This window comes from Streptomyces sp. NPDC006430 (assembly GCF_040612395.1).
Taxonomy (GTDB): domain Bacteria; phylum Actinomycetota; class Actinomycetes; order Streptomycetales; family Streptomycetaceae; genus Streptomyces.
Window position 1 is genome coordinate 1 of sequence record NZ_JBEXQA010000009.1, and the last position, 56,823, is coordinate 56,823.

Annotated in this window: 49 protein-coding genes, 2 tRNA genes and 1 pseudogene (1 of these 52 only partly in view); 22 read left to right on the forward strand and 30 right to left on the reverse strand. The window is 69.0% G+C overall.

Features of this window, described 5'->3' with window-relative positions:
- Positions 1-90: 90 nt before the first annotated feature.
- Positions 91-516 carry a LysM peptidoglycan-binding domain-containing protein gene (locus tag ABZZ20_RS15580; RefSeq protein WP_356869937.1) on the reverse strand — a complete coding sequence of 142 codons (426 nt, stop codon included), beginning with the start codon at positions 514-516 and terminating at the stop codon, positions 91-93.
- Between the two features lie 210 nt (positions 517-726).
- Positions 727-799, reverse strand: a tRNA-Ala gene (locus ABZZ20_RS15585).
- A gap of 161 nt (positions 800-960) precedes the next feature.
- Here ABZZ20_RS15585 and ABZZ20_RS15590 point away from each other — a divergent pair.
- On the forward strand, positions 961-1,509 hold the full coding sequence (locus ABZZ20_RS15590) for a DNA-binding protein (RefSeq protein ID WP_356869938.1): 549 nt from the start codon (positions 961-963) through the stop codon (positions 1,507-1,509).
- A gap of 59 nt (positions 1,510-1,568) precedes the next feature.
- Positions 1,569-2,840, forward strand: coding sequence for a protein kinase (locus ABZZ20_RS15595; protein WP_356869939.1), 1,272 nt, complete (start codon positions 1,569-1,571; stop codon positions 2,838-2,840).
- Positions 2,841-2,883: 43 nt separating this feature from the next.
- Here ABZZ20_RS15595 and ABZZ20_RS15600 read toward each other — a convergent pair whose 3' ends face one another.
- The 11 genes from ABZZ20_RS15600 to dnaA all read right to left on the reverse strand — a co-directional run bounded on the left by ABZZ20_RS15600 (position 2,884) and on the right by dnaA (position 17,260).
- Complete coding sequence (locus tag ABZZ20_RS15600) at positions 2,884-4,188, reverse strand: hypothetical protein (RefSeq protein ID WP_356869940.1); 1,305 nt, start codon at positions 4,186-4,188, stop codon at positions 2,884-2,886.
- A gap of 121 nt (positions 4,189-4,309) precedes the next feature.
- Positions 4,310-4,444 carry a DLW-39 family protein gene (locus ABZZ20_RS15605; protein WP_208809277.1) on the reverse strand — a complete coding sequence of 45 codons (135 nt, stop codon included), beginning with the start codon at positions 4,442-4,444 and terminating at the stop codon, positions 4,310-4,312.
- Between the two features lie 145 nt (positions 4,445-4,589).
- Positions 4,590-4,663, reverse strand: a tRNA-Ile gene (locus tag ABZZ20_RS15610).
- A 94-nt stretch (positions 4,664-4,757) separates the two neighbouring features.
- Positions 4,758-5,405, reverse strand: a complete 648-nt coding sequence (locus ABZZ20_RS15615; protein ID WP_356869941.1) for a DUF3566 domain-containing protein — start codon at positions 5,403-5,405, stop codon at positions 4,758-4,760.
- A gap of 3 nt (positions 5,406-5,408) precedes the next feature.
- Positions 5,409-8,015: a DNA gyrase subunit A gene (gene gyrA, locus ABZZ20_RS15620; protein WP_356869942.1), complete on the reverse strand. Its 2,607-nt coding sequence runs from the start codon at positions 8,013-8,015 to the stop codon at positions 5,409-5,411.
- A 40-nt stretch (positions 8,016-8,055) separates the two neighbouring features.
- Positions 8,056-10,077, reverse strand: a complete 2,022-nt coding sequence (gyrB, locus tag ABZZ20_RS15625) for a DNA topoisomerase (ATP-hydrolyzing) subunit B (protein ID WP_356870137.1) — start codon at positions 10,075-10,077, stop codon at positions 8,056-8,058.
- A 413-nt stretch (positions 10,078-10,490) separates the two neighbouring features.
- Positions 10,491-11,018 carry a DUF721 domain-containing protein gene (locus ABZZ20_RS15630; protein ID WP_356869943.1) on the reverse strand — a complete coding sequence of 176 codons (528 nt, stop codon included), beginning with the start codon at positions 11,016-11,018 and terminating at the stop codon, positions 10,491-10,493.
- Positions 11,015-12,151: a DNA replication/repair protein RecF gene (recF, locus tag ABZZ20_RS15635; protein ID WP_356869944.1), complete on the reverse strand. Its 1,137-nt coding sequence runs from the start codon at positions 12,149-12,151 to the stop codon at positions 11,015-11,017. Before recF ends, ABZZ20_RS15630 begins: the two co-directional genes overlap by 4 nt.
- 64 nt (positions 12,152-12,215) lie before the next feature.
- Positions 12,216-13,091 carry a phosphogluconate dehydrogenase (NAD(+)-dependent, decarboxylating) gene (gnd, locus tag ABZZ20_RS15640; RefSeq protein ID WP_356869945.1) on the reverse strand — a complete coding sequence of 292 codons (876 nt, stop codon included), beginning with the start codon at positions 13,089-13,091 and terminating at the stop codon, positions 12,216-12,218.
- A gap of 279 nt (positions 13,092-13,370) precedes the next feature.
- Positions 13,371-14,501 carry a DNA polymerase III subunit beta gene (dnaN, locus tag ABZZ20_RS15645; RefSeq protein WP_356869946.1) on the reverse strand — a complete coding sequence of 377 codons (1,131 nt, stop codon included), beginning with the start codon at positions 14,499-14,501 and terminating at the stop codon, positions 13,371-13,373.
- A 995-nt stretch (positions 14,502-15,496) separates the two neighbouring features.
- On the reverse strand, positions 15,497-17,260 hold the full coding sequence (dnaA, locus tag ABZZ20_RS15650; RefSeq protein WP_356869947.1) for a chromosomal replication initiator protein DnaA: 1,764 nt from the start codon (positions 17,258-17,260) through the stop codon (positions 15,497-15,499).
- A gap of 355 nt (positions 17,261-17,615) precedes the next feature.
- Here dnaA and rpmH point away from each other — a divergent pair, with 355 nt between their 5' ends.
- The 9 genes and pseudogenes from rpmH (at position 17,616) to ABZZ20_RS15695 (ending at position 24,105) form a co-directional block, all read left to right on the forward strand.
- Positions 17,616-17,753, forward strand: a complete 138-nt coding sequence (gene rpmH, locus ABZZ20_RS15655; RefSeq protein ID WP_018547628.1) for a 50S ribosomal protein L34 — start codon at positions 17,616-17,618, stop codon at positions 17,751-17,753.
- A gap of 21 nt (positions 17,754-17,774) precedes the next feature.
- Positions 17,775-18,149, forward strand: a complete 375-nt coding sequence (gene rnpA / locus ABZZ20_RS15660; RefSeq protein ID WP_356869948.1) for a ribonuclease P protein component — start codon at positions 17,775-17,777, stop codon at positions 18,147-18,149.
- A pseudogene (yidD, locus tag ABZZ20_RS15665) lies at positions 18,146-18,400 on the forward strand (membrane protein insertion efficiency factor YidD); the annotation flags it as partial. The gene rnpA and the pseudogene yidD, both read left to right, overlap by 4 nt.
- 30 nt (positions 18,401-18,430) lie before the next feature.
- Entirely contained in the window at positions 18,431-19,534 is a 1,104-nt protein-coding gene (gene yidC / locus ABZZ20_RS15670; RefSeq protein ID WP_356869949.1) for a membrane protein insertase YidC, read from the forward strand.
- Positions 19,535-19,549: 15 nt separating this feature from the next.
- The gene (locus tag ABZZ20_RS15675; RefSeq protein ID WP_030153171.1) at positions 19,550-20,062 is read left to right on the forward strand and encodes a R3H domain-containing nucleic acid-binding protein; all 513 of its coding nucleotides are present in this window, start codon (positions 19,550-19,552) and stop codon (positions 20,060-20,062) included.
- 138 nt (positions 20,063-20,200) lie between these two features.
- A complete protein-coding gene (gene rsmG / locus ABZZ20_RS15680; RefSeq protein WP_356869950.1) occupies positions 20,201-20,917 on the forward strand; it encodes a 16S rRNA (guanine(527)-N(7))-methyltransferase RsmG in 717 nt (238 codons plus the stop codon).
- Between the two features lie 265 nt (positions 20,918-21,182).
- A complete protein-coding gene (locus ABZZ20_RS15685) occupies positions 21,183-22,271 on the forward strand; it encodes a ParA family protein (protein WP_356869951.1) in 1,089 nt (362 codons plus the stop codon).
- A complete protein-coding gene (locus ABZZ20_RS15690) occupies positions 22,268-23,386 on the forward strand; it encodes a ParB/RepB/Spo0J family partition protein (protein ID WP_356869952.1) in 1,119 nt (372 codons plus the stop codon). The genes ABZZ20_RS15685 and ABZZ20_RS15690 overlap by 4 nt, the downstream gene beginning before the upstream one ends.
- A 101-nt stretch (positions 23,387-23,487) precedes the next feature.
- Complete coding sequence (locus ABZZ20_RS15695; RefSeq protein WP_356869953.1) at positions 23,488-24,105, forward strand: GNAT family N-acetyltransferase; 618 nt, start codon at positions 23,488-23,490, stop codon at positions 24,103-24,105.
- A gap of 58 nt (positions 24,106-24,163) precedes the next feature.
- On the opposite strand, the gene trxA is transcribed toward ABZZ20_RS15695, so the two are convergent.
- The 7 genes from trxA to ABZZ20_RS15730 form a co-directional block, all read right to left on the reverse strand.
- Positions 24,164-24,505, reverse strand: coding sequence for a thioredoxin (gene trxA, locus ABZZ20_RS15700; RefSeq protein WP_356869954.1), 342 nt, complete (start codon positions 24,503-24,505; stop codon positions 24,164-24,166).
- 54 nt (positions 24,506-24,559) lie between these two features.
- A complete protein-coding gene (gene trxB / locus ABZZ20_RS15705) occupies positions 24,560-25,519 on the reverse strand; it encodes a thioredoxin-disulfide reductase (RefSeq protein WP_356869955.1) in 960 nt (319 codons plus the stop codon).
- 125 nt (positions 25,520-25,644) lie between these two features.
- The gene (locus tag ABZZ20_RS15710; RefSeq protein WP_356869956.1) at positions 25,645-26,586 is read right to left on the reverse strand and encodes a hypothetical protein; all 942 of its coding nucleotides are present in this window, start codon (positions 26,584-26,586) and stop codon (positions 25,645-25,647) included.
- Entirely contained in the window at positions 26,583-27,284 is a 702-nt protein-coding gene (sigM, locus tag ABZZ20_RS15715) for an RNA polymerase sigma factor SigM (protein ID WP_356869957.1), read from the reverse strand. The genes ABZZ20_RS15710 and sigM overlap by 4 nt, the downstream gene beginning before the upstream one ends.
- Before the next feature lie 102 nt (positions 27,285-27,386).
- Positions 27,387-29,117 carry a protein kinase family protein gene (locus ABZZ20_RS15720; RefSeq protein ID WP_356869958.1) on the reverse strand — a complete coding sequence of 577 codons (1,731 nt, stop codon included), beginning with the start codon at positions 29,115-29,117 and terminating at the stop codon, positions 27,387-27,389.
- A gap of 117 nt (positions 29,118-29,234) precedes the next feature.
- Positions 29,235-31,409 (reverse strand): murein biosynthesis integral membrane protein MurJ, encoded by a 2,175-nt coding sequence (gene murJ, locus ABZZ20_RS15725; RefSeq protein ID WP_356869959.1) that lies wholly within the window; start codon positions 31,407-31,409, stop codon positions 29,235-29,237.
- Between the two features lie 46 nt (positions 31,410-31,455).
- A complete protein-coding gene (locus ABZZ20_RS15730) occupies positions 31,456-33,723 on the reverse strand; it encodes a DUF6049 family protein (protein ID WP_356869960.1) in 2,268 nt (755 codons plus the stop codon).
- 186 nt (positions 33,724-33,909) lie between these two features.
- On the opposite strand from ABZZ20_RS15730, the gene ABZZ20_RS15735 reads away from it, so the two are divergent.
- Positions 33,910-35,352: a CCA tRNA nucleotidyltransferase gene (locus ABZZ20_RS15735; protein ID WP_356869961.1), complete on the forward strand. Its 1,443-nt coding sequence runs from the start codon at positions 33,910-33,912 to the stop codon at positions 35,350-35,352.
- Between the two features lie 54 nt (positions 35,353-35,406).
- Here ABZZ20_RS15735 and ABZZ20_RS15740 read toward each other — a convergent pair whose 3' ends face one another.
- The 3 genes from ABZZ20_RS15740 to ABZZ20_RS15750 all read right to left on the reverse strand — a co-directional run bounded on the left by ABZZ20_RS15740 (position 35,407) and on the right by ABZZ20_RS15750 (position 38,539).
- The gene (locus tag ABZZ20_RS15740) at positions 35,407-36,699 is read right to left on the reverse strand and encodes an MFS transporter (protein ID WP_356869962.1); all 1,293 of its coding nucleotides are present in this window, start codon (positions 36,697-36,699) and stop codon (positions 35,407-35,409) included.
- 105 nt (positions 36,700-36,804) lie between these two features.
- Positions 36,805-37,887, reverse strand: coding sequence for an inositol-3-phosphate synthase (locus ABZZ20_RS15745; protein WP_356869963.1), 1,083 nt, complete (start codon positions 37,885-37,887; stop codon positions 36,805-36,807).
- A gap of 49 nt (positions 37,888-37,936) precedes the next feature.
- Positions 37,937-38,539 carry a helix-turn-helix transcriptional regulator gene (locus ABZZ20_RS15750; protein WP_356869964.1) on the reverse strand — a complete coding sequence of 201 codons (603 nt, stop codon included), beginning with the start codon at positions 38,537-38,539 and terminating at the stop codon, positions 37,937-37,939.
- 271 nt (positions 38,540-38,810) lie between these two features.
- Here ABZZ20_RS15750 and ABZZ20_RS15755 point away from each other — a divergent pair, with 271 nt between their 5' ends.
- Both ABZZ20_RS15755 and ABZZ20_RS15760 read left to right on the forward strand, forming a co-directional pair.
- Complete coding sequence (locus ABZZ20_RS15755) at positions 38,811-41,381, forward strand: transglycosylase domain-containing protein (protein WP_356869965.1); 2,571 nt, start codon at positions 38,811-38,813, stop codon at positions 41,379-41,381.
- Positions 41,382-41,469: 88 nt separating this feature from the next.
- On the forward strand, positions 41,470-42,930 hold the full coding sequence (locus ABZZ20_RS15760; protein ID WP_356869966.1) for a glycosyltransferase 87 family protein: 1,461 nt from the start codon (positions 41,470-41,472) through the stop codon (positions 42,928-42,930).
- 13 nt (positions 42,931-42,943) lie between these two features.
- Here the strand turns inward: ABZZ20_RS15760 and ABZZ20_RS15765 are convergent, their stop codons facing one another.
- From ABZZ20_RS15765 to ABZZ20_RS15775, 3 genes are all read right to left on the reverse strand, one after another.
- Positions 42,944-43,975: an alanine racemase gene (locus ABZZ20_RS15765; RefSeq protein WP_356869967.1), complete on the reverse strand. Its 1,032-nt coding sequence runs from the start codon at positions 43,973-43,975 to the stop codon at positions 42,944-42,946.
- Positions 43,976-44,042: 67 nt separating this feature from the next.
- Positions 44,043-45,161, reverse strand: coding sequence for a peptidoglycan bridge formation glycyltransferase FemA/FemB family protein (locus ABZZ20_RS15770; RefSeq protein WP_356869968.1), 1,119 nt, complete (start codon positions 45,159-45,161; stop codon positions 44,043-44,045).
- A 132-nt stretch (positions 45,162-45,293) separates the two neighbouring features.
- The gene (locus ABZZ20_RS15775) at positions 45,294-45,608 is read right to left on the reverse strand and encodes a hypothetical protein (protein ID WP_356869969.1); all 315 of its coding nucleotides are present in this window, start codon (positions 45,606-45,608) and stop codon (positions 45,294-45,296) included.
- Positions 45,609-45,858: 250 nt separating this feature from the next.
- Between ABZZ20_RS15775 and rpsF the strand changes: the two genes are divergently transcribed.
- The 4 genes from rpsF to rplI all read left to right on the forward strand — a co-directional run bounded on the left by rpsF (position 45,859) and on the right by rplI (position 47,557).
- Positions 45,859-46,149 (forward strand): 30S ribosomal protein S6, encoded by a 291-nt coding sequence (gene rpsF, locus ABZZ20_RS15780; RefSeq protein ID WP_004950685.1) that lies wholly within the window; start codon positions 45,859-45,861, stop codon positions 46,147-46,149.
- Between the two features lie 72 nt (positions 46,150-46,221).
- Positions 46,222-46,812 carry a single-stranded DNA-binding protein gene (locus tag ABZZ20_RS15785; protein WP_356869970.1) on the forward strand — a complete coding sequence of 197 codons (591 nt, stop codon included), beginning with the start codon at positions 46,222-46,224 and terminating at the stop codon, positions 46,810-46,812.
- 43 nt (positions 46,813-46,855) lie between these two features.
- A complete protein-coding gene (rpsR, locus tag ABZZ20_RS15790; RefSeq protein WP_005315025.1) occupies positions 46,856-47,092 on the forward strand; it encodes a 30S ribosomal protein S18 in 237 nt (78 codons plus the stop codon).
- Between the two features lie 18 nt (positions 47,093-47,110).
- A complete protein-coding gene (gene rplI, locus ABZZ20_RS15795; RefSeq protein ID WP_030292603.1) occupies positions 47,111-47,557 on the forward strand; it encodes a 50S ribosomal protein L9 in 447 nt (148 codons plus the stop codon).
- A gap of 104 nt (positions 47,558-47,661) precedes the next feature.
- Here the strand turns inward: rplI and ABZZ20_RS15800 are convergent, their stop codons facing one another.
- Positions 47,662-48,999, reverse strand: a complete 1,338-nt coding sequence (locus ABZZ20_RS15800) for an MATE family efflux transporter (RefSeq protein ID WP_356869971.1) — start codon at positions 48,997-48,999, stop codon at positions 47,662-47,664.
- A gap of 434 nt (positions 49,000-49,433) precedes the next feature.
- On the opposite strand from ABZZ20_RS15800, the gene dnaB reads away from it, so the two are divergent.
- Complete coding sequence (gene dnaB / locus ABZZ20_RS15805) at positions 49,434-50,915, forward strand: replicative DNA helicase (RefSeq protein ID WP_356869972.1); 1,482 nt, start codon at positions 49,434-49,436, stop codon at positions 50,913-50,915.
- A gap of 9 nt (positions 50,916-50,924) precedes the next feature.
- Complete coding sequence (locus tag ABZZ20_RS15810; protein WP_356869973.1) at positions 50,925-52,310, forward strand: serine hydrolase domain-containing protein; 1,386 nt, start codon at positions 50,925-50,927, stop codon at positions 52,308-52,310.
- A 9-nt stretch (positions 52,311-52,319) separates the two neighbouring features.
- Here the strand turns inward: ABZZ20_RS15810 and ABZZ20_RS15815 are convergent, their stop codons facing one another.
- Genes ABZZ20_RS15815 through ABZZ20_RS15825 form a run of 3 tightly spaced genes read right to left on the reverse strand, consistent with a single transcriptional unit; the run spans position 52,320 to position 54,913 of the window.
- The gene (locus ABZZ20_RS15815; protein WP_356869974.1) at positions 52,320-53,495 is read right to left on the reverse strand and encodes a winged helix DNA-binding domain-containing protein; all 1,176 of its coding nucleotides are present in this window, start codon (positions 53,493-53,495) and stop codon (positions 52,320-52,322) included.
- Positions 53,496-53,548: 53 nt separating this feature from the next.
- Entirely contained in the window at positions 53,549-54,001 is a 453-nt protein-coding gene (locus tag ABZZ20_RS15820) for a GNAT family N-acetyltransferase (RefSeq protein WP_356870138.1), read from the reverse strand.
- A gap of 24 nt (positions 54,002-54,025) precedes the next feature.
- Entirely contained in the window at positions 54,026-54,913 is an 888-nt protein-coding gene (locus tag ABZZ20_RS15825) for a GNAT family N-acetyltransferase (protein ID WP_356870139.1), read from the reverse strand.
- 130 nt (positions 54,914-55,043) lie between these two features.
- Here ABZZ20_RS15825 and ABZZ20_RS15830 point away from each other — a divergent pair, with 130 nt between their 5' ends.
- Together ABZZ20_RS15830 and ABZZ20_RS15835 are read left to right on the forward strand one after the other, a co-directional pair.
- The gene (locus tag ABZZ20_RS15830; RefSeq protein ID WP_356869975.1) at positions 55,044-55,694 is read left to right on the forward strand and encodes an HAD-IB family phosphatase; all 651 of its coding nucleotides are present in this window, start codon (positions 55,044-55,046) and stop codon (positions 55,692-55,694) included.
- A 119-nt stretch (positions 55,695-55,813) separates the two neighbouring features.
- A protein-coding gene (locus ABZZ20_RS15835) for a globin domain-containing protein (RefSeq protein ID WP_356869976.1) crosses the window boundary here: on the forward strand, positions 55,814-56,823 show its 5' portion. The gene runs 196 nt beyond the window's last position; the window shows 1,010 of its 1,206 coding nt (coding positions 1-1,010); the start codon lies at positions 55,814-55,816; the stop codon falls past the right edge of the window.

Consider the following 56,823-nt stretch of genomic DNA (forward strand, 5'->3'; position numbering starts at 1 on the left):
CCTGCCCCGCGGGGACCTTGTTGCGCCCCGTACCCATTGGATCCGGGCCTCTCCATGGTCCCCGCTCGGGCACGGGCTGAGGGACAGCCCTCAGTGGGGGAGGGTGAGCACCTGGCCCGGGCGGATGAGATCGGGGTTGGAGCCGACGACGCCCTTGTTCATGGCGTACAGCTCGCGCCAGCGGGCCTCGTTGCCCAACTCCCGGCGCGCGATCGCGGAGAGCGAGTCGCCGGCCCGCACGGTGTACGTGCGCTTCTTGGCGGTCGGCATCGGCTTCGGCTCGGGGGCCGCAGGAACCGCCTTGTGCGCGGCGGAGGACGGGGTGGGCGTGTGCGTCGGGTGAACGGCCCGGGTGGGCTTCGGCGGAGCTTGGGCCGCCATCCGCTCGGCAGCCGCCCTCGTGGCCGAAACGGCATCGGTGTACTTCGACGCGTAATCGGCGGTCGAGGTCGCCGCCGCCTTCTCGGCGGCCTCGTGCTTCTTCTTGTCGGACCTGAGGAAGTCGAAGAGTCCCATGTCTGTACGCCTCCGGCGTGGTGTCGCCCCCTGGCTCGGTGCCCTTCCCCCACTGTCGGGCAGGAGGGGCCGCCCGGCCCCGCGACTGACCCAACCGGGGGACCGCGCAGCCGCTGTTTCACGTGAAACACGCTCGGCCCCGAGCTCGGGACGGGATGCAAAAAACTCCCCCTGACCCACGTTAACGCAGGTCAGGGGGAGTTTCGGGAGTGGAGCTTAGGAGATTCGAACTCCTGACATCTGCCTTGCAAAGGCAGCGCTCTACCAACTGAGCTAAAGCCCCGAAAAGGTGGACGCGACCGTCCCCCGTGAAGGAGTGGCCGTTCCGCAGAACAGAGTACCGGGTGTACCCCCTCTTCCCGCAAAATGATAGGGACTCCCGCCCCGCGACCACTCTCCGTAAGATGCTCGCGAGGTTCGCACCAGCGAAGGGGAGTAGTGAGAGTGGACGCAGTACAGCAAGAGGCTACGGCCAGAGCCAGGGAACTTCAGCGCAGTTGGTACGGGGAGCCGCTCGGCGCGCTCTTCCGCCGGCTCATAGATGACCTCGGCTTGAACCAGGCCCGCCTCGCTGCCGTCCTCGGACTGTCGGCGCCCATGCTGTCCCAGCTGATGAGCGGCCAGCGCGCCAAGATCGGAAACCCGGCCGTGGTCCAGCGCGTCCAGGCCCTTCAGGATCTTGCGAGCCAGGTGGCGGACGGAAGCGTCAGCGCGGCCGAGGCCACCGACCGGATGGACGAGATCAAGAAGACCCAGGGAGGCTCGGTCCTCAGCAACAGCGGTCAGACCACCACCAGTTCCGGCGCGCCCACCGTCAAGCGCGTCGTCCGCGAGATCCAGTCGCTGCTGCGCTCGGTCTCCGCGGCCGGCGACATCATCGACGCTGCGGATTCCCTCGCCCCCAGCCATCCCGAACTGGCAGAGTTCCTCAGGGTCTACGGCGCGGGCCGTACCGCCGACGCGGTCGCCCACTACGAGGCCCATCAGAACTGACACGACGGACACGCACGGCGGCGGACAACGGTGACGGGGGACGGGGGACGGGCGCAGCGATGGGTGAGATCTTCGCCGGTCGGTACGAGCTGATCGATCCGATCGGGCGCGGGGGCGTGGGTGCCGTGTGGCGGGCCTGGGACCACCGGCGTCGCCGGTACGTCGCCGCCAAGGTCCTCCAGCAGAGCGATGCCCACACCCTGCTGCGGTTCGTGCGGGAACAGGCTCTGCGCATCGATCACCCGCACGTACTGGCCCCGGCCAGTTGGGCGGCGGACGACGACAAGGTCCTGTTCACGATGGATCTCGTCGCCGGAGGTTCCCTCGGCCACGTGATCGGGGACTACGGGCCGCTGCCGCCCCGTTTCGTGTGCACGCTGCTCGATCAGCTCCTGTCGGGGCTGGCGGCGGTGCACGCGGAGGGCGTCGTCCACCGCGACATCAAACCGGCCAACATCCTGATGGAGGCCACTGGAACCGGACGGCCGCACCTGCGGCTGTCCGACTTCGGCATCTCGATGCGCAAGGGCGAACCCCGCCTCACCGAGACCAACTACGTCATGGGCACTCCCGGTTACTTCGCCCCCGAACAACTGCTGGGTTCCGAACCCGACTTCCCCGCGGACCTCTTCGCCGTCGGACTGGTCGCCCTGTACCTGCTCCGGGGGCGCAAGCCCGATTCCCAGGCCTTGGTGGAGCGCTTCCTCACCCATGGCACCCCCGGTGCCCCGGAGGGCGTTCCCGCGCCGCTCTGGGACGTCGTCGCGAACCTCTTGCAGCCGAACCCCCAGAGCCGGTTCCGGACCGCCACAGGGGCCCGCAAGGCCCTTGCCGAAGCCGTCGAGCTCCTGCCGCCGCCCGGCCCGGACGAGGACCCGGTGGAGGTGTTCGACCAACTCGGGCCGCTCCCGCCCGGCTTCGGGCCCCAGGGCCCGCAGAGCACGGCTGCGGTGGCGCCCACGATGCCCACGGCGCCGGCGGTACAGCCGGCCGGTGTCCGGCCGCCCACGCCCACGCCCACGCCCACCTCGCCGGTAGCGGCGGAGCCCGCCCGTACCGATCCGCACGGCGCGGTCGCGACCGCCCCGGCCTCGACGTACGCCGACTCCCCGTACGCCGACTCCCCGCACGCGGCTCCGGCCACCGGGACCGGCAGCTACCACCTCGCGCCGCCGGAGCAGCCGACCACCCCGTACGGGGCCCCGGCCGCGCCCCTGCAGCCCTCGCGGGCGGGCGGAATCGCCCCGCCGCCGCCGAAGGTCACCGCCGGGATCCTGGTCGCCGCGCTGCTGTGCTTCGCGGTGGGCGCTTGGGCGCTGACCCAGATCTGAGGCAGCCCGCGCGCCCCTCTGCCCGGCGCCCCTCTGCCCGGGGCTACGCGCTCCGCCCGCGCCGGGCCAGCAGGATCCAGCCCCCGAGCAGGAGCAACAGCACGGCCCCGGTACCGAAGCCGGCACCGGCCACCACCCGCATCACCGAGCGGTTGCCGGCCGCGTCCGCGGCCTCGGGGGCGGTGAGCCCGTCCTTGGCGGCGGCCCGGTCATCGACGCCGACCCCGAACCCGGCGGCGGTCAGACTCTCCTTGTACGCAGGGGCCTTCGCCGGGGTGCCGATGACGTCCACTCGCAGGGTCAGCGGCACGGGGGTCGCGTCCTCGGTGAACTCGGCGACCTTTCCGCCCAGGGTCACGGCGAGGTAGTACCAGCCGGCCAGCCGTGCCCCCCGTACCTCGTCGGTGTTCGAGAAGCGGTTCTCGTACGCCACCGGCGCCGTCTTCGGCAGTGTGACGCCCGCCTGCTTGCCGTCGTAGGAGGCGTCCCCGTCCACGACCAGACTCCGGTACGGGCTGTACAGCGAGACGGTCAGCCCGTTGGAGGCCGACCCGTACTGCTTGGTCATCCGGGCGCCCGCGATCTCGGCGCTGAGCCCCAACTGCTGCCCCCAGTCCAGCGGGACCCGGTAGAAGCGGGTCTGCCCGGGCCTCAGGTCGTCGCGCCAGACCCCGCTGTCCAGGGCCCGGGCGTCGTTGAAGCCGGTGCCGCCAGTGCGGGCCACCGGCTCGGTGCCGGGCAGGGTGGGCGAGGCCGAGGGCCAGACACTGGGGGCGGCGGTCGGGGCGCTGCCCGTGGCGAGGCCTGGCTCACGCTGGAGCCGTAGCTCCAAGGGCCACGGGCCCTGGTCGGAGCCCTTCGCGGCGCTGCGGGTGACCTTCGCGAAGTAGACTCCGGCGCCCTGGCATTCGGCGTCCTCCTCCAGCCGCCGGACGGCGACCGCGCCGAGCGGGACGGGGTCGTACCCGAAGCCGGCCCGGCCGGGGTTGTTCGGGCATCGCCGGCCCTCCTTGGTCATGATCTCGACCTCCAGCCCGTCGCCGTAGCCGACCTTGGCGCCGTGCGGGGGCTGGATCACCGCGGAGAAGTACGCGCTGGAGGCGTCGTCGAGGTTCAGCCGGTAGACGCGCTCGCCCGGGCCCATCGCGTCCGCGTAGACCGTTCCGGCGGCCAGGAGGGGGGCGTCGGCGCTGCTGGACGTGCCCTCGATCTTCCGGGCACCCTCGGCGCCCCGGTACGTCGGCACCGGCTGCGGGGTCGCTGCGGCGGCCGGCACCGCCCCCGGGAGACCCGCCGCCAGGCCCAGGGCCGCCGCCCCCACCAGCACCGTCGTTCGTACCCGCCCCATCACGCCACCCCGATTTTGCTAGCGCAAGCCAAATCTTTGCATAACGTAACTTCTTGTCACAGAACAGCACAAAGCCCCGGCCGCAGCGGCAGCCGGGGCTTCATGAGATCAACCTTGGGTCTCACACACCGGAACCAGAAGGCACGGAGTCGGTTGCCTCCGTCCACAGGTCCTGCTCGGCGCGGTCCGCCTGGATCTGGCGGTACACGAGGAGCCCGCCGATGGCGGCCAGTGCGACCAGGAGCAGCTTCTTCACCGCGCGACCTCGTCTTTCATTGACGTTGGGGACTTCTGACGGCCAACAATACACACGGACCGATACCGTTCGGTGACCTGGGAAGGCCTCAACTGGCCCTACGAAGAAGACCCCCAGGCCTTTGGCCTGGGGGTCTTCGACACTGTGGGGCTAACAGGATTTGAACCTGTGGCCTCATCCTTATCAGGGATGCGCTCTAACCAACTGAGCTATAGCCCCATCCGCGCTGCGCGCTGACTCCTGAAGATTAGCGCACAGACACGGTCACGCCAAAATCCGTTCCCCGGGGGCGTCCCCGCAGGTCATTCGACGGTCATTCGTCCTCGGCGAGGGTGAGCTCCACACCGCCGACGAAGCCCGCCGACAGGTTGTAGATGAACGATCCCAGCGTCGCCAGGGCCGTCATGAGCACCACGTCGATCACCGCGATCACCGACGTGAAGACCAGGACCCGCGGCAGCGACAGGAACGACTGGAGGTCGAAACCGTTGCTCTCGTTCGAGCCGGTCGCCTCGCTGATCGTGCCGCCCACGGTCGAGAAGACGCCCATGGCGTCCATGACCATCCACAACACCGCCGCCGCCACGATCGTGCACAGGCCCAGCGCGATCGACAGCAGGAAGCTGACCTTCATCACCGACCACGGGTCGGCCTTCGCCACCCGCAGCCGCGCCTTGCGCGTCCTGGGCGTCGTACGGGCACCCGTACGCGGCTTGCGCTGCGCACCGGCGCCCCGCGGCACGCCCGGCCCCGAGGGCGCCGCGTAGGCCTGCGGCGGGTGGTACGGCTGCGGATCTGCGGGCGCGGCAGCAGCAGCCTTCTCCGGCTGCTGCTTGCGGGTGTCCGTCACGGTTCTCCCCCTACCCTCGGCGGCGGCGTCCCCGTCCGGGGAGTCCGCAGCGGGGCCACGGGCACCGTTCTCTCCAGTCTTGGCCGGTCCGGCGCCCGTGGCTCCACTCACGACTTACTCCTCGTGCTCCCCAGCCGAGGGCTGCGTGCCCTCGGCGGCCTCGGCGGCCTGTCCTTCGGCTGCCTCGGTCTCCTCGACCTCGTCAGCATCCTGACCGGCCTCGGCGTTACGAGCGATACCCACCACGGCATCGCGCTTGCCCAGGTTGATCAGCTGGACGCCCATGGTGTCACGGCCGGTCTCCCTGACTTCATTGACGCGCGTGCGAATCACACCACCGCTGAGCGTGATGGCGAGAATCTCGTCCGATTCGTCCACCACCAGCGCCCCGACGAGCGACCCGCGGTCCTCCACGATCTTCGCGGCCTTGATGCCCAGACCACCACGACCCTGGACGCGGTACTCGTCCACGGGCGTCCGCTTGGCGTAACCGCCGTCGGTCGCGGTGAAGACGAACGTACCGGGCCGGACCACGCTCATGGAGAGCAGTTCGTCACCCTCGCGGAAACTCATGCCCTTCACACCGGACGTCGCACGGCCCATCGGGCGCAGCGCTTCGTCGGTCGCCGTGAAGCGGATCGACTGCGCCTTCTTGCTGATCAGCAGCAGGTCGTCCTCGGCGGACACCAGCTCCGCACCGATCAGCTCGTCGGCAGTGCCGTCGGCGCCGTCGGCGCCCGTCTCCCGGAGGTTGATCGCGATGACACCACCCGAACGGGGCGAGTCGTAGTCCTTGAGCGCCGTCTTCTTCACCAGGCCGCCCTTGGTGGCCAGGATCAGGTACGGGGCGGCCTCGTAGTCGCGGATCGCGAGGATCTGGGCGATCTTCTCGTCCGGCTGGAAGGCCAGCAGGTTCGCCACGTGCTGCCCGCGGGCGTCGCGGCCGGCGTCCGGCAGCTCATACGCCTTGGACCGGTAGACCCGGCCCTTGTTCGTGAAGAAAAGCAGCCAGTGGTGCGTGGTGGAGACGAAGAAGTGGTCGACCAGGTCGTCCTGCTTCAACTTCGTGCCGCGCACGCCCTTGCCGCCGCGCTTCTGCGAGCGGTAGTCCTCGGTCTTGGTGCGCTTGACGTAGCCACCGTGCGTGATGGTGACGACGATGTCCTCTTCGGCGATCAGGTCCTCGATGGACATGTCGCCGTCGAAGGGCACCAGCTTGGAGCGCCGGTCGTCGCCGTACTTCTCGACGATCGCCGCCAGCTCCTCGCTGACGATCGAGCGCTGCTTCTCCGGCGAGGCCAGGATCGCGTTGTACTCGTTGATCTTCGCCTGGAGCTCGTCGTGCTCGGCGACGATCTTCTGCCGCTCCAGGGCCGCCAGACGGCGCAGCTGCATTTCGAGGATCGCGTTGGCCTGGATCTCGTCGATCTCCAGCAGGCCCATCAGGCCCTCGCGTGCGATCTCGACCGTGTTGCTGCGCCGGATCAGCGCGATGACCTCGTCGATCGCGTCCAGCGCCTTGAGCAGGCCGCGCAGGATGTGCGCCCGCTCCTCCGCCTTGCGCAGGCGGAACTTCGTCCGCCGGACGATGACCTCGATCTGGTGCTGCACCCAGTGGCGGATGAAGGCGTCGATCGACAGGGTGCGCGGCACACCGTCCACGAGCGCCAGCATGTTCGCGCCGAAGTTCGTCTGGAGGTCGGTGTGCTTGTACAGGTTGTTCAGCACGACCTTGGCGACGGCGTCGCGCTTGAGCACGATCACCAGGCGCTGGCCGGTCCGCGACGAGGTCTCGTCACGGACGTCGGCGATGCCGCCGATCTTGCCGTCCTTCACCAGGTCGGCGATCTTCTGCGCCAGGTTGTCCGGGTTGGTCTGGTACGGAAGCTCCGTGACCACCAGGCACTGGCGGTTCTGGATCTCCTCGACCTCCACCACCGCGCGCATCGTGATGGAGCCGCGACCGGTCCGGTACGCCTCCTCGATGCCCTTGCGGCCCACGACCAGCGCACCGGTCGGGAAGTCCGGGCCCTTGATCCGCTCGATGAGCGCGTCCTGCAGCTCCTCGTGCGAGGCCTCCGGGTGCTCCAGTGCCCACTGCGCACCTGCCGCGACCTCGCGCAGGTTGTGCGGCGGAATGTTGGTGGCCATGCCGACCGCGATACCGGCGCTGCCGTTGACCAGCAGGTTCGGGAAGCGCGCCGGCAGGACCGTCGGCTCCTGGTTGCGGCCGTCGTAGTTGTCCTGGAAGTCGACGGTCTCCTCGTCGATGTCCCGGAGCATCTCCATGGCCAGCGGCATCAGCTTGCACTCGGTGTAGCGCATCGCGGCCGCCGGGTCGTTGCCCGGGGAGCCGAAGTTGCCGTTCGAGTCCACCAGCGGCATCCGCATCGACCACGGCTGGGCCAGGCGGACCAGGGCGTCGTAGATCGAGCTGTCACCGTGCGGGTGGTACGTGCCCATGACGTCGCCGACGACGCGGGCGCACTTGTAGAAGCCCTTCTCGGGCCGGTAGCCGCCGTCGTACATGGCGTACAGCACGCGGCGGTGCACCGGCTTGAGGCCGTCGCGCACGTCCGGCAGGGCGCGCGAGACGATGACGGACATCGCGTAGTCGAGGTAGGAGCGCTGCATCTCCGTCTCGAGCCCGACGGGCTCGATGCGCAGCACGGGCTGCTCCTCCGCGGGGTTCTCTGCGGTGGGGGTGGTTTCGTCGGCCATTGCTGGTCAGAAGTCCTTTCGGGCGGCCATGAGAGCCGACTCAGATGTCGAGGAAGCGAACGTCCTTGGCGTTGCGCTGGATGAAGGAGCGCCGGGCTTCGACGTCCTCACCCATCAGCACCGAGAACAGGTCGTCGGCCTGCGCCGCGTCGTCCAGCGTGACCTGGCCGAGCACGCGGTGGTCCACGTCCATCGTGGTGACGCGCAGTTCCTCGGCGTTCATCTCGCCCAGACCCTTGAAGCGCTGGATCGAGTCTTCCTTGATCCGCTTGCCGTTCTGCTTGCCGAGTTCCACCAGCGCATCGCGCTCGCGGTCCGAGTACGCGTACTCGAAGTCGTCCCGGCCCCACTTGATCTTGTACAGCGGCGGGCGCGACAGGTACACGTGGCCCGCCTCGACCAGCGGACGCATGAAGCGGAACAGGAAGGTCAGCAGCAGGGTGTTGATGTGCTGGCCGTCGACGTCGGCGTCCGCCATCAGGATGATCTTGTGATAGCGGAGCTTCTCGATGTCGAAATCCTCGTGCACACCGGTACCGAAGGCGCTGATGAGCGCCTGGACCTCGGTGTTCTGGAGGATCTTGTCGATCCGGGCCTTCTCGACGTTCAGGATCTTGCCGCGGATCGGCAGGATGGCCTGGTACATCGGGTTGCGGCCGGACTTGGCGGAACCGCCGGCCGAGTCGCCCTCGACGATGAAGATCTCGCACTGCGTCGGGTCGTTCGACTGGCAGTCGGACAGCTTGCCCGGCAGCGAGGCGCTCTCCAGCAGACCCTTGCGGCGGGTGAGGTCACGCGCCTTGCGGGCCGCGACGCGCGCCGTGGCCGCCTGGATCGACTTGCGGATGATGTCCGCCGCCTCGACCGGGTTCCGGTCGAACCAGTCGTTGAGGTGCTCGTGGACGACCTTCTGCACAAAGGTCTTCGCCTCGGTGTTGCCCAGCTTGGTCTTCGTCTGGCCCTCGAACTGCGGCTCGCCCAGCTTCACCGAGATGATCGCCGTCAGGCCCTCGCGGATGTCCTCGCCGGCGAGGTTGTCGTCCTTCTCGCGGAGCAGCTTCTTGTCGCGCGCGTAACGGTTCACCAGACCCGTCAGCGCCGCGCGGAAGCCCTCCTCGTGGGTACCGCCCTCGTGCGTGTGGATCGTGTTCGCGAAGGAGTACACGCCCTCGGTGTACTGGGAGTTCCACTGCATCGCGATCTCGACCGAGAGCATGCGCTCCTTGTCCTCGGCCTCGACGTCGATGACGGTCGGGTGGATCAGCTCGCCCTTGCGCGAGTTCAGGTACTTCACGAAGTCGACGATGCCGCCCTCGTAGTGGTACTTGACCGTGCGCGCCTTGGGCTCCTGCGCGTCCGCGTCGGGGTTGTCGGCGTCCGCCGTGGCCTTCGCCGACTCGCGCTCGTCGGTCAGCGTCAGGGTCAGACCCTTGTTGAGGAAGGCCATCTCCTGGAAGCGCCGCGACAGCGTCTCGAAGGAGTACTCGGTCGTCTCGAAGATGTCCCCGTCGGCCCAGAACGTCACCGAAGTGCCGTGCTCGTCGGTCTCCTCGTTCTTGGCCAGCGGGGCCGTCGGCACGCCCAGCTTGTAGTCCTGGGTCCAGCGGTACCCGTCCGTCTTGACCTCGACCGCGACCTTGGTCGACAGGGCGTTCACGACGGACACACCCACACCGTGCAGACCGCCGGAGACGGCGTAGCCGCCACCGCCGAACTTGCCGCCCGCGTGCAGGACGGTCAGCACGACCTCGACGGCCGGCTTGCCCTCGGAAGGCACGATGCCGACCGGGATGCCGCGACCGTTGTCGACGACCCGGACGCCGCCGTCGGCGAGGATCGTGACGTCGATCGTGTCCGCGTGACCGGCCATCGCCTCGTCGACGGAGTTGTCGACGACTTCCTGGACCAGGTGGTGCAGGCCGCGCTCGCCGGTCGAGCCGATGTACATGCCTGGCCGCTTGCGGACCGCGTCCAGGCCCTCAAGCACCTGAATCGCGCTGGCGTCGTAATTCTTCTCGTTGGAGTCGCCGGAATCGGCCACGAAGCGCCCTCTCTGGCACAGCGCAGCCCGTACTCCGGACCAGCGAGTGCGCCGGAGGAGCGGCCGCGTCGATCTGCGTTGTCTGCGTGATCCCGCGAACGGGCGGGATTGGCTTCAGTCTACCGGTACCACCGACATGAATGGGGGTTTGCCGGTACCTGAGTCCGCATGTGCCGCCCTGAACCTCTACTCTCCGACTCCCCATATCCGGGAAGGGGCTCAAAGAGGCTCACACGGGCATCCAGCGCTTCGGCCTGTCAACCTCCCACTACCGTGAGGGACGCCACCCGGAGCAACGGCCGCGCCGGCTCGCGAAAACAGCACACCGACCGGTATGCCGACCGGCGCACGGGGCCGCCCGGGCGTCCGCAGAAGGCCGGCCGCAGCAGGCGTCGGGGCAGACCGGCGCCGTGCGCACGGCCGCCGCTCCGCGGTTATCCGTAGGTGTCTCCCGGGCCCGTACTGCCCGGCGCGCGCCACGGCCCGTACCGCTTCGGGCGCCCACCCGGACCCTGGACCTTGATCAACCGGACCGTGCCCTGCCCCAGGTCCGCGTTCAACCGCGCCACCAGCTGTGGTGCCAGCAGCTTCAACTGCGCCGCCCATGCCGAGGAATCACACCGCACGACCAGTTCACGGTCCTCGTACCGATCCGGTTCACAGTGCGCCGCGATCTCCGGTCCGACGATCTCCGGCCAGCGCTCCATCACGCCCGCGACCGCCATCGGCATCTCCCAGCCGTGTTCCGTCCGCAGCCGGTCCAGCGCCGCCATCAAGGGCATCGGGTCCCGGCCGTCGGCACGCGCACCCGAACGCAGCCCCGGCTGCTGGCGCCCCTTCTTCCCGCCGACCGCGTTGCCCCGGGCCCTCGCCTGCTCCCGGGCCGCCGCCAGCGCCTGCCGCGCGAGATCCACACCCGACTGCTCCGGCACCTTGCGCGGTTCCTGCTCCTCGCTGCTCACAGCCGGGTCACCTCACCACCGGACACCCCGAACCGCGTCCCCGCCAACACGCCCGGAACGTCGTCGTCCACTGCCGCCGTCACCAACACCTGCTCGCCCGGGGCCACCAGCTCCGCGAGCCGCTCCCGACGCCGCGCGTCCAGCTCGGCGAACACGTCGTCCAGGATCAGCACCGGTTCGGCGCCCTCCGAGCGCAGCAGCTCGTACGAGGCCAGCCGCAGCGCCAGCGCGTACGACCAGGACTCCCCGTGGCTCGCGTACCCCTTCGCCGGCAGGTCTCCCAGCCGCAGCAGCAGGTCGTCCCGGTGCGGACCCACCAGGGTCACGCCCCGCTCGATCTCCTGCTTGCGCACGTCGGCCAGGGCCGCCAACAGCACCTCGTACAGCGCCTCGCGCGTCCGCGTCGTGCCGCTGTCCACCGCCTCGCCGGCCGAGGACCTGTACGCGAGCCCCAGCGGGCCGCCGCCCGGCGCGAGCTGTTCGTACGCCTTGTCCGCCAGCGGCAGGACGGTCGCGATCAGGTCGAGGCGCTGGGCCAGCAGTTCCGCCCCCGCGCGCGCCAGGTGCTGGTCCCAGACGTCGAGGGTGGAGAGGTCCATGGACCGGCCGCCGTGCCGGCGGGCCATCGCCGCCGACTTCAGCAGCGTGTTGCGCTGCTTGAGCACGCGCTCGTAGTCCGAGCGGACCCCCGCCATCCGCGGTGAGCGCGCCGTGACGATCTCGTCGAGGAACCGCCGCCGCTCTCCGGGATCGCCCTTCACCAAGGCCAGATCCTCCGGCGCGAACAGCACCGTACGTACGATCCCCAGCACGTCCCGGGGCCTGACCTGCGAGGACCGGTTGATCCGGGCCCGGTTGGCCCGCCCCGGATTCAGCTCCAGCTCCACCAGCTGCTGCCGCTCGCCGTGGGTGACGGCCGCGCGGATGATCGCCCGGTCCGCGCCCATCCGTACGAGCGGCGCGTCCGAGGACACCCGGTGGCTGCCGAGCGTCGCCAGATAGCCGATCGCCTCGACCAGGTTCGTCTTGCCCTGGCCGTTGGGACCCACGAAAGCCGTGACGCCCGGGTCGAGGGGAACCTCGGCCCGGGCGTACGAGCGGAAGTCGGCCAATGAGAGATGCGAAACATGCATACGGCGCCGACCTCCCCCGGCTTGCTGCTGCTCTGCTCTGTGCTGCTGTGGTGCTGTGGTGGAGCTACTTCTTCTCGACCGCGTGGCCGCCGAACTGGTTCCGCAGGGCGGCGATCATCTTCATCTGCGGCGAGTCGTCCTGACGGGAGGCGAACCGCGCGAACAGCGAGGCGGTGATCGCGGGCAGCGGCACGGCGTTGTCGATCGCCGCTTCCACCGTCCAGCGGCCCTCGCCCGAGTCCTGCGCGTAGCCGCGCAGCTGCTCCAGGTGCTCGTCCTCGTCCAGTGCGTTCACGGCGAGGTCCAGGAGCCACGACCGGATGACCGTGCCCTCCTGCCAGGACCGGAAGACCTCGCGGACGTCGGTGACCGAGTCCACCTTCTCCAGCAGCTCCCAGCCCTCGGCATAGGCCTGCATCATGGCGTACTCGATGCCGTTGTGGACCATCTTCGCGAAGTGGCCCGCGCCCACCTTGCCGGCGTGCACGGCGCCGAGCTCGCCTTCCGGCTTGAGGGCGTCGAAGACCGGCTGGACCGCGGCGACGTGCTCCTTGTCGCCGCCGTACATCAGCGCGTAGCCGTTCTCCAGGCCCCAGACACCGCCGGAGACACCGCAGTCGACGAAGCCGATGCCCTTGGCCGCCAGCTCCGCGGCGTGCTTCTCGTCGTCGGTCCAGCGCGAGTTGCCGCCGTCCACGACGACGTCGCCGGGCGAGAGCAGCTCGCCGAGCTCGTCGACGGTGGACTGGGTCGCCGCGCCCGCCGGGACCATCACCCACACGACGCGGGGGGCCTGCAGGCTGTCCACAAGTTCCGAGAGGCTGTGGACATCGGCGAGGTCCGGGTTGCGGTCGTATCCGATGACGGTGTGGCCTGCGCGGCGGATGCGCTCGCGCATGTTGCCGCCCATCTTGCCGAGACCGACGAGACCAAGCTCCATCAGGTGGTTCCTTAAGCGTTGTGGCCGTCTGTGCCGGATCCCCCGGACTCACCGGGGCATCCCGGATCCGAGCCTACGCCGGGCCGTGCCGCCCGGCGCCACGGGCGCTCCCGGGACGGCCATACCGGGGCTGTACGAGTCCTGCCCACGGGCCGCAGGGGGCCGCCGCGAAGTGCTGCGGCAGCCCGGGTGTGGGGGACCGGGGCCTTGCGCGTGCGGGGGCGAACGCGGTCGGGCCCGGCCCCGCAGCCTGCGAGACCGGGCCCGACCGCGTCGACGTCAGCCGGACAGGCGCACCGGCATGATCAGGTACTTGTACGCCTCGTCGGCCTCGGCGTCCACCGCCGGGCGGCCGCTGAGCAGCGCCGGCTTGGTGGACGTGGTGAAGCTCAGCTGCGCGGCCGGGGAGTCGATCGCGCTCAGGCCGTCCAGCAGGAAGGTCGGATTGAAGGCGATCGAGATGTCGTCGCCCTCCAGGACGGCGTCCACGCGTTCCACAGCCTGTGCATCGTCGGAGGAGCCGGCCTCCAGGATCAGCACGCCCTGCTCGAAGCTGAGGCGGACCGGGGTGTTGCGTTCGGCGACCAGGGCCACGCGCTTGACGGCCTCGACGAACGGGGCGGTCTCGATCACGGCGATGGAGTTGAACTCCGTCGGGAACAGCGTGCGGTACTTCGGCAGGTCGCCCTCAAGGAGGCGGGTGGTGGTGCGGCGGCCGGCGCCCTCGAAGCCGATGAGGCCCTCGCCCGCGCCGGAGCCCGACAGCGCCAGGGTGACGGTGTCACCGCTGGTCAGGGACTTGGCGGTGTCCAGCAAGGTCTTGGCGGGCACCAGGGCCACGGCGGAGGCGTCCGGGTTCTCCGGCTTCCACAGGAACTCGCGGACCGCGAAGCGGTAGCGGTCGGTGGAGGCCAGGGTGACGCGGTCGCCCTCGATCTCGATGCGGACACCGGTCAGCACGGGCAGCGTGTCGTCGCGGCCGGCGGCAATGGCGACCTGGGCCGCGGCGGAGGCGAAGACCTCGCCGGGGACGGTGCCGGTCGCGGTAGGCATCTGCGGCAGCGCCGGGTACTCCTCCACGGGCAGGGTGTGGAGCGTGAAGCGCGAGGAGCCGCAGACCACGGTCGCCCGTACACCGTCTGTGGAAATCTCCACCGGGCGGTTGGGGAGGGCGCGGCAGATGTCGGCGAGCAGCCGGCCGGAGACGAGGACGGTGCCGTCCTCCTCGACGTCCGCCTCGACGGAGACGCGGGCCGAGACCTCGTAGTCGAAGCCGGAGAGGGACAGGGTTCCGTCCTCGGCCTTCAGCAGCAGGCCCGCGAGAACGGGCACCGGCGGCCGGGCCGGGAGGCTACGGGCAGCCCAAGCCACCGCCTCCGCGAGTACGTCGCGCTCCACCCGGATCTTCACCGGAACCGCCTCCTGCTGTTGCTCGCTCGTCTGCCGGCCTTCGTCGTCGGCTCGATGCCCTCGATGCCTCGATGCCCTCGATGGCTCGGAGCCTCGTTGCCGGGGACCAGTCTGACGTACGGCGCTGACAGCCGCTGCTGTCGGCGGTCAAGTCGGGAGCGAGGTGTCGGGGAGGCGTCTCCACCGAGTTGTGCACAGGACCTGCTTGAAAACCGAAACCGGCCTAACTCTCTATGGGGGTAGTAGTAGGGCCTGTGGAAACGGTGGATAACCCCGTTCTCGCAGGTCAACCCGCGTTTTTTATCCACCGACCCTGTGGGTGACACCGGTGGACAACCCGCTGTCTCTGTGGAGAACGAAAAGTTCTGCACAGGCCATCCCCAGGTGACCCCGACTACTCCACAGGTGTGTCCCCAGCTTTCCCCCGGTACTCCACAGGTCAAACGTCTACTTCGGTGTGACGCCTTTCACTCCGGGTGGTGAGAGGAGGTGGAATGTTGCCGAACAGTGGACAGCGGTGTGGGTAACTCATCTGATCCTGTGCACAGGATGCGGCAACCTGTGGGTCGACGGTGGACGGAGGCGTGGACAGGCCTGTGGACGAATGCTCTGTCCACAGGCTGTGGATGACGGTTGCGCACAATTCCACAGGGATGTGACCTGGGCTGATGGTCCCTCACCACGCAGCCCTGTGGACAGATTGTGGGCAACGGAAGCCGTCCCCAGCCTGTGGACGGAAGAAAGTCCGGCAATCTGTGGATAAGTTGCTCGGCAGGGGGCGTATTCGAACAGGTCAGGGGCGCGCGAACAACAAAGGGCGCCCCCGAAGTACCCCGGGAGCGCCCTCTGAATGCGTTTGAAGAAGCCCTGACGACCCGCACACGGCCGCTTCGGAACCTGTACAACACGGCACGGTGCAGCGCAGCGCGGCACCACACGACCCGCCACACGACCCGCTGCACGGCACACCACAGCGTTGTGCAGCGCGAGCCGGATCAGGCGTTCTTGATGCGGTTGGTGAGCTCGGTGACCTGGTTGTAGATGGAGCGCCGCTCTGCCATCAAAGCGCGGATCTTGCGGTCCGCGTGCATCACGGTGGTGTGGTCACGGCCGCCGAACTGCGCCCCGATCTTGGGCAGGGACAGGTCCGTGAGTTCCCGGCACAGGTACATGGCGATCTGCCGGGCGGTGACCAGGACGCGGCTGCGCGAGGAGCCGCACAGGTCGTCCACGGTCAGGCCGAAGTAGTCGGCGGTGGCCGCCATGATGTCCGAGGCGGTGATCTCGGGCGCGGAGTCCTCCCCGCCGGGGATCAGGTTCTTGAGGACGTCCTCGGTCAGGCCGAGGTCGACCGGCTGCCGGTTCAGGCTCGCGAAGGCCGTGACGCGGATCAGCGCCCCCTCCAGCTCGCGGATGTTGCGCGAGATGCGGGATGCGATGAACTCCAGTACCTCCGGCGGTGCGTTGAGCTGCTCCTGGACGGCCTTCTTGCGCAGGATCGCGATGCGCGTTTCCAGCTCGGGCGGCTGCACGTCGGTGATCAGGCCCCACTCGAAGCGGTTGCGGAGCCGGTCTTCGAGGGTGACGAGCTGTTTGGGCGGCCGGTCCGAGGACAGCACGATCTGCTTGTTGGCGTTGTGGAGCGTATTGAAGGTGTGGAAGAACTCCTCCTGCGTCGACTCTTTGCTCGCGAGGAACTGGATGTCATCGACGAGCAGGATGTCCATCTCGCGGTACCGCTTGCGGAACGCGTCGCCCTTGCCGTCGCGGATCGAGTTGATGAACTCGTTGGTGAACTCCTCGGAGCTCACGTACCGGACCCGGGTGCCCGGGTAGAGGCTCCGCGCGTAGTGCCCGATGGCGTGCAGCAGATGGGTCTTGCCCAGCCCCGACTCCCCGTAGATGAAGAGGGGGTTGTAGGCCTTGGCGGGTGCCTCGGCGACCGCTACCGCGGCGGCGTGCGCGAAGCGGTTGGAGGCGCCGATGACGAAGGTGTCGAAGAGGTACTTGGGGTTCAGCCGGGCGGTCGGCTCCAGCGGACCCGAAGTGGAACCGCCGGACGGGGCCGGGGGCGGAGCGGGACGGCCGGGCGCCTGGCGCGGGGTCGGCTGCTCGTACTGATGGGACTGCTGCGGCGAGTGGGACTCGTAGGGGGACTGCTCGTACGACTGCTGTTCGTAGGAGCCCTGGTCATAGCCACCGGACTCGGACTGCTGGAGGTAACCCGGCTGCGGGGAGGCGTACGGGTCGCGCTCCGGGAAGCCGCCGAGGCGGGGCTGCTGCCAGCCGTAGTCGTCCTGCTGGCCGCCACGGGGCCAGGAGCCGGGCTCGGGGCGCGACTGCTGGTAGTCCGGGTAGGCGGGGCGGGCGGTGGGCAGCTGGTCGTCGCCGGGGCCGCCGGGCCCGGTGTGACCGCGCTGGCCGCCGTAGGGCTCGTAGGAGTCCGCGCGCTGCTGGGCGGGCGCGGCCAGGGGCGCCGGCTCGCCCGCGGAGTCGTCCACGGTGATGGCGATGCGGATGGGGCGGCCGCACTCCCGGCTCAGCGCATCGCTGATCAACGGGGCGAGTCGGCCTTCCAGGACGCGCTTGCCGTACTCGTTCGGAACGGCGAGCAGCGCGGTGTCGGCGACGAGGGCCAGCGGCTGGCAGCGCTCCACCCACTGCTTGTCCTTGGGCTCGATCGCCTGCTGTCCCTCCCCGAGGAGCTTTTCGAGCACCCTTGGCCACACTGCGGCAAGATCGGCAGGTACGTCAGCCACAGAGCACGCTCTCTCACAGGGGTCCCACGAATGTGTGGTTCTTTGGGACGGTCGGGACAAAAAATCCGGGATCAGGCAACGGTAGTCAGGCCGACGGGTACGGTTCAAGTCGTTGTCCACAGCCTGTGCACAGTGTGGGGGCACGTCGCCTCGGTTTGACCGGATGGCGTAGCCGCGCGTACCGTAACGAGGTCGAGTTGTCGATGGCTGCTGCCGCCTGCCTACCGATGGGCGAAGATCACCTTTTGTGATCGTTTAGCGGTGCCACTCGGGCGAACACGCGAGTTTCCTCGTGGGCGCACGGTGACAGCCAGGCGATGTCCCGCCACAACGATTCATTCTCTGGAGCCCCCGAGTGAGCAAGCGCACCTTCCAGCCGAACAACCGCCGTCGTGCCAAGACCCACGGCTTCCGCCTGCGGATGCGTACCCGTGCCGGTCGCGCGATCCTGGCGAACCGCCGCAGCAAGGGCCGCGCCGCCCTCTCCGCGTAACAGCGCGAAGGTCGTGACGTCGTGCTGTCTCCCGAAAATCGGCTGAGGCGGCGCGAGGACTTCGCGAGCGCGGTACGACGGGGTCGTCGGGCTGGTCGCCCGCTCCTCGTCGTCCACCTACGTACAAGCGGTGCAACGGACCCGCACGAGCCGGGGGAGATCGATCCCTCGACGCGTGCGGGTTTCGTCGTCAGCAAGGCCGTGGGTGGCGCGGTCGTCCGTAACCGGGTGAAGCGCCGTTTGCGCCATCTTGTGCGTGAGCGGCTGTCTCGGCTGCCCGCCGGTAGCCTGGTGGTGGTGCGTGCATTGCCCGGAGCGGGTGATGCCGGCCACGAGGAATTGGCCCGGGACCTGGATGCCGCATTGCTGCGGCTCCTGGGAGGCGCGGCTCGATGAAGTACCCGCTGCTCGCTTTGATCAAGCTGTACCAGTGGACGATCAGTCCGCTGCTCGGGCCGGTGTGCCGTTACTACCCCTCGTGCTCGCGCTACGGGTACACGGCCATCGACCGGCATGGTGCGGTGAAGGGGACTGTTCTTACCGCCTGGCGGATCTTGCGGTGCAATCCGTGGTCCCCAGGAGGTGTGGACCACGTCCCACCCCGTAAACGCCCGCGTTGGCACGAGCAGCTGCGCAGTGCGTTGCGTAGATCTCGCAATGCTCAAGGAGCCTGATTAGTGGACACGATTGCCAATCTGTTCAGCTTTATCACCACGCCCGTCTCGTGGGTCATCGTCCAGTTCCACTCGCTGTACGGCGCGATCTTCGGCCCGGACAGCGGCTGGGCCTGGGGCCTGTCCATCGTGTCCCTGGTGATCTTGATCCGTATCTGTCTGATCCCGCTCTTCGTGAAGCAGATCAAGGCGACGCGGGGCATGCAGGCGCTCCAGCCGAAGATGAAGGCGATTCAGGAGCGCTACAAGAACGACAAGCAGCGTCAGTCCGAAGAGATGATGAAGCTGTACAAGGAGACGGGTACCAACCCGCTCTCCTCGTGCCTTCCGATTCTGGCGCAGTCCCCGTTCTTCTTCGCGCTCTACAGCGTGCTGTCGGCCATCGCCAACGGCAAGACCATCGGCGTGATCGACGACCAGCTGTTGGCGAGCGCCCGCCAGGCCCACATCTTCGGCGCCCCGCTGGCTGCGAAGTTCACGGACAGCGCGGAGAAGGTCGCCTCGCTCGGCGCCTCTCTGACCGACGTCCGGATCGTGACCGCGGTCATGATCGTCCTGATGTCGCTGTCGCAGTTCTACACCCAGCGTCAGCTGATGCAGAAGAACGTCGACCTCTCGGTCAAGACGCCGTTCATGCAGCAGCAGAAGATGCTGATGTACATCTTCCCGCTGATCTTCGCGTTCATGGGCATCAACTTCCCCGTGGGTGTTCTCGTCTACTGGCTGACCACGAACGTCTGGACCATGGGTCAGCAGATGTACGTGATCAACCAGAACCCGACGCCGGGCAGCAAGGCACAGGACCAGTACCTGACCCGCCTGCTGAAGCACATCGGCACGCACGGTGACGTCAAGGGCCGGGGCAAGAAGAAGATCGTTGCCGCGATCGTGGCCAAGGGGCCCGACCGCAACGACAACGAGCGCAAGTTCATCGTGGCTTTGACGAAGCAGGGCCTGGCGGCGCAGGCCGACGGTTCTGTGGTCAAGAGCGTCGATGCCACGACCGACGCGGATGCGGCCGGCGGCGGTGCGCCGAAGCGGCAGCAGCCGAAGCGGCAGACCAAGTCGCAGCGTCAGACGCCCCCCAAGCCCTCTTCCAAGAAGTAAGAAGGAGTCCCTCCCGTGACGGAAGGCACCACCACCGCCGCCGCTGAGAGTGGCGACACCCTGACCCGCCTCGAGCAGGAGGGTGAGATCGCGGCCGACTACCTTGAGGGTCTGCTGGACATCGCGGACCTGGATGGGGACATCGACATGGACGTCGAGGCCGACCGGGCCGCGGTATCCATCGTCAGTGACTCCGCCAGCCGTGACCTCCAGAAGCTCGTGGGCCGTGACGGTGAGGTCCTGGAGGCTCTGCAGGAGCTGACGCGTCTCGCCGTGCACCGCGAGACCGGGGACCGCAGCCGGCTGATGCTGGACATCGCCGGTTTCCGTGCGAAGAAGCGCGAGGAGCTGGCGGCACTGGGCGCCCAGGCGGCGGCGGACGTCAAGGCGTCCGGTGAGCCGCTGAAGCTGGCGCCGATGACGCCGTTCGAGCGCAAGGTCGTCCACGACGCCGTGGCGGCTGCCGGTCTGAAGAGCGAGTCGGAGGGCGAGGAGCCGCAGCGCTTCGTCGTCGTACTCCCGGCCTGACCACAAGCCTGAGTGTTCGGCCCCGTCTGTGTCGCAGGCGGGGCCGATGTTTGTCAGCCTGGCAGTGCTGTTTCGAGCGGTGCCAGTTTTTGAGCAGTGCGTTTTCAACGATCCATGCGGTACGGAAGGACGGTCCCCGTGACGGAGGCAGCGGAGCTTCCCCCGGCGCCTGAAGAGGCGCGCGCGGTGTTCGGCGAGTTTTTCCCGGAAGCTGTGCGGTATGCGGAGCTGCTGGCGGACGCGGGGGTCAAGCGCGGCCTGATCGGTCCGCGTGAGGTGCCACGGCTGTGGGAGCGGCACCTGCTGAACTGTGCGGTGCTCTCGGAGGTGGTGCCCGAGGGCGTCACCGTCTGCGATGTGGGTTCGGGCGCGGGCCTGCCGGGAATTCCGCTGGCTCTGGTGCGGCGGGATCTGAAGATCACGCTGCTTGAGCCGCTGCTGCGGCGGACGACCTTCTTGCAGGAGGTCGTGGAGCTGCTGGGCCTGGACCACGTCACGGTGGTGCGCGGCCGGGCCGAGGAGGTCCTGGGCAAGGTGCAGCCGGTGCATGTGGTGACCGCGCGCGCGGTGGCTCCGTTGGACCGACTGGCCGGCTGGGGCGTGCCCCTGCTGCGTCCCTACGGCGAGATGCTGGCGCTCAAGGGGGACACCGCCGAGGAGGAACTGGTGGCGGCGAAGGTCGCGCTGGCGAAGCTCGGGGTGGTCAAGACCTCGGTGCTGCACGTGGGCGAGGGTGTGGTGGATCCCATGTCGACGGTGGTGCGGGTTGAGGTCGGAGAAAGCCCCGGTGGAGTGAGGTTCGCGGCCAAGCGGGCTAAGGCTGCCCGAGTGGGGCGGACGCGCCGCCGCCGTTGATCTTCGGATCCGGGCATGTTCGGGCGAATGTTTCGGGCGGGTTGGGCCCTATAGGTACGGATTTCGGAGTGTCGTAGAGGCCCACAGACTCCGTCCGGGCATCGTGTTTCACGTGAAACGTCGCTCTCTGCTGCACGGAATCATCAGCCGCGGCCGTGCGGCTGCGTCCCCCCGTCCCCGCAAGGGCGATGGGGGGATGGAGTTGTCCACATCGGTGGATTCATCCACAGGAGTACGGGCCCCGCTGGTTCGCAACCCCAGTGACATGGCAGGCTCTGTTCATCGCGAGCCTGATGTCGAGGAGAGTGACACCGTGCGGTCCGACGCCAACCTCGCGGGGCCGATGGCCGATCCGGTCCCCGGTCCCCGCTCTGAATCGACGGGCGAGGATGTTTCACGTGAAACATCGCCCCCGCCCCTTGTAGACAACGACACGCCCATCGGCCGTGCCGCCCAGCTGGCGGTGGAGGCGCTGGGGCGCGCCGGTGAGGGGTTGCCCCGACCGGCTCAGACGCGGGTCATCGTCGTCGCCAACCAGAAGGGCGGCGTGGGCAAGACCACGACGACCGTGAATCTGGCAGCCTCACTGGCCCTACACGGTGCTCGGGTCCTGGTGGTCGATCTCGACCCGCAGGGCAACGCGTCCACGGCGCTCGGTATCGACCATCACGCGGATGTCCCCTCGATCTACGACGTGCTCGTGGACAGCCGCCCGCTGCTGGAGGTCGTCCAGCCGGTGGTCGACGTGGAGGGGCTCTTCTGTGCCCCGGCGACGATCGACCTGGCGGGCGCCGAGATCGAGCTGGTGTCCCTGGTGGCGAGGGAAAGCCGCCTCCAGCGGGCCATCCAGGCGTACGAGCAGCCGCTCGACTACATCCTGATCGACTGCCCGCCCTCGCTGGGGCTGCTCACGGTGAACGCACTGGTGGCCGGCGCCGAAGTACTCATCCCGATCCAGTGCGAGTACTACGCACTGGAGGGGCTGGGTCAGCTGCTGCGCAATGTCGACCTGGTGCGGGCCCATCTGAACCCGACGCTGCACGTGTCGACGATCCTGCTGACCATGTACGACGGCAGGACCCGGCTGGCCTCCCAGGTGGCGGAGGAGGTGCGCACCCACTTCGGCAAGGAGGTGCTGCGCACGAGCATCCCGCGCTCGGTGCGTATTTCCGAGGCGCCGAGCTACGGCCAGACGGTGCTCACCTACGATCCGGGTTCCAGCGGTTCCCTCTCCTACCTGGAAGCGGCGCGCGAGATCGCGCTGCGGGGAGCCGGAATTTCGTACGACGCCCAGCACGCCCATCTGGGCGCGGGCATGAACAGCACGCAGAGTGTGGCGGAGGGGATCCAATGAGCGAGCGACGTAGGGGTCTGGGGCGGGGGCTCGGCGCGCTGATCCCCGCCGCCCCGCAGGAGAGGACACCGCCGGTGATCGGCGGGGGGTCGACATCTCCGTCGGCGGTGCCGGCGTTGACTTCGGAACGCGGAATCGCGGCGGCGAAGCTGGCTGCACTGGCCCAGGCCGATGGGTCACTGGGGGCGCCCTCAGCGGTGGTTGGAAGAGACGCTTCTGCAGCGGTTGCCCCGGCGGATCAGCCGGAAACGGTGGAGCCCGAGACCAATGTGGTCGCCGGGGCGACCTTTGCCGAGCTGCCGATGGATGCGATCACCCCGAACCCTCGGCAGCCCCGTGAGGTCTTCGATGAGGATGCGCTGGCAGAGCTGGTGACCTCCATCCAGGAGGTGGGTCTGCTCCAGCCGGTGGTGGTCCGGCAGGCTACTCCGGGCCGCTATGAGCTCATCATGGGTGAGCGTCGCTGGCGGGCGTGCCGGGAGGCCGGGCTGGAGCACATTCCGGCGATCATCCGGGCGACGGATGACGAGAAGCTGCTGCTGGACGCACTGCTGGAGAACCTGCACCGGGCGCAGCTGAATCCCTTGGAGGAAGCGGCTGCGTACGACCAGCTGCTCCAAGACTTCAACTGCACGCACGATCAGCTGGCGGACCGGATCGGGCGTTCGCGCCCTCAGGTGTCGAACACGCTGCGCCTGCTGAAGCTGTCGCCGTCGGTGCAGCGTCGAGTGGCCGCAGGTGTGTTGTCGGCGGGGCACGCGCGGGCGCTGCTCTCGGTGGAGGAGTCCGAGGTCCAGGACCGGTTGGCGCATCGGATCGTGGCCGAGGGGCTGTCGGTCCGTGCCGTCGAGGAGATCGTGTCGCTGATGGGCTCGGAGTCCTCGGGCGTGGTGAAGCCGAAGGGTCCGCGAGCGGGCGCCCGGGTGGCTCCGGCGCTCAGCGAGCTGGCGACGCGCCTGTCGGACCGGTTCGAGACGCGGGTGAAGGTGGATCTGGGGCAGAAGAAGGGAAAGATCACCGTCGAGTTCGCCTCGATGGAGGATCTGGAGCGGATTCTGGGAACGCTGGCGCCGGGCGAGGGCCGGGTGTTGGAGCAGGGTTTGTCCGGGGAGTGAGCCCCCCGCCGCCGAGGGGCGGGTCGTGCCGGTGCCGGCGCGCCCCGCCCCTTTGCCTTGTTGCGGTTTCGCCTGATTCGGGCTGTGGATACGATGCGGTCATGGGGCGTCGGTTGGTACCACTCACGCTGGACAACCTCCAGGACCTGCCTTCGCGTTGCCGGTCCTGTGTCTTCTGGGAGTTGGATCCGGTCAGCGGCGAGGCTGCCGTGAAGGCGGGGACTCCGGCGCTGGAGAAGGAGGCGTGGATCTCCGCCGTCCTGCTGGAATGGGGTTCGTGCGGCCGTGTGGTCTACGTGGACGAGGTCCCGGTGGGATTCGTGCTGTATGCGCCGCCGGCGTACGTGCCTCGGGCCACGGCCTTCCCGACGAGTCCGGTGTCACCGGATGCCGTACAGCTGATCACCGCGTGGATCATGCCGGGGTATCAGGGACAGGGTCTGGGGCGGGTGATGGTCCAGACGGTGGCCAAGGACCTGCTGCGGCGGGGGTTCCGGGCGATCGAGGCATTCGGGGATGCGCGCTGGGACGGCCCGGCGTGCCTGCTGCCGGCTGACCATCTGTTGGCCGTGGGCTTCAAGACGGTCCGGCCGCATCCGCTGCATCCGCGGCTGCGGTTGGAGTTGCGCTCGACGCTCTCGTGGAAGGAAGACGTGGAGCTCGCGTTGGACCGGCTGCTGGGTGCGGCACGGAAGGAGCCCGCGCTGCGTCCGCTGTGACGCGGAAACGGGGCCGCCCCGTGGGAGCGGCCCCGTTTCACGTGAAACCTCGACGCGATCAGGCGGTCTTGACCTCGATGAAGCCGTCGAGATCGCGCAGGATGGCGGCCTTCGGCTTGGCACCGACGATGGTCTTGGCGACCTCGCCACCCTGGTAGACGTTCAGCGTCGGGATGGACATGACGCCGTACTTGGCGGCCGTCGCCGGGTTCTCGTCGATGTTGAGCTTGACGATCTCGATCTGGTCGCCGTACTCGGCCGCGATGGCTTCGAGCGAGGGAGCGATCTGGCGGCAGGGGCCGCACCAGGCCGCCCAGAAGTCCACCAGGACGGGCTTGTCGCTCTTCAGGACCTCGGCGTCGAAGTCGGCGTCGGTCACGTTCTTGAGGGTGCCGGCCACAGCGGCCTCCTATTTCTTCCTGCGGGGTGTGGGGTGTGGGGTGGGTGTGGGGGGTCAGACCGTCGCGTGGGCCTTCTCGGCGTCCGCGAGGGCGGCGAGGAAGCGCTCGGCGTCGAGGGCCGCGGAGCAGCCGGTGCCCGCGGCGGTGATGGCCTGACGGTAGGTGTGGTCCACGACGTCGCCGGCGCCGAACACGCCGGTGAGGTTGGTGCGCGTCGAGGGAGCGTCCACCTTGAGGTAGCCCTCCTCGTCGAGCTCCAGCTGGTCCTTGAACAGTTCGGTGCGAGGGTCGTGGCCGACGGCAATGAACAGGCCGGTCACGGGGAGCTCGGAGGTCTCACCGGTCTTGGTGTTGCGCAGGGTGAGGCCGGAGAGCTTCTGCTCGCCGTGGATCTCGGCGACCTCGCTGTCCCAGGCGAACTTGATCTTCGGGTCGGCGAAGGCGCGGTCCTGCATGGCCTTGGAGGCGCGCAGCGTGTCGCGGCGGTGGACGATGGTGACGGACTTGGCGAACCGGGAGAGGAAGGTAGCTTCCTCGATCGCGGTGTCGCCGCCGCCGACGACGGCGATGTCCTGCTCCTTGAAGAAGAATCCGTCGCAGGTTGCACACCAGGAGACGCCGCGGCCGGAAAGCGCGTCCTCGTTGGGCAGGCCGAGCTTGCGGTGCTGGGAGCCGGTGGTGACGATCACGGCCTTGGCGCGGTGCACGGTGCCGGCGGTGTCGGTGACGGTCTTGATCTCACCGGTGAGGTCCACGGAGATGATGTCGTCGGGCACGAGTTCGGCGCCGAAGCGCTCGGCCTGGCCGCGCATGTTGTCCATGAGGTCCGGGCCCATGATGCCGTCCTGGAAGCCGGGGAAGTTCTCGACCTCAGTGGTGTTCATCAGCGCGCCACCTGCGGTGACGGCGCCTTCGAAGACCAGCGGCTTGAGCGAAGCGCGTGCGGTGTACAGGGCGGCGGTGTAACCAGCCGGCCCGGAACCGATGATGATCACGTTTCGTACGTCGCTCACGGGTTTTTTCCTCGTCTCTGTGGACTGCTTGCTGCTTGCCCGGGGGCCGGTGTGGAGTCTCACCCCACCCAACGGATCCTACGGCGCATGCATTCCCGGCCCGTGTTTGTGCGGACGTCAAGGTGTCAGCTCCGCGGGTAAGTCCGGTTCAGCAGCGGCTTTCCGGGGCCGGTCGAGGGAGTGTCCGCACAACCCGCACCGACGAGGTAGGCATCCACCCGGGCGGGGTCACCGGGGTGCGGCAGGACGACGAGATAGACCTCGGTGCCCTCGTACTGCCCGCGTTCCGCGGCGAGCGGGGCCTCGGAGCGACCGGTGGCGACCTGGACGCAGGGCGGGACGGAAGGAGCTCCCATACGGTCGCCGGGGACCAGCCCGGGGGAGGGAGCGGTGTTCTCCAACCCGTATGTGTTGTTCCGCTGCCCCTCCCCCGGGGCGGACTTGGCACCCTCCGTGGGTACGAGGATCCGGCGAACACTGTCCTGGAGGCCTTGGGCGGTGTAGGTGCCGACGGCAGGGGCCTCGGCTGCCGCGCTGACGCCGGACTTGCGGGCGGCGGTGTCAGGCGAGCCGGAGTCGAGGGGGTTTCCCGCGAAGAAGAGGGCGAGGGCACAGGCGGCGGCTCCGGCCAGGCCGGCGAGGACGGCGATCCGGCGGCGGACGCGACGCCGGCCGGGGCCGTTCGAGCCGGCCGGGTGACCGGCCGGCCGCCGGCTGCCCGGACCGACGGGGGCAGCGGGCGATGTTTCACGTGAAACATCGCGTTCGGCGCCGGCTCCGGGGGCCGCGGCGGATCCGTCTTTGGGCGTGGTGGAGTCGAGGAGCGCCTCGGCGGCGAGAGCCGCGTCGATGCGTCCGGCGATGTCGACGGGCATCCGGGGCGGTCCCGGCAGGGTACCGAGGAGGGAGCGGATCTCTTCCAGGGAAGCGTGCACGTCGGCGCACAGTTCGCAGTCGCCCAGGTGGCGGCGTACTTCGGCGGTCCGGACCGGGGAAAGGAGCCCCTCGGTCAGGTCGGAGATCTCCGAGACGTCAGGGTGCCGGATCGTGCCGGTTGTGGGAGTCACGTTCGTCCACCTCCACCCTTCACGATGTCTGCGTCTGGGGCTGGCTGACTGCGGTCTGCCGTTGGTGGGACGGGCGCCCCCGGCGTCCGGTTCCTTCCCCGCTCCGTGGTGGTGTTATCCCCGGCATTCGAGCGCAGATGGGTGAGCAGCGGGACCAGTTTTGCCCGGCCGCGCGCGCACCGGCTCTTCACGGTACCGGCGGGGACGTCGAGGATGCGGGCGGCTTCGGCGACGGGGTATCCCTGCATGTCGACGAGGACGAGGGCGGCCCGCTGCTCGGCCGGGAGGGTGTCGAGGGCGGCTAGGAGCTGCCGGTGGAGGTCCTGGCGCTCCGCAGGGGCCTCGGCGGACTCGTGGGGCTCCAGGAGGCGCTCCAGACGGTCCGTGTCGTCCAATGGCGACGTCCTGCGGGATGCGGCCTTGCGGGCCCGGTCGAGGCAGGCGTTGACCGTGATGCGGTGCAGCCAGGTCGTGACGGCCGACTCACCGCGGAAGGTGTGCGCGCCCCGGTAGGCGGAGACGAGGGCGTCCTGCACGGCGTCGGCCGCTTCCTCTCGGTCGCCGAGAGTCCGCAGGGCCACGGCCCACAGTCGATCGCGGTGACGACGTACGAGCTCCCCGAAGGCCTCCGGGTCCCCGGCGGTATGCCGGGCGAGCAGCTCCCGGTCGCTGTCCCCGCCTGTCGTTGCGTCGTGCATCACACCTCCCCTCCGCAAGGGAGCGTACGGGTCGGGCAGGACGAATACGAGGGCCCGCTGCGCGCCTGGCGCAACAGGCCCTCGTATGTGTTGCGGTCCGTTCTATTCGGCCGTGCCGAGCACCTTGATCTCGCTGATGCCACCGCGGTAGCTGTCGCCTCCGTCGGAGGGCAGCGAGGTGATGTGGACCACCAGGTAGCGGGTCTTCACCGGGGTTTCCAGGGTGGTCTTCAGGTTCTTCCCCACGGTGTTCAGCTTGACGATCTCGTGGGGGAAGTCGGAGATGGAGCGCGGCGAGTTGGCCTCTGGGGAGGCGGCCCGCACCTCTACCTTCTGCCCCGCCGCGTACATGTCGACTTCGAGGCCGGCCAGCTCCTGGACGCTGCCGAGGTCCACCACGATGCCGCTGCCGTCGTCGTAGGAGTCATAGTTGCCGAAGTTGGGGAAGTTCAGGAACATCTTGGTGACCCAGGCGGTGTTTGCGTTGCCGTCGGCGGCCTTGCCCGCGTCCTCCGGCTTGATCGGATCCTTACCGAAGACGGTCGCGTTACTGATGCGCAGCGGCTTGCCCGGCTTGACCTCCTTGGGGGCGTTGTCGGGCTTGGGGGACTGGCTGGAGCCGCTGTTGCTGCTGCCGGCGTCGCCCTTGACGCGGTCCAGGAGCGTGTCCGCGAGCTGCCAGCTGCCCAGGCCCAGCGCGGCGATGAGCAGGGCGGCCACGCCCCACTTCAGGACGCGCCCGGTGCGGCTCTGCAGCGGGGGCGGCGGCGGGACGGGAAGGGCGTGGTTGACCGGCGCCCCGGGGTGCGTCGGCGGCCGGCCGTAGCTGCCCTGCTGGTAGGTGGTGTGCTGGTACTCGGGAGGCGCGGTGAACGCCGGTTCCGGCGGCCGGATGCGGGGCATCGCGGCGACGGCCTTGGCCAGTTCCTCCGGAGTGGTGCAGGGGGGCTCCTGACGGGACGCGGTGGCTCCGTCGTTGGCGAGGGCACGCATGGCGAGCTCGCCAAGGCCCCGGTGGACGCCGGCGCGGACCTGGTCGGGGGCGATCAGGCCGACGCCCTTGGGCAGGCCGGTGAGGCCGTAGGCGTCGTTCTCGTAGGGCCAGCGCTGGGTCAGGGAGGCGTACAGGAGGGCCCCGATGGCCTCGGTGTCCGCACGCTGCGGAGTGTCGCTGGTGATGCCGCGCAGGGCGGCGTTCACGGCGAGCCCGCGGATGCGGTACTGGCCCGTGGAGGTACGCAGTATGGCGCTGGGCGTCAGGCGCAGGTGTGCCAGGCCTTCGCGGTGTGCTGCGGCCATGGCCTGGGAGACCTGGCTGACGAGCTGGTAGGCCTCGTGGGGCTCCAGGGGGCCTGCGGCGAGGAGTGCGGTCAGCTCGGTGGCGTCGGGCAGCCACTCGTGCACGACGTAGACGAGGTCGTTCTCCTCAACGGCGTCGAGGACGTGGACGAACCGGGGGTCGCCGAGCAGTGCGGAGGAGCGGGCGGCGGCCAGGACGGAGCGGGCCCGCGGGTGGTCCGCGGGCAGCAGGTGGACGCCCACGGCCCGGCGCAGTTTCTCGTCCATGGCACGCCAGCTGCTGAATCCGTCCAGACGGGTGACGCACTCTTCGAGGCGGTAACGCCTGGCGAGCTTGTGGCCGCTGTGCAGTTCGGGCGCGGCAGCAGGGGCCGCTTTCCTGCGTTCGCCGTCCTTTTCTGGCATGGGTCCGTCCGCGGCTCGTCCGTTCTGGGTGTCCACCCCGTCGGCCGTGGCCTGTGCCGCATCTGCGACCGGCGGCTTGTTGCCGCCGTTGTGGGCCACGTCGACGGCAGCCGTGCTACGTTCCGCCACCGTCGTTCCTGCCTCCCCATCCGTTACGCGCTGTCGGCCAGTCCGCGAAGCCATGCCAATTGTGCCCACAGTCCGGCGCTATGCACGACACGCGAAGGGGTCCGACGGTTGTGCGCATCAGCGTCCCATGCGGCCGCGGACCATTCCGACCATGGCGTTCAGTTCTTCGATGCGCATCCGCTTGGCCGCCACGAGGAACACGGCGGCCAGGGCGATGCCGCCGGCGCACAAGGCGGCGAGGGAGCCGGTGACTCCGTTGCCGAGCCACTGCGTGACCGCGTAGGCCGCGGCGCCTGCCGCGGCTGCTGCGGGAACGCAGGCGCCGGTGAGGCGGGCGTAAGTGCGCATGACGTGGGCGCCGTCGAGGTCGCCGCCCAGCCGGTTGCGCAGGCGCCGCCAGGCGACGCCCACGCCGACGGTGTAGCCGAGACCGTAGGCGGCGGCCATGCCGACGACGGCCCAGCGGGCGGGCAGCACGAAGAACGCGGCAGTGGAGACCGCTGCGTTGACGGCGGCGACGATGACCGTGTTGTAGAAGGGCGTCCGGGTGTCCTCGTACGCGTAGAAACCGCGCAGGACGACGTACTGCACGGAGTACGGGATGAGTCCGAGGCCGAAGGCCATCAGGACGTAGCCGATGTTCTGGGCGCCGGCGCCGGAACCGGCGTACAGCAGCGTGGCCATGGGGACGCCGAGGGCGAGGAACGCGAAGGCGCAGGGCACGATCGCAACGGCCGAGGTGCGCAGTCCGTAGGAGATGTCGTCGCGGACGGCGGCGGCGTCCCCGTCATGGGCGGAGCGGGAAATGCGCGGCAGGACGGCCGTCATGACGGAGACGGTGATGATGGCCTGCGGCATCTGCCACAGCAGCAGGGCGTAGTTGTAGGCGGTGATGCCGGTGCCGGGGTGGCCCTGCTTCTCGGCGACGGATCCGGCCCACGTGGCGAGCTGGGTCACGACGACGAGGCCGACCTGGTTCGCGAGGACGAAGAAGAACGTCCACTTCGCCAGACGGGCGGCCTTGCCGAGGCCGTGGCCCTTCCAGTCGAAGCGCAGGCGCGGCCTGAAGCCGGCGTCGCGCAGGTAGGGGAGCATCGCGAGGGCCTGGACGGTGAGACCCAGGAGGGTACCGAGGCCGAGCAGACGGACCCCGTCGGCCGTGACGGTGGTCGCGCTGACACCGGAGGTGGTGAAACCGCCGAAGGCCCAGATGAAGGCGCCGAAGGTGGCGATGACGACGATGTTGTTGAGGACCGGGGTCCACATCATCGCGCCGAAGCGGCCACGTGCGTTGAGGATCTGACCGAGGACCACGTGGACGCCCATGAAGAACATGGTGGGCAGGCAGTAGCGGGCGAAGGCGACCGCGACGTCCATCTGGTGGGGGTCGGAGGCGATCTTCGGCGACATCATCGTGATGAACACCGGCGCGGCCAGGACGCAGATGGTGGTGATGGCGGCCAGCAGGACGACGACCAGGGTCAGGAGCCGGTTGGCGTAGGCCTCGCCGCCGTCGTCGTCGTTCTTCATGGCCCGCACCAGTTGCGGGATGAAGACGGCGTTGAGGGCGCCGCCGCCGACCAGCACGTAGATCATCGTCGGCAGGGTGTTGGCGATCTGGTACGTGTCGTTGAACGTGCCCACGCCGATGGCACCGGCGATGACGAGCGTCCGCAGGAAGCCGGTGATGCGGGAAACGATCGTGCCGGCAGCCATGAGGGCGCTGGACTTGAGGAGGCTGGAGGCCCGGCCGGCTGGCTTGCTGGGCGCCGGGACGGCGACGGGGGCGTCCTCGGCAGGTCTGCCGGGGGTCGCCTGCTGGTCGCGGTAGAGGTGCGCGAAGGCGTCGGGCTCGGGCTGCTCGTCCCCCGCCTTGGTGACCAAGGAGTCCACACCGACGAACTCCGTGGTGGTGGCGCGGTCGCCGTAGCGCAGGTGCCGCGACGGGCCGTCCGGCTCCGGCGGCGGGGTCTGGGCCCAGACGTGCGGGTCGGGGGCGTGTGCGGGGGCCTGGGGCGCCGCGTACAGCGGGCCGGGCTCCAGGTAGGTACCCGGCGGCGGTGGAGGGTGTGCGGCCCGGTCGTAGAGGACCTCGACCACGGGGTCCTGGGCCGACAGGTCCTGCGACCGGTACGGGTCGTGCTCGTAGGCGTCCTGGACGTACGGGTCGCGGTCCGGCGCGGGCGCAGGCACGGGAACCTGCCCGGGCACCGGTGCGCCCGGGGCAGTGCCCTGGGAGGGCGTGGGCCCACCAGTGCCCTGCGCGCGGTCACCGTTGTACGGCGCGTTCATCGAAACCCCACCTCATCGTCCCCAGGCCGATCGGCCACGGCATCGCTCAACGGTCCACTGTCTCACCCGCGCCGGACGCCCCGGTGCTTTGCGGTCCGGTGTCCGGAGTCTCGTCACTCGGCTGCGTGGTCTCCTCGGCGGCTGCACGGGCTGCGACGCGTTTGCGGCTGGCGTACATCTTGATGCCTGCCAGGACCAGGAGGAGCACACCGCCGGCAATGACGAGCATGACGGTGGGGGTGATCTCGGTGGCCTCGACGGTGAACTTGCGTTCCTTGCCGTAGGGCACGCCGTCCTTGGTGAAGAGCTGCGCGGTCACTTCGACGGGGCCGCTCGCGGTGGCGTTGGCGGTGAACTTGACCGTCTGGCTGTGTCCGCCCTGGACGGTCACTTCCTGTTCCCCCTGCCCGCTGTCGCGGAACATCAGACGGGTCGGGTTGGCGGACTTCACCCGCAGGACGAGGTTGTGGACGTCCTGGACGAGGCTGTTCTGGACACTGACGGGGATGGTCGCGCTGTGTCCGGACAGTGTTGCGTCGGACTTGGGGACGACCTTGACCTTCTCGGTGAGCCTGATCAGGTACTCCTGCACCTGGTCCCGATAGAGCCGGGCCTCCTCGGGGCGGCCGCGCCAGGAGGTGGACATCTCGCGGTTGATGGTGTTACCGAAAGGGATCTCCACGCGGTCGGGCGCGGTGAGGATCACCTTGAAATGGTCGAGGGTGTTCTGCGTGGTGCGGATCTTCTCGAAGGCGGAAACCGGCAGTTCCGTCTTGCGTAGGGCCTCGGGGTACTGGCCGGCACCGGGCACCTGGGTGTTCACGCCCGGGTCGGGCTTGGTGGCGGCCGCGGCGTCGAGATCGGCGGGCTGGGTCCAGCGGCCCGCCTGCAGGCCCCGTACGGCGGCGGCCATCGTGTGTGCCTGGCTGGTGGACGGCATCCGCTGCGGGGTGACGACGAAGCTGCGCTGGCTGTCGGTCTTCTGCAGGTTGAGCGCGAGGGTGTGGGCGAGGAACTGCTGGACGGCCAGCGTGGCGTTCCCGGCGCTCAGCATGTCGCCCTCGAAGGCGGTGGAGAGCTCCGCGTCCGCGACCACGGCGGTGGTGCCCGCGCCGATGGGGCGGGCCGCCGAGGGGGTGTAGCCGAGGGCGCCGGTCTCCTGGAGGCTGTCACTGCGGGTGAGGACGTTGTGGGCGCCCGCCGAGGTGGCGACATTGACGATCGCGGGGTCGATGGCGCCGTCCACGGGCCAGGAGAAATCGGTGGACGGGGTCACGTGCAGAACGGTCTCGACGGCCTGCTTCGCCTTGTCGGTGGCGGGCCGCAGCTGGCCCAGGGTCCCCGAGACGTCCTTGCCCTGATGGGCGAGGGAGGCGATGTCGGGGTCGGCGAACGGCAGCGAGACGACCTTCTTGCCCTGGACGGCGGTTTCCAGGGAGCTCAGCCACTGCTCGGCCACGGCCTTGTTCTTGCCCTGGATGATCCGGCCGTCGGGGGTGCGGAACCGGTAGCCCTTGGTCATGGCGTCGACGGTGTAGAGCAGGTCGGGATCGATGACCCAGGTCACCGGCAGGTCCTTGCCGAGGGCGACCATCTGCTGCAGACGTCCGCCGGGCTTGAGCTCTTCGGCGAGGGAGTCGTCGATGAAGACGGGGGTCTGTAGTTCGTCCGAGCCGGTTTCCGCGGTGAGGCGCGTGGTGGAGATCAGTGGCCACACGTAGGTCAGCTGGGAGCGCTTGGCGGCGGCCTCCGGCTGCCAGGGCAGGAAGGTCCGCTTGATGCCGAGGACCTGCTCGTACGGGCGGCTCGCGGTTTCTCCGGACAGGGAGACGCCGAGCTGGTAGACGCCGTCCTTGTCGAGCTCCAGCTTGGTCACCGGGATCGTGAGGGTGAATGGCTGCCTGACCTTCGAAGGCAGTGAGGCGAACTTCACGGCGTAGGCCTGGTCGATCTCACCGGGATCCGTGCCGGCCCGGAATCCCGTACGGTCCGCCGCCTCGTCGATGGAGGCGCGGTCCCCCAGCGTGGGCCCCACCCGCAGGCCCACGTGGGCGGCGGTGATCGTCTCGCGACCGTTGTTGATCACGGTGCCGGAGATGGTCAGGGTGTCGCCCTTGACCGGGGCCGTGGGAGCCATGTCGGTCAGCTGTACGTCGACGGCGCCGGCCTCGGCGGCCTGGGCGGTCTGAGGGGCGGGCGAATACACCAGCGCGGCGAGCACGGGTGTCCCGGCGAGCAGGACTACTGCGCGCCGCAGCCAGCGGCGTCGGGCAGGTGCGGGGGGTGCCCCCTGGATGTCTGCCGCCTCGGCCACGCGCTAGCCCGTTCCCTCGAAGTGTCAGTGGTCGTCGTCTTTGCGTCCACGCATGGTAACGAGACCCGCTGTGCGCGAGTGCCGCGCCTTGCTCCACATGATCGGGGCCGCCCCGGGGGCTCCGCATGCCGGGGTGGCCGCAAACACGGAAGCCCTCGCCGGGCGGGGCACGTACCCTTTTCTGTTGTGCCGAACGCCAACGAAGACAACCCCAGTGCCCTGAGTCAGGTGCAGCGCCGCGCGGTCAGTGAACTGCTGCGCGTCGCCCCTGTCGCCGACGAGCTCGGCCGCCGGTTCCAGGAGGCGGGCTTCCGCCTCGCCCTGGTCGGCGGGTCCGTACGCGATGCGCTGCTCGGGCGTCTCGGCAACGACCTCGACTTCACCACCGATGCCCGTCCCGAGGACGTGCTGAGGATCGTCAGGCCGTGGGCCGACTCGGTCTGGGACGTCGGCATCGCCTTCGGCACCGTCGGGGCCCAGAAGGCGGGCTTCCAGATCGAAGTCACCACATACCGCTCTGAGGCCTACGACCGAACCTCGCGCAAGCCGGAGGTTTCCTACGGCGATTCGATCGAGGACGATCTGGTCCGCCGCGACTTCACCGTGAACGCGATGGCCGTCGCACTGCCGGAGAACGAGTTCGTGGACCCGCACGGTGGCCTGGACGACCTCCAGACGGGCGTCCTGCGTACCCCCGGCACCCCGGAGGACTCCTTCTCCGACGACCCGCTGCGGATGCTGCGTGCGGCGCGCTTCGCCGCCCAGCTCGATTTCGAGGTCGCCCCCGAGGTCGTGGCGGCGATGGAGGCCATGTCCGGCCGGATCGAAATCGTTTCGGCAGAGCGGGTGCAGGCCGAGCTGAACAAGCTCCTGCTGTCCGCGCACCCCCGCAAGGGCCTGGGTCTGCTCGTGGACACCGGCCTGGCCGATCACGTGTTGCCCGAGCTGCCCGCCCTGAGGCTGGAGAGTGACGAGCACCACCGCCACAAGGACGTCTACGACCACTCGCTGATCGTGCTGGAACAGGCGATCGCCCTTGAGGAGGACGGTCCCGACCTGGTGCTGCGGCTGGCCGCTCTGCTCCACGACATCGGCAAGCCCCGCACCCGCCGGTTCGAGAGCGATGGCCGGGTCTCCTTCCACCACCACGAGGTGGTGGGCGCGAAGATGACCAAGAAGCGCATGACCGCGCTGAAGTACTCCAACGACATGGTCAGGGACGTATCCCGGCTGGTGGAGCTGCACCTGCGCTTCCACGGCTACGGGGACGGCGAGTGGACCGACTCCGCCGTGCGGCGCTACGTCCGGGACGCCGGCCCGCTGCTGGAACGCTTGCACAAGCTGACCCGGTCCGACTGCACCACGCGCAACAAGCGCAAGGCCAATGCGCTCTCGCGTACGTACGACGGTCTGGAGGAGCGCATCGCGCAGCTTCAGGAGCAGGAGGAGCTCAACGCCATCCGGCCCGACCTGGACGGCAACGAGATCATGCAGGTGCTGGGCGTCGGCCCCGGCCCGGTGATCGGCAAGGCCTACGCGTTCCTGCTGGATCTGCGGTTGGAGAACGGCCCCATGGAGCGCGACACCGCGGTCACCGCCCTCAAGGAATGGTGGGCCGAGCAGGCTTGATGCGCAGCCGGTCGGATCGATGTTTCACGTGAAACGTCGATCCGACCGGCCCTCTCACGACTCCGCGCGAGGCGATGTTTCACGTGAAACATCGCCTCGCCACTTCAGGTAGGCGGCGGTCAGGGCGTAGAGGGCGGACACGCTGACGATCAGCGCTACGGACTGCCCGTCGGGAGGGAGCATGAGGGCGGCCACGCCGGCCGCGGCCACGAACGCGATGTTGAACAGCACGTCGTAGACGGAGAAGACGCGGCCGCGGAAGTCGTCGTCCACGCGGGACTGGATGACCGTGTCGGTGCAGATCTTGGCGCCCTGCGTGGCGAGACCGAGGGCGAAGGCCGCGACGAGCATCGGCCCGGGCGTGAAGGAGAGGCCGAGCGCGGGAACCAGGATCGCGGCTCCGGCCGCGCAGGCCGTCATCCAGCCGCGGGTGCCCAGCCGTCCCACCAGCCAAGGGGTGACGACGGCGGCGGCGAAGAATCCGGCGCCGGAGACGCCGACGGCGATGCCCAGCAGGGCGAGACCGGTGGACTCATCGTCGGACCAGGAGTAGCGGCAGAGCATCAGCAGCGTGACGAACAGGGCCCCGTAGCAGAACCGCATCGAGGTCATTGCGATGAGCGCCTGTGCGGCCTCGCGCCGCCGGGCCAGGTGACGCAGTCCCTCTGCCATGCCCCGGACGGTGAGTGCGACGCCTTCGGCGACTGAGGGGTGCAGCCCGCCTGGGCGGTGGTCGGGTCCGAGGAGGTCCACGGCCAGGCGTAGGGAGACGAGGCCCGCGCAGAGGTAGAAGCCGGCGCCGAGCAGGACGACGAGGGCGTTGGAGTCGGCGGCCAGCAGGCGCAGGAGGAACGCCAGGCCTCCGCCTGCGGTCGCGGCGAGGGTTCCGGCCGTGGGGGACAGGGAGTTCGCGGTGACCAGCTGGGCGGGTGCGACGACGTGGGGCAGTGATGCGGCGAGCCCGGCGAGGACGAAGCGGTTGACGGCGGTCACCGATAGGGCCGAGGCGTAGAAGAGCCAGTCGGGGACCTGCGAGACGATCAACACGCCGGTGCCGCAGGCGAGGAGGGCCCGCAGCAGGTTGCCGTAGAGGAAGACCTGACGGCGGCGCCAGCGGTCGAGCAGTACCCCAGCGAAGGGGCCGATCACCGAGTAGGGCAGGAGCAGCACCGCCATGGCCGAGGCGACGGCCGCCGGCGAGGTCTGCTTTTCCGGGGAGAACACCACGTAGGTGGCGAGTGCCACCTGGTAGATGCCGTCGGCCGCCTGGGAGAGCAGCCGCACGGCGAGCAGGTTGCGGAAGTCCCTCAGGCGCAGGAGTACGCGCAGATCACCTACGACAGGCATGAGGGCAAGGGTCACACACGCGGAGGGTCCCCGGGCACATTGCCCGGGGACCCTCCGCGGAAGAACAGTCGACGACCAGGTGTCCGGAGACCCTTGCCGTTCGACTTAGCGCTCGACCTCGCCCTTGATGAACTTCTCGACGTTGGCCAGTGCCTCGTCGTCGAAGTACTGCACCGGCGGGGACTTCATGAAGTAGCTGGAGGCCGACAGGATCGGGCCACCGATGCCACGGTCCTTGGCGATCTTCGCGGCGCGCAGGGCGTCGATGATGACACCGGCGGAGTTCGGGGAGTCCCACACCTCGAGCTTGTACTCGAGGTTCAGCGGGACATCACCGAAGGCGCGGCCTTCGAGGCGGACGTAGGCCCACTTGCGGTCGTCGAGCCACGCGACGTAGTCGGACGGGCCGATGTGGACGTTCTTCTCGCCGAGCTCACGGTCGGGGATCTGCGAGGTGACGGCCTGCGTCTTGGAGATCTTCTTCGACTCGAGGCGGTCCCGCTCGAGCATGTTCTTGAAGTCCATGTTGCCGCCGACGTTGAGCTGCATGGTGCGCTCAAGACGGACACCGCGGTCCTCGAACAGCTTCGCCATCACACGGTGCGTGATGGTGGCGCCGACCTGCGACTTGATGTCGTCGCCGACGATCGGGACACCGGCCTCGGTGAACTTGTCCGCCCACTCCTTGGTGCCGGCGATGAAGACCGGGAGGGCGTTGACGAACGCGACCTTGGCGTCGATGGCGCACTGGGCGTAGAACTTCGCCGCGTCCTCGGAACCGACGGGCAGGTAGCAGACGAGAACGTCGACTTCACGGTCCTTGAGGACCTGGACCACGTCGACCGGGGTCTCGGCGGACTCCTCGATCGTCATGCGGTAGTACTTGCCCAGGCCGTCCAGGGTGTGGCCGCGCTGCACGGTCACGCCCTTGCGGGGGACGTCGCAGATCTTGATGGTGTTGTTCTCGCTGGCGCCGATGGCGTCCGAAAGGTCGAGGCCGACCTTCTTCGCGTCGACGTCGAACGCCGCGACGAACTCGACGTCGCGCACGTGGTAGTCGCCGAACTGGACGTGCATCAGACCGGGGACCTTGGCCGCCGGGTCGGCGTCCTTGTAGTACTCGACGCCCTGCACCAGCGAGGCGGCGCAGTTGCCTACGCCGACGATGGCTACGCGAACCGAACCCATTCCGGTTGCTCCCTGTTTGTTCTCGGACGAGGCCTGCGAGATGCAGGCCTCACTTTGCAGTTTCGTCGGGCGGACCGGGTCGTCTCCGATCCCGTCCCGCCCGCTCACTCTCGATGAGCTCGTTCAGCCAGCGCACTTCGCGCTCCACGGACTCCATTCCGTGCCGCTGCAGCTCAAGCGTGTAGTCGTCGAGGCGCTCCCGCGTGCGGGCGAGTGAGGCGCGCATTTTCTCCAGGCGCTCCTCCAGCCGGCTGCGGCGGCCCTCCAGGACCCGCATGCGCACTTCTCGCTCGGTCTGACCGAAGAAGGCGAAGCGGGCGGCGAAGGACTCGTCCTCCCAGGCATCGGGGCCCGTGTGGGACAGGAGCTCCTCGAAGTGCTCCTTACCTGCAGCCGTCAACCGGTAGACGATCTTGGCACGGCGCCCTGCGAGTGAAGCGGCGAGAGCGTCTTCCGGAGCGTTCCCCGGTTCTTCGATCAACCAGCCGTTGGCGACCAACGTCTTGAGGCAGGGATAGAGCGTTCCGTAGCTGAACGCCCGGAACACCCCCAGCGAGGTGTTGAGCCGCTTGCGGAGCTCGTAGCCGTGCATGGGGGATTCACGAAGCAGGCCGAGGACGGCGAATTCGAGGATGCCTGAGCGCCTGCTCATCCGCCCGCCTCTCCTTCGCCCCTGAGTCTTTATACCGAGCTGATGTATCGGCTCGATACATCCAGACGATAGAACGGGCGATCTTCGACGACAAGAGGTGGCGTGGTGACCGGTGTCACATCACCAATTCGTACGAGGCGACTTGCCCGATTTGGGGTGAACTTCGGCACTGTTCGGGTTTTGGGCGTGCGTAGTCTGTGCGCCATGACACCGGGGGAACCGGAACCCTGCCGCTTCCAGGCCACTCGCCTGCCCGAGGAGTAGTCGTTCGATGAGCGAGCACCGCCGCAAACCGCCGCAGCCCGAGAGCGGTGGACGCGCCGCGGCCCGCCGGGCCGCCCAGCAGCGCCCCGGTCGGGGCGCCGGGCCCGCACGTGACGTCCCCACCGCGTCACCCAGCGGACCGTACGCAGAGCCGCCAGGCCGCAGCAGCCGCGCCGCGGCCCGCCGGGCCGTCCCACGAGGATCCGAGGGCCGTGCACGCGGCGCTGACAACGTCGGCAGAGGCTCGGGCAGCCCGGACAAGCGGCTGATCAACTACCCCCGCTCCGACAAGGACGGCTGGAAGCGCTTCGTGCCGTCCTGGAAGCTGGTCGGTGGAACGGCCCTGGGCTTCTTCGCGGTCATCACGGCAGGGGCCGGCATCGGGATCGCGGCGGTGAACAAACCCGACCCGAACCTGGCCGCCCAGGCGCAGAACAACGTCTTCTACTGGGAAGACGGCAGTCAGATGGTCGCCACCGGCGGATCGATGAACCGGCAGATCGTGCCCATCAACAAGATCCCCAAGTCGATGCAGAACGCCGTCATCGCCGCGGAGAACGAGTCCTTCGAAACGGACAAGGGCGTCGACCCGATGGGTATCGCCCGAGCGGTCTGGAACATGGCCAAGGGCGGCTCCACCCAGGGCGGCTCGACCATCACCCAGCAGTACGTGAAGAACACCTACCTGGACTCCGACCAGACGCTGAAGCGGAAGGTCACCGAGCTCTTCATCTCGATAAAGCTGGGCGTGTCCGAGGAGAAGGACAAGATCCTCGCGGGCTACCTCAACACCGCCTACTACGGCCGGGACGCCTACGGCATCCAGGCGGCGGCGCGGGCCTACTTCGGCAAGGACTGCACGGACCTCACGCCGTCGGAGAGCGCCTTCCTGGCCTCCGTGCTCAAGGGCCCCAACCTCTACAACCCCGACGGCGGCATCGGTTCCGCAGCCACCCCCGAGAAGAACACCGAACGGGCCAAGGCTCGCTGGGCCTGGGTCCTGGACCGTGAGGTCGCGGTCGGCCGGATGCAGAAGTCCGAGCGGGACCAGTTCAAGGAATTCCCCAAGCTCGTCGACTCCGAGCAGGCCCGCAGCCTGTCCGGCCAGACCGGCTACCTGGTCGAGACGGCCAAGCAGTACGTGATGAAGGTCACGGGCATCACCCCGGAGCAGATGGCCCGGGGCGGCTACCAGATCAAGACCACCTTCCAGAAGCCGAAGGTGGACGCCCTGGTCAAGGCGGTCGAGGACACCCGCAACGACTTCCTGGACGAGAAGGCCCGGCCCGAGTACGACACCTTCGTTCAGTTCGGCGCCGCCTCCGTGGACGTGAAGAGCGGGGCGCTCGTGGCCCTGTACGGCGGCCCGGGCATGGACAAGAAGTACTTCAGCAACAACGCCAACACCGTCGGCGTCCCGGTCGGATCGACCTGGAAGCCGTACGTCCTGGCAGCGGCGATGGAGTACGGCACCCAGAACTCGAACGGCAAGGGCATCTCGGCCGACAGTAAGTACCAGGCCAACGACCTCACCGTGATCAACAACCGTGAGGGCAAGCCGCTGCAGGACGCCGACGGCAAGCCGTTCAAGCAGAAGAACGAGAGCACCACCCCGTACGGCTACGTGACGCTCAACGAGGCGATGGAGAAGTCCATCAACGTCCCGTTCGCCCAGCTCGTCTTCGACGTAGGCCACAACAAGGTCCGCGACGTGGCCAAGGCCACGGGCATCCTCGGCGAGTCGATGAACCCGAACAACGACGCCTCGTTCGCCCTGGGCACCTCGACCCCGAGCGCCATCCGCATGGCCGACTCGTACGCCACGTTCGCCGCCTCCGGCATCCACCGCGAGCCGTTCTCCGTGACCCACGTCGAGAAGGACGGCAAGGAGATCCCCGGCTTCGGGGCTCCCAAGGAACAGCGTGCGATGGACAACTCCATCGCGGACAACATCACCAAGGTCCTGCGCAACGTCGTCGAGAACGGCACCGGAACCAAGGTGAAGAAGCTCGGCCGGCCCGCCGCCGGCAAGACCGGAACCACCGACAAGAACAAGTCGGCCTGGTTCGTCGGCTACACCCCGGAGCTGTCCACCTCGGTCACCCTGTTCCGTACCGACCCGAACTCCGCGGACAAGAAGCTGATCTCCATGAACGGCGTCGGCGGCGTCGACTCCATCCACGGTGGCGACATTCCCGCCGTGATCTGGACCGAGTACATGAAGGAAGCGCTCAAGGGCGCCCCGGTCAAGGACTTCCCGGAGGCCGAGAAGATCGGCGTCGTCGCGGACGCCTCCGGCGCCCCCTCACCGAGCCCCTCCTTCTCCCCGTCGCCCTCCGCCTCGATGCCCTCGCCCTCGGCGAGCACCTCGCCGTCGGTCTCCCCGACTCCGTCCAAGGGCGGCAAGCCGTCCTGCAAGCCGTGGGAGCTGTACTGCATCCCTGACACCAGCGGTGGCACCAGTACCGGCACCACCAGCGGCGGATCCAGTGGATCGCCGTCGCCGTCGCCATCGGTCAAACCGGGCCGCCCGGGCGGCACCACCAGCTGGGGCACCACCGTCGGGACCTCAGGCTGACCCGCCCGCCCCAGGGCTCCGGCGAGGGCCGTCGCACACGGTGCGGCGGCCCTCCCGCATGTCCGGCCCCGTACGGCAGGATGAGCGCATGACGAAGGTGCACGAGGACCGGCCCGTACTGCCCACGCAGCAGGACGAGGTCGCCGCGGCCGGCAGCGAGTTCATCGGCGGCCCCATGGGCCGCTACACCCGGCTGGGGGGCCACTGGCTCACCCCGGTCCGCGTCGTGGTCCTCGTCGCCCTCGGGATGTTCGCGCTCGGCATGGTGCAGAAACTGCCCTGCTACGACTGGGCGTGGTTCCGGGGAGCCGGATCGCAGTACACCCACGCCTGCTACTCCGACATCCCGCACCTGTTCGCCGTACGCGGCTTCGCCGACGGCCTCACCCCGTACTTCGACCGCCTGCCCGGCGACATGGAGTACCTCGAGTACCCGGTGCTCACCGGCCTCTTCATGGAGGTCGCGTCCTGGTTGACCCCGGGCAGCGGCTCCATGCAGCACCGCGAGCAGATGTACTGGATGGTCAACGCCGGCATGCTGATGGCCTGCGCCGCGGTCATCGCCGTGTGCGTCGTGCGCACCCACCGGCGTCGGCCCTGGGACGCGCTGCTCTTCGCCCTCGCGCCCGCCTTCGCGCTCACCGCGACGATCAACTGGGACCTTCTGGCCATCGCCCTGACCGCGGCGGGGATGCTCATGTGGTCCCGCGGCCGGACCCTGCTCTTCGGCGTCTTCATCGGCCTGGCCACGGCGGCCAAGCTCTACCCCGTCCTGCTGCTCGGCGTGCTCTTCGTCCTGTGCTGGCGGTCCGGGAAGTGGCGCGCGTTCGCCGCCGCCTTCTTCGGCGCGGCCGTCTCCTGGCTCGTGGTGAACCTGCCCGTCATGATCCTGGCGTGGGACGGATGGAAGAAGTTCTACACCTTCAGCCAGGAACGGCCGATCGACTTCGGCTCGGTGTGGCTGCTCATCTCCCAGAGGTCCGGGAACCCCCTGGAGGACGCCAACACCTACGCGACGGGTCTGACGCTGCTGCTGTGCGCAGGCATCGGACTGCTCACGCTGACCGCTCCGCGCCGCCCCCGCTTCGCGCAGCTGGTGTTCCTGGTCGTGGCCGCGTTCATCCTGGCCAACAAGGTCTACTCGCCGCAGTACGTGCTGTGGCTCATCCCGCTCGCCGCGCTGGCCCGGCCCCGTTGGCGGGACTTCCTGATCTGGCAGGCCGGCGAGGTCGTGTACTTCCTCGGCATCTGGTTCTACCTGGCCTATACGACCAGCGGTGACAAGCACCAGGGCCTGCCCGTGGAGGGGTATCAGCTGGCGATCGCCGCCCACCTGCTGGCGACCCTCTACCTGTGTGCGGTCGTCGTCCGCGACGTCCTGCTGCCCGAGCGGGACGTCGTACGCCGTGACGGGTCCGACGACCCGTCCGGTGGCGTCCTGGACGGGGCCGAGGACGTGTTCGTGCTGGGGTACGCCGCGAGGGCGCCGCAGGACGCGACGCCCTCGCAGGGACAGCGGGTCGACTGGGGCATGGTCCCCAGGGACTGATCGGGTACGCGGCTCAGGCGTCGAGCACCCTGTCGAACTGCGTGGTGGTGTGGCGCAGGTGCGCCACCAGCTCGTCCCCGACCTTCGGCTCGGGCGCGTCCGACGGCACGAACAGGATCGACACCTGCATGTGCGGGGGCTCCGCGAACCAGCGCTGCTTGCCCGCCCACACGAACGGCGACAGGTTCCGGTTCACGGTGGCCAGGCCAGCCCGGGCCACGCCCTTGGCGCGCGGCATCACACCGTGCAGGGCCTTGGGGGCCTCCAGGCCCACCCCGTGCGAGGTGCCGCCCGCAACCACGACCAGCCAGCCGTCGGAGGCGGCCTTCTGCTGGCGGTAGCCGAACCGGTCGCCCTTGGCCACGCGGGTGACGTCGAGCACGGCGCCGCGGTACTCGGTCGCCTCGTGGTCACCCAGCCACAGCCGGGTACCGATCCGGGCCCGGAAACGGGTCTGCGGGAACTGCTGCTGGAGCCGGGCCAGTTCCTCGGCCCGCAGATGGCTGACGAACATGGTGTGCAGCGGTAGCCGGGCCGCACGCAACCGGTCCATCCAGCCGATGACTTCCTCGACCGCGTCCGAGCCGTCCGGGCGGTCCAGCGGCAGGTGCAGGGCGAAGCCCTCCAGCCGCACATCCTCGATCGCCGCGTGGAGCTGCCCCAGGTCCTGCTCGGAGATGCCGTGGCGGCGCATCGAGCTCATGCACTCGATGACCACGCGGGCACCGACCAGGCCGCGGACGCCGTCCAGCGAGGACACCGAGCGGATCACCCGGTCCGGCAGTGGCACCGGCTCCTCACCCCGGCGGAACGGGGTGAGGACGAGCAGGTCGCCACCGAAGAAGTCCTTGATGCTGGCGGCCTCGTACGTGGTCCCGACGGCCAGGACGTCGGCGCCCAGCCGGGTCGCTTCCTCGCACAGGCGCTCGTGGCCGAAGCCGTACCCGTTGCCCTTGCAGACCGGGACCATCCCGGGGAACTGGTCCTGGATCTGCTTCTGGTGCGCACGCCAGCGCGCGGTGTCGACGTAGAGCGTGAGCGCCATGCCCGTCCGGAGCCTCTCTCGAAAAGCTGCTGGTGCAGCGGTGCGGTGTGTGGGGTGTGCAAGGGGGTCAGCGACGCGACATGTAGATGTCGAGCGCCTTGTGCAGCATCTTGTTGAGCGGGAAGTCCCACTCGCCGACGTACTCGACGGCCTCGCCGCCCGTGCCGACCTTGAACTGGATCAGGCCGAACAGGTGGTCGTTCTCGTCCAGCGTGTCACTGATGCCGCGCAGGTCGTAGACGCTGGCACCGAGCGCGTACGAATCGCGCAGCATGCGCCACTGCATTGCGTTCGAGGGGCGCACCTCGCGCTTGTGGTTGGCCGAGGCGCCGTACGAGTACCAGACGTGCTGGCCGACGGTGAGCATCGTGGCGGCGGCCAGCGGCTCTCCCTCGTGCTTGGCGATGTACAGCCGCATCCGGTTCGGGTCCTCGGAGTTGAGGGCCGTCCACTGGCGCTGGAAGTAGCTGAGCGGGCGGGGCCGGAACTTGTCGCGCTCCGCCGTGATCTCGTACAGCTGTTGCCAGACCGGCAGGTCCTCGTAGCCGCCCTGGACGACCTCGACGCCGGCCTTCTCGGCCTTCTTGATGTTGCGGCGCCACAGCTGGTTGAAGCCCTTGAGGACGTCGTCCAGCGAGCGGTTCGCGAGCGGCACCTGGAAGACGTAGCGCGGCTGGACGTCGCCGAAGCCGGCACCGCCGTCCTCGCCCTGCTGCCAGCCCATGCGGCGCAGCTTGTCGGACACCTCGAAGGCGCGGGGCTCGATGTACGAAGCCTCCACGTCACGCAGGCGCTTGACCTCGGGATCCTGGATGCCGGACTTGATGGCGGCGGCGTTCCAACGGCGGATGACGACGGGCGGACCCATCTTCACGGTGAAGGCGCCCTGGCGCTTGAGGTGCGCCAGCATCGGCTGGAGCCACTCCTCCAGATTCGGGGCGTACCAGTTGATGACCGGGCCCTCCGGAAGGTACGCGAGGTATCGCTTCACCTTGGGCAGCTGCCGGTACAACACGAGTGCGGCACCGACCAGTTCGTCGTTCTGGTCGAACCATCCGAGGTTCTCGGAGCGCCACTCGTTCTTCACGTCGGCCCACGCCGGGACCTGGCAGTGGCTAGCCGAGGGCAGGGTCTGGAGATATCCCAGATGCTGCTCTCGGCTGATGGTCCTCAGGGACAGGCTCATGCGGGGCGTCTCCTCCGGCGGCTTCGCTGGCTATGGCGCGAAGCCTACTGCGACAGGGGCGCCACCCATCTGGGGGACGGGCCGGGCCCGGGCCGATGGTTGGCCGACGCCCTGTCGCGGAGGCACCCCGGGTCAGCCCAGCCAGCCGCCGAAGAGGCCTCCGTAGAACATGCCGAGGTAGAAGCCCACGGCCGAGGCACCGAGCCCGATGATCAGTGCGAAGCGCTCGCGTGTCGTCTCCGAGACGAACTGTCCGTACGCGCCGGTCAGGATGCCGACGAGGCCGGTCCACGAGCTGAGCAGGTGCAGATTCTCGAAGAAGCCCGTGACGAACGCCACGGCGCCGAGCGCCACGGTGATCGCCACGAGGGTGTCTTGTAGCGGGTGGGGCTTGCCGTCGGTCGCGAAGAGCGAGATGGAGGACTGGCGTCGCATTGCCTGTGCCATCGGAAGGCACCTCCTGGCTGAAGCAGAGCGGTGCTGCGGGGCCGCCGCCGGCAGGGCCGGTGGCATAGCACCGAGCACACCCGATGGATACAGAGTGTGGCCTTCTCCTGCCGGATTTCAACCGGAAGGAGTCGAGCAGGTAGTCTGTACGGTCTGCGCGGTGTCTGTTCTCGGACGCCGTGCGCACGCATCACGACCCTCCTGCCACGGAACGACCGTGGCCGCTGAGTCCAAAGGAGGTGGGTTCCACATGCGTCACTACGAAGTGATGGTCATCCTCGACCCCGATCTCGAGGAGCGCGCTGTCTCCCCGCTGATCGAGAACTTCCTTTCCGTCGTCCGTGAGGGCAACGGAAAGGTCGAGAAGGTCGACACCTGGGGCCGTCGTCGTCTCGCTTACGAGATCAAGAAGAAGCCCGAGGGCATCTACTCGGTCATCGACCTGCAGGCCGAGCCTGCGGTCGTCAAGGAGCTTGACCGACAGATGAACCTGAACGAGTCGGTTCTCCGGACCAAGGTCCTTCGCCCCGAGACCCACTGAACTTCGGTTCAGCGGTAATCGGGACCGAGTAGCACAGCAGCCCAGCAGCAATCCCCGCCGAGAGGTTCATCCATGGCAGGCGAGACCGTCATCACGGTCGTCGGCAATCTCGTCGACGACCCCGAGCTGCGCTTCACCCCCTCGGGTGCGGCGGTCGCGAAGTTCCGTGTCGCGTCCACCCCCCGCACCTTCGACCGTCAGACCAATGAGTGGAAGGACGGCGAGAGCCTGTTCCTGACCTGCTCGGTGTGGCGGCAGGCGGCCGAGAACGTCGCCGAGTCCCTTCAGCGGGGCATGCGCGTCATCGTGCAGGGCCGGCTGAGGCAGCGGTCGTACGAGGACCGTGAGGGTGTCAAGCGCACGGTCTACGAGCTGGACGTCGAGGAAGTCGGCCCCAGCCTGAAGAACGCCACGGCCAAGGTCGCCAAGACCACCGGTCGCGGTGGCCAGGGTGGATACGGCGGCGGCGGCCAGCAGCAGGGCGGCGGCGGTGGCTGGGGCGGAGCCCCCAGCGGCGGCGCCCCGCAGGGCGGCGGAGCTCCCTCCGACGACCCGTGGGCGTCCAGCGCGCCGGCCGGCGGCCAGCAGCAGGGCGGCGGGGGCGGCTGGGGCGGAAGCTCCGGCGGCTCCGGCGGTGGCTACTCGGACGAGCCCCCCTTCTAGGGAAGCTCGAACCCCCACTTCTTGATCACACAGGAGAGACACAATGGCGAAGCCGCCTGTGCGCAAGCCTAAGAAGAAGGTCTGCGCGTTCTGCAAGGACAAGACCGCGTACGTGGACTACAAGGACACGAACATGCTGCGGAAGTTCATTTCCGACCGCGGCAAGATCCGTGCCCGCCGCGTCACCGGCAACTGCACGCAGCACCAGCGTGACGTCGCCACGGCCGTGAAGAACAGCCGTGAGATGGCGCTGCTGCCCTACACGTCCACCGCGCGATAAGGAAAGGGTGACCGACTAATGAAGATCATCCTGACCCACGAGGTCTCTGGCCTCGGTGCCGCCGGCGATGTCGTCGACGTCAAGGACGGCTACGCTCGCAACTACCTGGTCCCGCGCGGTTTCGCGATCCGCTGGACCAAGGGTGGCGAGAAGGACGTGGCGCAGATCCGCCGCGCCCGCAAGATCCACGAGATCGCGACCATCGAGCAGGCCAACGAGGTCAAGGCCAAGCTCGAGGGCACGAAGGTCCGTCTGGCCACCCGCTCGGGTGACGCCGGCCGTCTCTTCGGCTCCGTGACCCCGGCCGACATCGCCACGGCGATCGAGGCTTCCGGTGGTCCGAAGGTCGACAAGCGCCGCGTCGAGCTGGCTGCCCCGATCAAGACCCTCGGTTCGTACCAGGTCTCCGTGCGTCTGCACGCTGAGGTCGCCGCGAACGTGGGCGTCGAGGTCGTCGCCGCCTAAGTGCTGCGCACGAAGGGCCGCACCCCTGTGGGGTGCGGCCCTTCGTCATGGTCGGGAGGGGTCCGCCCCTCGGCATGTTTCACGTGAAACACCGCCTCCCCGCATCAGCGGGTCGACCCCGCGACCAGCCACCGGCCGGAACGGGCGCGCAGCTGGAGGGTGGCCATCCGGACCAGCATCATCAAGGTCATGGCCCACCAGAGCGTGGTCAGGCCACCGCCCACAACCGGGACGAGCAGTGCGGCCGGGATGAACACGGCGAGCGTCAGCAACATCGCCCACGCCAGGTAGGGCCCGTCGCCCGCCCCCATCAGGACCCCGTCGAGCACGAAGACGATCCCGGACACGGGCTGGGAGAGGGCCACGACCAGCAGGGCCGGCAGCAGTGCGTCCTCGACGGCCGGGTCACCGGTGAACAGGGGGACGAACAGGTGACGGGCCGCGATGACCAACGCCCCCAGAACGATCCCCGAGACGAGGCCCCACTGCACCATGCGGCGACAGATGATCTTGGCACCCTTCGTGTCGCCGGCGCCCAGGTAGCGGCCGATGATGGCCTGCCCGGCGATGGCGATCGCGTCGAGAGCGAAGGCGAGCAGGCTCCACAGGGAGAGCAGGATCTGGTGGGCGGCGATGTCCGCGTCGCCGAGCCGAGTGGCCACGGCGGTCGCGATCATCAGGACGGCGCGCAGGGACAGGGTGCGCACCAGGAGCGGTACGCCGGCCTGGGCGCAGGCCCGGATGCCCGTGGTGTCGGGGCGCAGGGAGGCCCCGTGTTTGCGGGCCCCGCGGACGACCACGACGAGATAGGCGCCGGCCATGGCGCACTGGGCGAACACCGTGCCCCAGGCGGAGCCGGCGATGCCGAGGCCGGCGCCGTAGACGAGGGCGCCGTTCAGGGCCGCGTTGAGGGCGAAGCCCCCGATGGCGACGTACAGCGGGGTACGGGTGTCCTGGAGGCCGCGGATGACGCCGGTGGCGGCGAGCACCATGAGCATGGCCGGGATGCCGAGAGCGGAGATCCGTAGATAGGTGATCGCGTACGGGGCGACCGTGTCGGACGCCCCGAAGAGGGAGATCAGCCAGGGGGCGGTGGGCAGGACGAGGGTGACGACGGCCGCGCCGATCAGAAGGGCGAGCCAGATGCCGTCCATGCCCTGGCGGATGGCCGCCCTGAGGTCGCCGCCGCCGACCCTGCGGGAGACGGCTGCGGTCGTTGCGTAGGCCAGGAAGACGAAGACGCTCACGGCGGTGGTGAGCAGGGCGGCGGCAATGCCGAGGCCGGCCAGCTGGGGGGTACCGAGATGCCCCACGATGGCGCTGTCGGCCATCACGAACAGGGGTTCGGCGACGAGGGCGCCGAAGGCCGGTACTGCGAGAGCGAGTATCTCTCGGTCGTGCCGTCTCGGGGCAGCCTTCATCGGGGCGAGGGCCTGTGTCATGCGCTCAATCTAATCTTCCACAGGTAATAGATGCAACTACTTTAGGGTCCTTACGGATGGGTTGGCTTGCGCGTTCTCGGCACCCCGTTGGAGGCGATCTGGAGGCTGGCGCCAAGAAATTTCTTCCCCACAGCCGGTGAAGGAGGAAAGTGCAGGTCAGATGGGGTGCTTGGGTGGGCCAGGTGATTTTGTCCACAGCCCCGTCCCCCGGTCCGTGCACAGCTTCGGGCGAGTTACCCACAGCATTGGGTCGGTCATCCACATCTCATCCACACAGCCTGTGGATAACAAGATTGGCTGACGTCGCTCCCGGCCCTACCGTGGTGCGTTGCTCGACTCGACGACAGCCGATTCGGGTGTCCCATATGTCAGAGCCGTGTCGTAGAAAGAGTGGCACGGCGAGGTCCGCGTTGCGGACGGGAGGAGGCGGCCCGGTGAGTATGCCCGAGCCCATGGACGACCCCTGGGCCGACAGCGGTCCAGGAGACCGTCTGCCCGCCCGCCCGCGCCGTAACGGGGACAGCCGGGGCCGCGGGGACGAGCAGCACGAGCGGGGCCGCGAGGGCGGCTCCTGGGACGGCGGTGGCGGAGGCTTCGAGCGCGTCCCGCCGCAGGACCTCGACGCCGAGCAGTCGGTGCTCGGCGGCATGCTGCTGTCCAAGGACGCGATCGCTGACGTCGTCGAGGTCATCAAGGGCCACGACTTCTACCGGCCCTCGCACGAGACGATCTACCAGGCGATCCTCGACCTGTACGCCAAGGGCGAGCCGGCCGACCCGATCACGGTCGGCGCCGAGCTGACCCGACGCGGCGAGATCAGCAAGGTCGGTGGGGCCTCGTACCTGCACACGCTCGTCCAGTCGGTGCCGACCGCCGCGAACGCCGAGTACTACGCGGAGATCGTCCACGAGCGGGCGGTGCTACGCCGCCTGGTCGCCGCCGGTACGAAGATCACTCAGATGGGATACGCGGCTGACGGCGACGTCGACGAGATCGTCAACAGCGCCCAGGCCGAGATCTACGCCGTCACCGAGCAGCGGACCTCCGAGGACTACTTGCCGCTGGGCGACATCATGGAAGGCGCGCTCGACGAGATCGAGGCCATCGGCTCGCGCAGCGGCCAGATGTCGGGTGTCCCCACCGGTTTCACCGACCTCGACTCACTGACCAACGGTCTGCACCCCGGCCAGATGATCGTCATCGCGGCCCGCCCCGCCATGGGTAAGTCCACCCTCGCCCTCGACTTCGCCCGCGCGTGCTCCATCAAGAGCAACCTGCCGAGCGTGATCTTCTCCCTCGAAATGGGGCGCAACGAGATCGCGATGCGCCTGCTGTCGGCGGAGGCCCGGGTGGCGCTGCACCACATGCGCTCGGGCACGATGACGGACGACGACTGGACCCGTCTGGCCCGCCGCATGCCGGACGTCTCCGCCGCTCCGCTCTACATCGACGACTCCCCCAACCTGTCGATGATGGAGATCCGTGCGAAGTGCCGCCGCCTCAAGCAGCGCAACGACCTCTCGCTCGTGGTCATCGACTACCTCCAGCTGATGCAGTCGGGCGGCTCGCGCCGTCCCGAGAGCCGCCAGCAGGAAGTCTCCGACATGTCCCGAAACCTCAAGCTGCTGGCGAAGGAGCTAGAGGTGCCCGTGATCGCGCTGTCCCAGCTCAACCGTGGTCCCGAGCAGCGCACCGACAAGAAGCCGATGGTCTCCGACCTGCGCGAGTCCGGCTCGATCGAGCAGGACGCCGACATGGTGATCCTGCTGCACCGCGAGGACGCGTACGAAAAGGAATCGCCCCGCGCGGGCGAGGCGGACCTGATCGTGGCGAAGCACCGTAACGGCCCCACGGCGACGATCACGGTCGCCTTCCAGGGCCACTATTCACGGTTCGTGGACATGGCCAACACGTAGCATCCGCTCATGGATGCCGTATCTGAGGACCTGGTTCTGCTCCCCGCCACACGGCGTGCGCTCACGCACCGGATCGCCGTCGCGCAGAGCGAAGGGCGGGCGCCGTCGGTGGTGGCGGCCGTGGCGCGTGGCGGGGAGGTGCGGTGGGAGGGCACCCGGACCTCCGTCGAGGGGCACGGGCCCGACGGGAACGTGCAGTACCGGATCGGGTCGATCAGCAAGACCTTCACCGCTGTCCTGGTGATGCGGCTGCGGGACGAGGGCCTGTTGCAGCTCGATGACCCGTTGGAGAAGCACCTTCCGGGGACGGGCGTCGGAGAGGTGACCATCGCCCAGTTGCTGTCCCATACAGGCGGGTTGGCGGCGGAGACGCCGGGCGAGTGGTGGGAGCGGACTCCTGCGGCGATGCGGCCGGAGCTCGCGGACGTGCTGGGTGAGGACCCGTTCCGGTGGGAGCCGGGCCGGCGGCACCACTATTCCAATCCGGGCTACACGCTGCTCGGTTCGCTCGTGGAGGAAGTCCGCGGAAGGCCGTGGGCCGAGGTGCTCCGGGCCGAGGTGCTGGAGCCGCTCGGGCTGGACCGTACGACGGCCCGGCCGCAGGCTCCGCACGCGGGCGGCTGGGCGGTTCATCCGTGGGCCGACGTGATGATGCCGGAGCCGCTGGAAGACCTGGGCCTGATGGCCGCAGCCGGGCAATTGTGGTCCACGACGAGGGACCTGGCCCGCTTCGCCATGTTCCTCGCTCGTGGTGAAGAGCGGGTGCTGAGCGCGGAAACGGTACGGGAGATGCGTACGCCGGCTGCTCCGCCGGACCCGGCCTCCGCCGAACTGGGCTACGGGCTCGGTGTGCAGTTGATGGACAGTAGTGGGCGCAAGCTCGCCGGGCACACCGGCTCGCTGCCGGGTTTCGTCGCAGGGCTGTGGGTGAGCGAGGCGGACGACATCGCGGCCGTGGTGCTGGCGAACTGCACCTCGGGCCTGCCCGCCGCATCGGTGGCCGCGGACCTGTTGGCGATCGTCGCGGACGCGGAGCCGCGGCTTCCGGAGCCGTGGAAGCCGTTCCGGGAGGCCGATCCGGTCGCCCTGGAGCTGTGCGGCCCCTGGTACTGGGGGACGTCGGCGCAGGTGCTGCGGCTCATGTCGGACGGGCTGTTGGAGCTCGCCCCGATGGGGGCGACGGGCCGTGCGGCCCGGTTTCGGGCTGAGCCGGACGGCACTTGGACGGGCCTCACCGGCTACTACGCCGGCGAGACGCTACGGGCGGTGCGGCGGGTGGACGGTTCGGTCAGTCACCTCGATCTGGGCTCCTTCGTGTTCACGAGGGAGCCGTACGACGCCCAGGCCCCGGTGCCCGGCGGGGTGGACCCACAGGGCTGGCGGGGCATCGGCTAACCACACGGTTCAGGCGACGAGTTCGCGTTCCAGCGGGGTGCGGAAGCGCGGGGTGATACGGGCGTCGCCCACCCACTCGGCGAGCCGTGCGGCCTCAGCGGCGATCGCTTGCTCGGCGGCGCGGCCGGGGGCACCCAGCAGCCGCCAGACGATCTCGCCGTCCGCGCGCTGGGCCCAGCCGCCGACGACCTCGCCGTTCCACCAGACGGTGGGGCCGATGTTGCCGGCGTAGTCGAAGAGCGCGGGGCGGTGGACGGGATCGAGGTGGAAGCCGCGGTCCGTCCAGCCCATGCCGCTGGGGTCCAGGCCGGGCAGCAGCGCGGCCCATGGTTCCGGGGCGGGTTCGGGCGCGATGTCGCCGGGGCTGACGAGCGCGGTGGTGCCGTCCTCCAGGCGGACCTGGTCGGGACCGACGGCGGCGAGGGCCTTGCGCACGTCGGTGAGGGTCCAGCCGGTCCACCACTTGAGGTCGGCCTCCGTGGCCGGGCCGTAGGCGTGGAGCCAGCGGCGGGCGATCTCGGCGCGGGCTCCGGCGGCATGGACGGCGGGCCAGGGAGCGGTGTGCACCCAGCGGTACTGGCTGGAGGTCCATGATCCGCGGGGCCGGTCGCGGCGGATCCGTCCGTCGGCGGCTAGGAGTCGGATCACACGGGTGGCGACCCCGCTCTCGGTCTCGTACTTCTTGCCACGGCCGATGGTGATCTTTTTGCGCAGGGCGGGCACGGCGGCGGAGAGCTCGCTGCCGGTGGAGGGGCCACGGGCATCGAGGACATCGAGCGCGGCGCCCTCGGCCCGGGCGAGCCAGTCGGCGTCCAGGCCCTTGCCGTCCTCGGCGAGGCGCTTGAGGAAGGTGCGACGCTCCTTCAGGGCGATGCCCCGGGCAGTGGAGGCGTCGACGTACGGAGCGAGTTCGGTGGAGACGGCGAAGAGCGTATTGCGCATGCTGAGCAGCCGGACAAGGGTGACGTCCTCGTAGAGGGCCTGCTCGATGACGGCGGTGTCGCCCGCCACGAGCCGGGCACGGGCCGAGAGGAAGACGGTCGCGGGGTCGGTTGCGTGCAGGGCGACGACGGCGTCCGCAGCCTCGGCGACCGTGGTGGCGTGCGTCGAGGGAGCCAGGCGGTGCCTGCGGCCCAGCCGGTGGCGGCGCTCGGCGGTGGTCACGAGGGGGAGGCTGGGGCTCATCCTTCCGATCATAGGCCGGGCCCACGACACCGGCCCGGCCTGGCGTGCGGTGATCAGAGGGAGAGCTTGAATCCGATGTGGGAGGCGGTGAACCCGAGCCGCTCGTAGAAGCGGTGGGCATCGGTTCGGCTCACGTCCGAGGTGAGCTGGACGAGTTGGCAGTTCTCACGACGGGACTGGTCGATCGCCCAGTGGATGAACCGGGTGCCCAGACCACCGCCGCGTTCGTCGGCGTGGACGCGCACGCCTTCGATGATCGAGCGGGTGGCGCCCTTTCGGGAGAGTCCGGGAACGATGGTGAGCTGGAGCGTGCCCACGACGCGGCCGTCACGAACCGCAACGACCAGGTGCTGGTGGGGGTCGTCCACCAGACGCTTGAACGCCGCGATGTACGGGGTGGGGTCGTCCGGGGATTCACGGGTGGCGCCCAGGGGATCGTCCGCGAGCAAGGCCACGATGGCGGACAGGTCTTCCTCGGTGGCGGGACGGATGGTCAGCTCTTCGATTTCGGTCACGGGGGCGTTCCGTTCTCAGCCCGCGGCCACGGTGAGCGGAGCCCAGCGCCGGGTCCAGTCGCCCGGGAGTCCGGGGATGTCGCGGGTCATGACAGCGTTGAAGGCCACGGATTCGAGACCGCGGTCCTTGAGCCAGCCGAGGAGCTCCTCGTGACGTACATCGATGTCGGTACGAAGGGGCCGATCGGTGGTGGCGGCGAGCGCGGTGACGAGTGCCTGGGCGCCGGCAGTGTCCCGTGCGATCAGGGGACCGATGACGTGGGTCCCCATGTTGGGCCACACCGCGGCGTAGCCGACGAGTTCACCCACGTGGTCCTCGGCGACCAGCAGTCGGTCCGCGAAGGCTGGCAGCCGCGTGATCATATGGGTCCGGTCCGTACCGAAGACCTCGGTGTCCAGGCGGAGGATCCGTGGGATGTCCTCGCCGGCGGCCGGCCGGACCGACACGGCGTCCGGCTGCGGTGGTGCGGGGTCGGGGCGGAAGGCACCCATGAGCATTTCCGCGCGGCCCGTGGTCGCGAAGCCGAGCTCCTCGTAGAGGGGGCGGCCGTAGGGGGTCGCGTGAAGGGTGAGCGGGACGCCCCTGAGGACGTCGTCACAGACGTGGATCATCAGACGGCGACCCAGGCCCTGGCGGGCGTACCGCTCGGCGACGAGGACCATCCCGATGGCGGCCAGTTCCGGGCCGGCGTGGGTGTGTCCGTACGAGGTGACGACGCAGGCGGCGGCGAGCCCCTGCCCGTCGGGGGCGTCCATGCCGTAGCCGTGGCCCGCGGCGAGCAGCAGCCCCCACTTGTGGTCCTCGCGCGGCCATCCGCGGTCTTCGGACAGGTCGGCGCAGTGGCGAAGATCGTCCACGGTCAGCGCACGGATCGGCAGGTCGGTGAGGTGTGGTGGTGTCACCGGCCCAGACTGGATCATCAAGCGAGGGTCGTCCAGGGGATTTGGCGTCGATGTCACGTGAAACAGTCAGACGTTTCACGTGAAACCAGAGGATGTTTCACGTGAAACAAACGGGCTAGCCTCGACTGCTATGACACTCCTTCACCTCTTCGATCTCGACGGAACGCTGATGTACGGCTCGGCGGCACCCGTCGAGATCTCCCGACAGCTCGGTTTGGGTGCGGAGATCGCCGCACTGGAACGGGCTTTCAGCGCAAGGGAGATCGGCCCGCACGACTTCTCGGTCGCGGCGCACGCCCTATGGGCGGAACTGACGCCCGATCATGTCCGCGCGGCGTTCGACGGGGCCCCGTGGTTGACGGGGATTCGCGAGGTGTGGCGGGAGATCAGGGAGCGCGGGGACTATTGCGCGGTGATCTCGCTGTCGCCGTCGTTCTTCGTGGAACTGCTGGTGGAGTGGGGCGCCCACGCCGCTCACGGCTCGGTCTTCCCCGAGGTGCCCTTCACCCGGCCCGTGGATGGGGCCGGCATCCTGACGCCCGAGGGTAAGGTCACGGTGGCGGACCGGCTGTGCGCGCAATTCGGGGTGAGTCGGGCGGACTGTGTCGCGTACGGGGATTCCTCGACCGACGCGATGCTTTTCGAAGCGGTCTCGGTGTCGGTGGCCGTCAACGCGCGGCCGTCTCTGGCGGCGCGGGCGACATATGTCTACGAGGGCCGGGATCTGCGAGAGGCATATCAGCTGGTGGGGGTGGCGCGCCCGGCAGTTGAGGCATCTTAAGGGGGAAGCGGGTTCGAAACGCGGATTTTCCGCATTCCCCCGCGAGCCTCTGGGGCGGCTGGCAGGCTGTGAGGCCCGGAACCACGGATTCGAAGGCCGTGGCGTGCTTACCGACCGAGATGCTCGAAGCGAGGCACCGCATGGACGCTCCGCCCACCAGATCGGCCAGACGGACGGACCGGATACTTTCCGGGGGCGGTGCGTTCGAGCCTTCCCCGGACGCGGTGCTCATCCGTCGGACTCTCGAAGAGATCGCACCCATCGCCGACAAGGTGACCTCGTACTTCTACGCCCTGGTGTTCACCAGGCATCCGGAAGTGCGGGGCATGTTCCCGGCGGCCATGGACGTCCAGCGCGACCGGCTGCTGAAGGCGTTGCTGACCGCCGCCGAGCACATCGACAACCCGGACGTGCTCGTTCCTTACCTGCGTCGATTGGGCGCCGGACACCGCAAGTACGGCACGCTGGCCGGTCACTATCCGGTGGTGGGCGAGGCCCTCATCAGTGCGCTGACCCGGTACGCGGAGCGCAGTTGGGGACCCGAGACGCAGGCCGCGTGGGTCCGGGCGTACACCGGGATCTCCCAGATCATGATCGACGCGGCGGCCGAGGACGAGGTGAAGGCCCCGGCGTGGTGGCACGCGGAGGTGGTCTCGCACGATCTGCGCACCCCGGACATCGCCGTGCTGACGGTCCGCCCGGACCAGCCCTACTCCTTCCTGGCAGGCCAGTACACGAGCCTGGAGACCCCGTGGTGGCCGCGGGTGTGGCGGCACTACTCCTTCGCCTCGGCGCCGCGTGCTGACGGGCTGCTGTCCTTCCACATCAAGGCCGTTCCGGCGGGCTGGGTCTCCAACGCGCTGGTGCGCCACGCACGTCCCGGTGACGTGTTGCGGCTCGGGCCACCGGCCGGGTCGATGGTGGTCGACCACACCACCGACAACGGGATGCTGTGTCTGGGGGGCGGTACCGGCATCGCTCCGATCAAGGCCCTGATCGAGGATGTGGCGGAACACGGTGAGCGCCGCCCGGTGGAGGTGTTCTTCGGAGCGCGTAGCCACGGCGACCTGTACGACAAGGACACCTTGCTGGGGCTGCAGCGCTCACATCCGTGGCTGTCCGTACGCCC

Excerpts from the sequence above, each read along its gene's own strand:
- ABZZ20_RS15600 (WP_356869940.1), bottom strand. The coding sequence starts at position 4,188 with ATGGGGCGGGTACGAACGACGGTGCTGGTGGGGGCGGCGGCCCTGGGC.
- sigM (WP_356869957.1), bottom strand. The coding sequence starts at position 27,284 with ATGCACGACGCAACGACAGGCGGGGACAGCGACCGGGAGCTGCTCGCC.
- gnd (WP_356869945.1), bottom strand. The coding sequence starts at position 13,091 with ATGGAGCTTGGTCTCGTCGGTCTCGGCAAGATGGGCGGCAACATGCGC.
- ABZZ20_RS15580 (WP_356869937.1), bottom strand. The coding sequence starts at position 516 with ATGGGACTCTTCGACTTCCTCAGGTCCGACAAGAAGAAGCACGAGGCC.
- gyrA (WP_356869942.1), bottom strand. The coding sequence starts at position 8,015 with ATGGCCGACGAAACCACCCCCACCGCAGAGAACCCCGCGGAGGAGCAG.
- recF (WP_356869944.1), bottom strand. The coding sequence starts at position 12,151 with ATGCATGTTTCGCATCTCTCATTGGCCGACTTCCGCTCGTACGCCCGG.
- ABZZ20_RS15595 (WP_356869939.1), top strand. The coding sequence starts at position 1,569 with ATGGGTGAGATCTTCGCCGGTCGGTACGAGCTGATCGATCCGATCGGG.
- ABZZ20_RS15765 (WP_356869967.1), bottom strand. The coding sequence starts at position 43,975 with ATGGCGCTCACGCTCTACGTCGACACCGCGCGCTGGCGTGCGCACCAG.
- ABZZ20_RS15750 (WP_356869964.1), bottom strand. The coding sequence starts at position 38,539 with ATGAGCAGGCGCTCAGGCATCCTCGAATTCGCCGTCCTCGGCCTGCTT.
- ABZZ20_RS15740 (WP_356869962.1), bottom strand. The coding sequence starts at position 36,699 with ATGCCTGTCGTAGGTGATCTGCGCGTACTCCTGCGCCTGAGGGACTTC.
- ABZZ20_RS15815 (WP_356869974.1), bottom strand. The coding sequence starts at position 53,495 with ATGAGCCCCAGCCTCCCCCTCGTGACCACCGCCGAGCGCCGCCACCGG.
- ABZZ20_RS15770 (WP_356869968.1), bottom strand. The coding sequence starts at position 45,161 with ATGAGCCTGTCCCTGAGGACCATCAGCCGAGAGCAGCATCTGGGATAT.
- rpsR (WP_005315025.1), top strand. The coding sequence starts at position 46,856 with ATGGCGAAGCCGCCTGTGCGCAAGCCTAAGAAGAAGGTCTGCGCGTTC.
- ABZZ20_RS15775 (WP_356869969.1), bottom strand. The coding sequence starts at position 45,608 with ATGGCACAGGCAATGCGACGCCAGTCCTCCATCTCGCTCTTCGCGACC.
- murJ (WP_356869959.1), bottom strand. The coding sequence starts at position 31,409 with ATGAACGCGCCGTACAACGGTGACCGCGCGCAGGGCACTGGTGGGCCC.
- ABZZ20_RS15760 (WP_356869966.1), top strand. The coding sequence starts at position 41,470 with ATGACGAAGGTGCACGAGGACCGGCCCGTACTGCCCACGCAGCAGGAC.
- ABZZ20_RS15695 (WP_356869953.1), top strand. The coding sequence starts at position 23,488 with ATGGGGCGTCGGTTGGTACCACTCACGCTGGACAACCTCCAGGACCTG.
- ABZZ20_RS15690 (WP_356869952.1), top strand. The coding sequence starts at position 22,268 with ATGAGCGAGCGACGTAGGGGTCTGGGGCGGGGGCTCGGCGCGCTGATC.
- ABZZ20_RS15810 (WP_356869973.1), top strand. The coding sequence starts at position 50,925 with ATGGATGCCGTATCTGAGGACCTGGTTCTGCTCCCCGCCACACGGCGT.
- ABZZ20_RS15685 (WP_356869951.1), top strand. The coding sequence starts at position 21,183 with ATGGCAGGCTCTGTTCATCGCGAGCCTGATGTCGAGGAGAGTGACACC.
- rpsF (WP_004950685.1), top strand. The coding sequence starts at position 45,859 with ATGCGTCACTACGAAGTGATGGTCATCCTCGACCCCGATCTCGAGGAG.
- ABZZ20_RS15830 (WP_356869975.1), top strand. The coding sequence starts at position 55,044 with ATGACACTCCTTCACCTCTTCGATCTCGACGGAACGCTGATGTACGGC.
- rplI (WP_030292603.1), top strand. The coding sequence starts at position 47,111 with ATGAAGATCATCCTGACCCACGAGGTCTCTGGCCTCGGTGCCGCCGGC.
- ABZZ20_RS15745 (WP_356869963.1), bottom strand. The coding sequence starts at position 37,887 with ATGGGTTCGGTTCGCGTAGCCATCGTCGGCGTAGGCAACTGCGCCGCC.
- ABZZ20_RS15785 (WP_356869970.1), top strand. The coding sequence starts at position 46,222 with ATGGCAGGCGAGACCGTCATCACGGTCGTCGGCAATCTCGTCGACGAC.
- ABZZ20_RS15800 (WP_356869971.1), bottom strand. The coding sequence starts at position 48,999 with ATGACACAGGCCCTCGCCCCGATGAAGGCTGCCCCGAGACGGCACGAC.
- ABZZ20_RS15755 (WP_356869965.1), top strand. The coding sequence starts at position 38,811 with ATGAGCGAGCACCGCCGCAAACCGCCGCAGCCCGAGAGCGGTGGACGC.